The 54,905-nt window shown below is 63.5% G+C and carries 55 protein-coding genes and 3 tRNA genes; 37 read left to right on the top strand and 21 right to left on the bottom strand.

The window, feature by feature from the left end; translation table 11 throughout:
• Positions 1–263 precede the first annotated feature (263 nt).
• Positions 264–2,975 carry a preprotein translocase subunit SecA gene (secA, locus tag NK214_RS00295; RefSeq protein WP_107797858.1) on the top strand — a complete coding sequence of 904 codons (2,712 nt, stop codon included), beginning with the start codon at positions 264–266 and terminating at the stop codon, positions 2,973–2,975.
• Between the two features lie 247 nt (positions 2,976–3,222).
• On the top strand, positions 3,223–3,747 hold the full coding sequence (locus tag NK214_RS00290; RefSeq protein WP_253313498.1) for a DUF2087 domain-containing protein: 525 nt from the start codon (positions 3,223–3,225) through the stop codon (positions 3,745–3,747).
• A 45-nt stretch (positions 3,748–3,792) separates the two neighbouring features.
• On the opposite strand, the gene NK214_RS00285 is transcribed toward NK214_RS00290, so the two are convergent.
• On the bottom strand, positions 3,793–4,269 hold the full coding sequence (locus tag NK214_RS00285; RefSeq protein ID WP_107801581.1) for a TlpA disulfide reductase family protein: 477 nt from the start codon (positions 4,267–4,269) through the stop codon (positions 3,793–3,795).
• 122 nt (positions 4,270–4,391) lie between these two features.
• Between NK214_RS00285 and NK214_RS00280 the strand changes: the two genes are divergently transcribed.
• The 7 genes from NK214_RS00280 (at position 4,392) to NK214_RS00250 (ending at position 10,825) form a co-directional block, all read left to right on the top strand.
• Positions 4,392–5,336: a carbohydrate kinase family protein gene (locus tag NK214_RS00280; protein WP_107797860.1), complete on the top strand. Its 945-nt coding sequence runs from the start codon at positions 4,392–4,394 to the stop codon at positions 5,334–5,336.
• 130 nt (positions 5,337–5,466) lie between these two features.
• A complete protein-coding gene (gene gshA / locus NK214_RS00275) occupies positions 5,467–6,756 on the top strand; it encodes a glutamate--cysteine ligase (protein WP_107797861.1) in 1,290 nt (429 codons plus the stop codon).
• Positions 6,753–7,373 carry a hypothetical protein gene (locus NK214_RS00270; RefSeq protein ID WP_253313497.1) on the top strand — a complete coding sequence of 207 codons (621 nt, stop codon included), beginning with the start codon at positions 6,753–6,755 and terminating at the stop codon, positions 7,371–7,373. Before gshA ends, NK214_RS00270 begins: the two co-directional genes overlap by 4 nt.
• Positions 7,374–7,375: 2 nt before the next feature.
• The gene (gene gshB, locus NK214_RS00265) at positions 7,376–8,335 is read left to right on the top strand and encodes a glutathione synthase (RefSeq protein WP_107797863.1); all 960 of its coding nucleotides are present in this window, start codon (positions 7,376–7,378) and stop codon (positions 8,333–8,335) included.
• A 143-nt stretch (positions 8,336–8,478) separates the two neighbouring features.
• Positions 8,479–8,850, top strand: a complete 372-nt coding sequence (locus NK214_RS00260) for a diacylglycerol kinase (RefSeq protein WP_253313496.1) — start codon at positions 8,479–8,481, stop codon at positions 8,848–8,850.
• A gap of 44 nt (positions 8,851–8,894) precedes the next feature.
• The gene (locus NK214_RS00255; protein ID WP_235084904.1) at positions 8,895–9,275 is read left to right on the top strand and encodes a DUF1622 domain-containing protein; all 381 of its coding nucleotides are present in this window, start codon (positions 8,895–8,897) and stop codon (positions 9,273–9,275) included.
• Between the two features lie 263 nt (positions 9,276–9,538).
• The gene (locus NK214_RS00250) at positions 9,539–10,825 is read left to right on the top strand and encodes a hypothetical protein (RefSeq protein WP_235084902.1); all 1,287 of its coding nucleotides are present in this window, start codon (positions 9,539–9,541) and stop codon (positions 10,823–10,825) included.
• Between the two features lie 68 nt (positions 10,826–10,893).
• Here the strand turns inward: NK214_RS00250 and topA are convergent, their stop codons facing one another.
• The 4 genes from topA to NK214_RS00230 form a co-directional block, all read right to left on the bottom strand.
• Complete coding sequence (gene topA / locus NK214_RS00245) at positions 10,894–13,194, bottom strand: type I DNA topoisomerase (RefSeq protein WP_253313495.1); 2,301 nt, start codon at positions 13,192–13,194, stop codon at positions 10,894–10,896.
• Positions 13,195–13,459: 265 nt separating this feature from the next.
• Positions 13,460–13,918: a DUF494 family protein gene (locus NK214_RS00240; RefSeq protein ID WP_048413521.1), complete on the bottom strand. Its 459-nt coding sequence runs from the start codon at positions 13,916–13,918 to the stop codon at positions 13,460–13,462.
• A 34-nt stretch (positions 13,919–13,952) separates the two neighbouring features.
• A complete protein-coding gene (gene dprA, locus NK214_RS00235; RefSeq protein ID WP_253313494.1) occupies positions 13,953–15,032 on the bottom strand; it encodes a DNA-processing protein DprA in 1,080 nt (359 codons plus the stop codon).
• Entirely contained in the window at positions 15,029–16,063 is a 1,035-nt protein-coding gene (locus tag NK214_RS00230) for a LysM peptidoglycan-binding domain-containing protein (protein WP_235084894.1), read from the bottom strand. The genes dprA and NK214_RS00230 overlap by 4 nt, the downstream gene beginning before the upstream one ends.
• Positions 16,064–16,212: 149 nt before the next feature.
• Here NK214_RS00230 and def point away from each other — a divergent pair, with 149 nt between their 5' ends.
• The 8 genes from def (at position 16,213) to NK214_RS00190 (ending at position 24,831) form a co-directional block, all read left to right on the top strand.
• Positions 16,213–16,716, top strand: coding sequence for a peptide deformylase (gene def, locus NK214_RS00225; RefSeq protein ID WP_107797869.1), 504 nt, complete (start codon positions 16,213–16,215; stop codon positions 16,714–16,716).
• A 37-nt stretch (positions 16,717–16,753) separates the two neighbouring features.
• The gene (gene fmt, locus NK214_RS00220) at positions 16,754–17,674 is read left to right on the top strand and encodes a methionyl-tRNA formyltransferase (RefSeq protein ID WP_107797870.1); all 921 of its coding nucleotides are present in this window, start codon (positions 16,754–16,756) and stop codon (positions 17,672–17,674) included.
• Positions 17,675–17,709: 35 nt separating this feature from the next.
• Positions 17,710–18,567, top strand: coding sequence for a zinc metalloprotease HtpX (gene htpX, locus NK214_RS00215; protein ID WP_227106518.1), 858 nt, complete (start codon positions 17,710–17,712; stop codon positions 18,565–18,567).
• A gap of 95 nt (positions 18,568–18,662) precedes the next feature.
• Positions 18,663–19,913 carry a 16S rRNA (cytosine(967)-C(5))-methyltransferase RsmB gene (gene rsmB, locus NK214_RS00210; RefSeq protein WP_253313493.1) on the top strand — a complete coding sequence of 417 codons (1,251 nt, stop codon included), beginning with the start codon at positions 18,663–18,665 and terminating at the stop codon, positions 19,911–19,913.
• Positions 19,900–20,472 (top strand): DUF4390 domain-containing protein, encoded by a 573-nt coding sequence (locus tag NK214_RS00205; protein WP_233246632.1) that lies wholly within the window; start codon positions 19,900–19,902, stop codon positions 20,470–20,472. Before rsmB ends, NK214_RS00205 begins: the two co-directional genes overlap by 14 nt.
• A complete protein-coding gene (locus NK214_RS00200; RefSeq protein WP_107797874.1) occupies positions 20,472–22,580 on the top strand; it encodes an ATP-binding protein in 2,109 nt (702 codons plus the stop codon). The genes NK214_RS00205 and NK214_RS00200 overlap by 1 nt, the downstream gene beginning before the upstream one ends.
• The gene (locus NK214_RS00195) at positions 22,580–23,848 is read left to right on the top strand and encodes a sigma-54 dependent transcriptional regulator (RefSeq protein ID WP_019100015.1); all 1,269 of its coding nucleotides are present in this window, start codon (positions 22,580–22,582) and stop codon (positions 23,846–23,848) included. Before NK214_RS00200 ends, NK214_RS00195 begins: the two co-directional genes overlap by 1 nt.
• Positions 23,849–24,075: 227 nt before the next feature.
• Positions 24,076–24,831 carry a molybdopterin-synthase adenylyltransferase MoeB gene (locus NK214_RS00190; protein WP_253313492.1) on the top strand — a complete coding sequence of 252 codons (756 nt, stop codon included), beginning with the start codon at positions 24,076–24,078 and terminating at the stop codon, positions 24,829–24,831.
• A 49-nt stretch (positions 24,832–24,880) separates the two neighbouring features.
• Here the strand turns inward: NK214_RS00190 and NK214_RS00185 are convergent, their stop codons facing one another.
• The 5 genes from NK214_RS00185 to NK214_RS00165 all read right to left on the bottom strand — a co-directional run bounded on the left by NK214_RS00185 (position 24,881) and on the right by NK214_RS00165 (position 27,763).
• Entirely contained in the window at positions 24,881–25,366 is a 486-nt protein-coding gene (locus NK214_RS00185) for a TlpA disulfide reductase family protein (RefSeq protein WP_107797876.1), read from the bottom strand.
• A 55-nt stretch (positions 25,367–25,421) separates the two neighbouring features.
• Positions 25,422–25,835, bottom strand: coding sequence for a YbgC/FadM family acyl-CoA thioesterase (locus tag NK214_RS00180; RefSeq protein WP_253313577.1), 414 nt, complete (start codon positions 25,833–25,835; stop codon positions 25,422–25,424).
• A gap of 70 nt (positions 25,836–25,905) precedes the next feature.
• On the bottom strand, positions 25,906–26,274 hold the full coding sequence (locus NK214_RS00175; protein WP_107797877.1) for a VacJ: 369 nt from the start codon (positions 26,272–26,274) through the stop codon (positions 25,906–25,908).
• Between the two features lie 20 nt (positions 26,275–26,294).
• Entirely contained in the window at positions 26,295–27,155 is an 861-nt protein-coding gene (locus NK214_RS00170) for an energy transducer TonB (protein WP_253313491.1), read from the bottom strand.
• Between the two features lie 140 nt (positions 27,156–27,295).
• Positions 27,296–27,763, bottom strand: coding sequence for a Dps family protein (locus tag NK214_RS00165; RefSeq protein ID WP_107797879.1), 468 nt, complete (start codon positions 27,761–27,763; stop codon positions 27,296–27,298).
• A 101-nt stretch (positions 27,764–27,864) separates the two neighbouring features.
• Here NK214_RS00165 and NK214_RS00160 point away from each other — a divergent pair, with 101 nt between their 5' ends.
• Positions 27,865–28,161, top strand: coding sequence for a DUF167 domain-containing protein (locus NK214_RS00160; protein WP_253313490.1), 297 nt, complete (start codon positions 27,865–27,867; stop codon positions 28,159–28,161).
• On the opposite strand, the gene NK214_RS00155 is transcribed toward NK214_RS00160, so the two are convergent.
• On the bottom strand, positions 28,155–28,592 hold the full coding sequence (locus NK214_RS00155) for an FxsA family protein (protein ID WP_107797881.1): 438 nt from the start codon (positions 28,590–28,592) through the stop codon (positions 28,155–28,157). The genes NK214_RS00160 and NK214_RS00155 overlap by 7 nt on opposite strands.
• A 257-nt stretch (positions 28,593–28,849) precedes the next feature.
• Between NK214_RS00155 and NK214_RS00150 the strand changes: the two genes are divergently transcribed.
• The 6 genes from NK214_RS00150 (at position 28,850) to NK214_RS00125 (ending at position 30,774) form a co-directional block, all read left to right on the top strand.
• Positions 28,850–28,925 (top strand) — tRNA-Lys (locus NK214_RS00150).
• A gap of 36 nt (positions 28,926–28,961) precedes the next feature.
• Positions 28,962–29,037 (top strand) — tRNA-Lys (locus tag NK214_RS00145).
• Positions 29,038–29,062: 25 nt separating this feature from the next.
• Positions 29,063–29,138, top strand: a tRNA-Lys gene (locus NK214_RS00140).
• Positions 29,139–29,384: 246 nt separating this feature from the next.
• Positions 29,385–29,966: a biliverdin-producing heme oxygenase gene (locus NK214_RS00135; protein WP_227106529.1), complete on the top strand. Its 582-nt coding sequence runs from the start codon at positions 29,385–29,387 to the stop codon at positions 29,964–29,966.
• Complete coding sequence (locus NK214_RS00130) at positions 29,963–30,409, top strand: YbaN family protein (protein WP_199225783.1); 447 nt, start codon at positions 29,963–29,965, stop codon at positions 30,407–30,409. Before NK214_RS00135 ends, NK214_RS00130 begins: the two co-directional genes overlap by 4 nt.
• A 35-nt stretch (positions 30,410–30,444) precedes the next feature.
• A complete protein-coding gene (locus NK214_RS00125; protein WP_227106531.1) occupies positions 30,445–30,774 on the top strand; it encodes a hypothetical protein in 330 nt (109 codons plus the stop codon).
• Here the strand turns inward: NK214_RS00125 and NK214_RS00120 are convergent, their stop codons facing one another.
• Together NK214_RS00120 and pyrE are read right to left on the bottom strand one after the other, a co-directional pair.
• Positions 30,775–31,368 (bottom strand): DUF4124 domain-containing protein, encoded by a 594-nt coding sequence (locus NK214_RS00120; RefSeq protein ID WP_107797884.1) that lies wholly within the window; start codon positions 31,366–31,368, stop codon positions 30,775–30,777.
• A complete protein-coding gene (gene pyrE / locus NK214_RS00115) occupies positions 31,368–32,012 on the bottom strand; it encodes an orotate phosphoribosyltransferase (protein WP_235084877.1) in 645 nt (214 codons plus the stop codon). Before pyrE ends, NK214_RS00120 begins: the two co-directional genes overlap by 1 nt.
• A gap of 74 nt (positions 32,013–32,086) precedes the next feature.
• Between pyrE and NK214_RS00110 the strand changes: the two genes are divergently transcribed.
• Together NK214_RS00110 and NK214_RS00105 are read left to right on the top strand one after the other, a co-directional pair.
• The gene (locus tag NK214_RS00110; protein WP_107797886.1) at positions 32,087–32,863 is read left to right on the top strand and encodes an exodeoxyribonuclease III; all 777 of its coding nucleotides are present in this window, start codon (positions 32,087–32,089) and stop codon (positions 32,861–32,863) included.
• The gene (locus NK214_RS00105) at positions 32,863–33,456 is read left to right on the top strand and encodes an alpha/beta hydrolase (RefSeq protein WP_227106537.1); all 594 of its coding nucleotides are present in this window, start codon (positions 32,863–32,865) and stop codon (positions 33,454–33,456) included. The genes NK214_RS00110 and NK214_RS00105 overlap by 1 nt, the downstream gene beginning before the upstream one ends.
• 2 nt (positions 33,457–33,458) lie before the next feature.
• On the opposite strand, the gene NK214_RS00100 is transcribed toward NK214_RS00105, so the two are convergent.
• Positions 33,459–34,295, bottom strand: a complete 837-nt coding sequence (locus tag NK214_RS00100; protein WP_253313489.1) for a sulfurtransferase — start codon at positions 34,293–34,295, stop codon at positions 33,459–33,461.
• Between the two features lie 39 nt (positions 34,296–34,334).
• Positions 34,335–35,000: an HIT family protein gene (locus NK214_RS25140; protein ID WP_371926177.1), complete on the bottom strand. Its 666-nt coding sequence runs from the start codon at positions 34,998–35,000 to the stop codon at positions 34,335–34,337.
• A gap of 178 nt (positions 35,001–35,178) precedes the next feature.
• On the opposite strand from NK214_RS25140, the gene NK214_RS00090 reads away from it, so the two are divergent.
• From NK214_RS00090 to NK214_RS00075, 3 genes are all read left to right on the top strand, one after another.
• Positions 35,179–36,477, top strand: a complete 1,299-nt coding sequence (locus tag NK214_RS00090; protein WP_227106541.1) for a hemolysin family protein — start codon at positions 35,179–35,181, stop codon at positions 36,475–36,477.
• 174 nt (positions 36,478–36,651) lie between these two features.
• The gene (locus NK214_RS00085) at positions 36,652–36,909 is read left to right on the top strand and encodes an acid-shock protein (protein ID WP_107797890.1); all 258 of its coding nucleotides are present in this window, start codon (positions 36,652–36,654) and stop codon (positions 36,907–36,909) included.
• 527 nt (positions 36,910–37,436) lie between these two features.
• Positions 37,437–39,047 (top strand): glycosyl hydrolase family 18 protein, encoded by a 1,611-nt coding sequence (locus NK214_RS00075; protein ID WP_107797891.1) that lies wholly within the window; start codon positions 37,437–37,439, stop codon positions 39,045–39,047.
• Between the two features lie 48 nt (positions 39,048–39,095).
• Here NK214_RS00075 and NK214_RS00070 read toward each other — a convergent pair whose 3' ends face one another.
• Together NK214_RS00070 and NK214_RS00065 are read right to left on the bottom strand one after the other, a co-directional pair.
• The gene (locus tag NK214_RS00070) at positions 39,096–39,644 is read right to left on the bottom strand and encodes a cysteine hydrolase family protein (RefSeq protein ID WP_253313488.1); all 549 of its coding nucleotides are present in this window, start codon (positions 39,642–39,644) and stop codon (positions 39,096–39,098) included.
• A 168-nt stretch (positions 39,645–39,812) separates the two neighbouring features.
• Positions 39,813–43,664, bottom strand: coding sequence for a DUF3683 domain-containing protein (locus NK214_RS00065; protein ID WP_253313487.1), 3,852 nt, complete (start codon positions 43,662–43,664; stop codon positions 39,813–39,815).
• A 317-nt stretch (positions 43,665–43,981) separates the two neighbouring features.
• On the opposite strand from NK214_RS00065, the gene NK214_RS00060 reads away from it, so the two are divergent.
• From NK214_RS00060 to NK214_RS00050, 3 genes are read left to right on the top strand one after another with little or no spacing between them, the layout of a single operon-like run.
• Positions 43,982–44,584 carry a LemA family protein gene (locus NK214_RS00060; RefSeq protein ID WP_253313575.1) on the top strand — a complete coding sequence of 201 codons (603 nt, stop codon included), beginning with the start codon at positions 43,982–43,984 and terminating at the stop codon, positions 44,582–44,584.
• A 1-nt stretch (position 44,585) separates the two neighbouring features.
• The gene (locus NK214_RS00055) at positions 44,586–45,425 is read left to right on the top strand and encodes a YgcG family protein (protein WP_253313486.1); all 840 of its coding nucleotides are present in this window, start codon (positions 44,586–44,588) and stop codon (positions 45,423–45,425) included.
• Positions 45,425–45,931: a TPM domain-containing protein gene (locus NK214_RS00050; protein WP_227106546.1), complete on the top strand. Its 507-nt coding sequence runs from the start codon at positions 45,425–45,427 to the stop codon at positions 45,929–45,931. The genes NK214_RS00055 and NK214_RS00050 overlap by 1 nt, the downstream gene beginning before the upstream one ends.
• 1 nt (position 45,932) lies before the next feature.
• Here NK214_RS00050 and pdxA read toward each other — a convergent pair whose 3' ends face one another.
• The 3 genes from pdxA to NK214_RS00035 are packed head-to-tail and all read right to left on the bottom strand — an operon-like array spanning position 45,933 to position 50,487.
• Positions 45,933–46,913 (bottom strand): 4-hydroxythreonine-4-phosphate dehydrogenase PdxA, encoded by a 981-nt coding sequence (gene pdxA, locus NK214_RS00045; protein WP_253313485.1) that lies wholly within the window; start codon positions 46,911–46,913, stop codon positions 45,933–45,935.
• A 1-nt stretch (position 46,914) separates the two neighbouring features.
• Positions 46,915–48,204 (bottom strand): peptidylprolyl isomerase, encoded by a 1,290-nt coding sequence (locus NK214_RS00040; protein WP_253313484.1) that lies wholly within the window; start codon positions 48,202–48,204, stop codon positions 46,915–46,917.
• 9 nt (positions 48,205–48,213) lie between these two features.
• Positions 48,214–50,487: an LPS-assembly protein LptD gene (locus NK214_RS00035; protein ID WP_253313483.1), complete on the bottom strand. Its 2,274-nt coding sequence runs from the start codon at positions 50,485–50,487 to the stop codon at positions 48,214–48,216.
• A 74-nt stretch (positions 50,488–50,561) separates the two neighbouring features.
• On the opposite strand from NK214_RS00035, the gene amgK reads away from it, so the two are divergent.
• The 5 genes from amgK to NK214_RS00010 all read left to right on the top strand — a co-directional run bounded on the left by amgK (position 50,562) and on the right by NK214_RS00010 (position 54,405).
• Positions 50,562–51,593, top strand: a complete 1,032-nt coding sequence (amgK, locus tag NK214_RS00030) for an N-acetylmuramate/N-acetylglucosamine kinase AmgK (protein WP_227106549.1) — start codon at positions 50,562–50,564, stop codon at positions 51,591–51,593.
• Between the two features lie 2 nt (positions 51,594–51,595).
• Positions 51,596–52,303, top strand: a complete 708-nt coding sequence (gene murU, locus NK214_RS00025; RefSeq protein ID WP_253313482.1) for an N-acetylmuramate alpha-1-phosphate uridylyltransferase MurU — start codon at positions 51,596–51,598, stop codon at positions 52,301–52,303.
• Positions 52,304–52,307: 4 nt separating this feature from the next.
• Entirely contained in the window at positions 52,308–52,859 is a 552-nt protein-coding gene (ruvC, locus tag NK214_RS00020; protein ID WP_227106553.1) for a crossover junction endodeoxyribonuclease RuvC, read from the top strand.
• Between the two features lie 38 nt (positions 52,860–52,897).
• Positions 52,898–53,491, top strand: a complete 594-nt coding sequence (gene ruvA, locus NK214_RS00015) for a Holliday junction branch migration protein RuvA (protein ID WP_107797902.1) — start codon at positions 52,898–52,900, stop codon at positions 53,489–53,491.
• 104 nt (positions 53,492–53,595) lie between these two features.
• Positions 53,596–54,405 (top strand): transporter substrate-binding domain-containing protein, encoded by an 810-nt coding sequence (locus tag NK214_RS00010; RefSeq protein ID WP_253313481.1) that lies wholly within the window; start codon positions 53,596–53,598, stop codon positions 54,403–54,405.
• Between the two features lie 158 nt (positions 54,406–54,563).
• On the opposite strand, the gene NK214_RS00005 is transcribed toward NK214_RS00010, so the two are convergent.
• Positions 54,564–54,905, bottom strand: a 342-nt coding sequence (locus tag NK214_RS00005; protein ID WP_253313480.1) for a BON domain-containing protein, incomplete at its 5' end; no start/stop codon positions are given.

Genomic DNA, 54,905 nt, shown 5'->3' with positions numbered 1-54,905 from the left:
TGTTTGAGTTTGATCCGCTTCCGCCCGCCAGCGCCGCGCCGGGGCCGCGCGCTTTGGGACGCGGCCGCGCCGCGGCGGGCGGTTTTCGCGCGCGCATCCGGCGGCGGCCGGGCGCGGAGGAAAATAAAGGCCGCGCGCAGCGCCTGCCCCCTTGATACAGCGCAAGCGCGCCCCCATAAAATAAGACTGCTAATGTGCTACACTTTCAGGCATTTTTGCGGACACCTTACCTAAACAGCCCGCTGGTCTCTGGATTCGATTACATGATTTCTTCTTTGCTTAAAAAAGTATTCGGCAGCCGCAATGACCGGCTTCTGAAGCAATTCCACCAGACGGTGGTGCGCATCAATGCTCTGGAAGAGGGCTTGAAAGCGTTGTCCGACGAGGCTTTGGCGGCCAAAACCGATGAGTTCAAGCAACGTCTGGCCAAGGGCGAGACGGTGGACGGCCTGTTGCCGGAAGCCTTCGCGGTGTGCCGCGAAGCCTCGCGCCGGGTACTGGGCATGCGCCATTTCGACGTGCAGCTGATCGGCGGCATGGTGTTGCACTACGGCAAGATCGCCGAGATGCGCACCGGCGAGGGCAAGACCCTGGTGGCCACGCTGCCGTCCTATCTGAACGCGCTGACCGGCGACGGCGTGCACGTCGTCACCGTCAACGACTACCTGGCCAGCCGCGACGCCGGCATCATGGCCAAGCTGTATAACTTCCTCGGCCTTTCCGTGGGCGTCAACCTGTCCCAGATGCCGCACGACGAGAAGCAGAGCGCCTACGCCTGCGACATTACTTACGGCACCAACAACGAATTTGGCTTCGACTATCTGCGCGACAATATGGTGTTCAGCGTGGAAGAGAAGGTGCAGCGTAAGCTGGCCTACGCGGTGATCGACGAGGTGGACTCCATCCTGATCGACGAAGCGCGCACTCCGCTGATCATCTCCGGCCCGGCCGACGATAATATCGACATGTACCAGCGCATGAACGCGGTGCCGCCGATGCTGAAGCGCCAGGAAACCGAAGAGGGCGAGGGCGATTACTGGGTGGACGAGAAAGCCAACTCGGTGATGATGTCCGAAGCGGGCCACGAGCACAGCGAAGAAATCCTGACCCGTCTGGGCCTGCTGAAGGAAGGCGACAGCCTGTATTCCGCCACCAACATCACGCTGATGCACCATCTGATGGCCGCTCTGCGCGCCCACTCGCTGTTCCACAAGGACCAGCACTATGTGGTGCAGGACGGCGAAGTGGTGATCGTGGACGAATTCACCGGCCGCCTGATGTCCGGCCGCCGCTGGTCCGAAGGCCTGCACCAGGCGGTGGAAGCCAAGGAAGGCGTGGAGATCAACCGCGAGAACCAGACGCTGGCCTCGATCACCTTCCAGAACTACTTCCGTCTGTACGGCAAGCTGGCCGGCATGACCGGCACCGCCGACACCGAAGCTTACGAATTCCAGAGCATTTACGGCCTGGAAACCGTGGTGATCCCGACCAACCGGCCCATGGTCCGCAAGGACGCGCAGGACAAGGTCTACCGCTCCGCCAAGGAGAAGTACGACGCCATCCTGGCCGACATCAAGGACTGCCACGAGCGCGGCCAGCCGGTGCTGGTGGGCACCACCAGCATTGAAAACTCCGAACTGATCGCCAATCTGCTGCAAAAGGCCAAGCTGCCGCACAATGTGCTGAACGCCAAGGAACACGCGCGCGAAGCCGACATCGTGGTGCAGGCCGGCAGCCCCGGCGTGATCACCGTGGCCACCAATATGGCCGGCCGCGGCACCGACATCGTGCTGGGCGGCAATCCGGAGCCGGAGATCAAGGGCGTCGAATCCGACGACAGCTTGTCCACCGAGGAGAAGCGCGCGCGCATCGAGAAGATCCGCGCCGATTGGCAAGTGGTGCACGATCAGGTGCTGGCCGCCGGCGGCCTGCACATCGTGGGCACCGAGCGCCATGAATCGCGCCGTATCGACAACCAGCTGCGCGGCCGTTCCGGCCGTCAGGGCGACCCGGGCTCCTCCCGTTTCTACCTGTGCCTGGAAGATCCGCTGCTGCGCATCTTCGCTTCCGACCGCGTCGCCGCGATCATGGACCGCCTGAAAATGCCGGAAGGCGAGGCGATCGAGCACCCGTGGGTGTCCCGCTCCATCGAGAACGCCCAGCGCAAGGTGGAAGGCCGCAACTTCGACATCCGCAAGCAATTGCTGGAATACGACGACGTCGCCAACGACCAGCGCAAGGTGATCTACCAGCAACGCAATGAAATCCTGGTGGAAAGCGATGTGTCCGACGTGGTGGTCAATATGCGCGAAGGCGTGTTGTCCGACCTGGTGGACCTGCACCTGCCGCCGGAATCCATGGAAGAACAGTGGGATCTGCCGGGCCTGGAGAAAACGCTGGAAGCCGAATTCCTGCTGCCGATCAAGGTCAGTGAATGGCTGAAGGCCGAGCCGGCGCTGGACATCGAAAGCATCCGCGAACGCATCATCGAGCAAGCCGCCGAGACCTATCAGGCCAAGGTGGAGCTGGCCGGCGACGGCGTGATGCGCCAGTTCGAGCGCAGCCTGGTGCTGCAGATGCTGGACAATCACTGGCGCGAACATCTGGCGGCGATGGATCACCTGCGCCAGGGCATCCACCTGCGCGGTTACGCGCAGAAGAACCCTAAGCAGGAATACAAGCGCGAAGCCTTCGAGCTGTTCGCCGACATGCTGGAGCGCATCAAGCGCAGCGTGGTCAATGTGCTGATGACGGTGCAGATCCGCAGCCAGGAAGACGTGGACGCAGTGGAGCCGCATCAGGTGGGCGAGTACGAAATGCAGCACGCCGCGCCGGGTTCGGCGCTGGGCGAGGACGAGGACAATCCGCTGTCCCCGGACGCGCTGGCGGCGCAGGGCCTGCGCATCGGCCGCAACGACGCCTGCCCATGCGGCAGCGGCAAGAAGTACAAGCAGTGCCACGGCCGCCTGGAGTGATCCGGTAGCCGCAGGGCCAAAAGCCGACGCGCGAGCGTCGGCTTTTTTCATGCCCGCGCGCTTTGCAAGCGGACGGCGCGGTGTTAGCATCGTCGCGGGTCAACAGTTCACCCAGGCGTCGCCGGTGCCCTCACCACGCTAAACCTGTCTTGGCTAGATTCATCCCGCTTGGCTCGAACCCGTGCCAGGCCGTAACGGCGACCGCGGCAGTCCCTCCCGACCTTGGCACGACGACAGGATTCGAACCATGTCTCGTACGCTTTATCCCTTTTATTGCAGCGACATCTCCGCGCTGGCGCGTTCGCTCAAACAGCAATGGGCGCAGGAAAGCGCCCCGCCCAGCCATGTGCACATCCTCAATATGCTGGCGCGTTCCGCCGGCTTCCAGAACTTCCAGCACTGGCGGGCGGAATGCGAACGTCCGGCGCCGCCGGTCGGCCTGTCCGCGGCGACGACGCGGCTGTTGCGTCATTACGACGCCGAGGGGCGCTTGACGCGCTGGCCTAAGAAATTCAGCGAACAGCGCGTCTGCCTGTGGGTCTTGTGGGCCAGCCTGCCGGGCGGGGAGCAGTGGTCCGAGCCGGAGGCGAACGCCTTGATCCGCGCCGAAGAAGCCTTTGGCGACCATGTGTTGCTGCGGCGCGAGCTGGTGGAGCAGGGTTTGTTGGGGCGGACGCCGGATTGCCGGCGTTATTGGCATGTGGCGCAGGCCTTGCCGGCGGAGGCCGAGGCCTTGGCGGCGGAAGTGAGCCGGCGTAGAGCCGGCCGCTGAGGAGGCTTGGGCGGCGGCCGGCGTCAATGGCCGTCGCCGAGCGGTTTACAACTGGGCTTTGATCGCCGCTTCCAGTTTTTTCTCGTCCAAGAGGCCGGTGAGCTTGGCGGCGATCTTGCCCTTGCGGTCCAGGATCAGGGTGTAAGGCAGGCCGCCGGTGGCGTTGCCTAGGCTGCGCATCAGGTTCAGCGTGTCGCTGTCGCCCAGCAGGATGGGATAGCTTATCTTCAGCTGGCCGACGAAGGCGCTGACTTCTTCCTTATTGTCCAGCGCCACGCCCACCACTTCCACGCCCTTGGGCGCCAGCTTGGCGCGCAGGCGGTTCAGCATAGGCATTTCCTCGCGGCAAGGCCCGCACCAGGTGGCCCAGAAATTCAGCACCGTGACCTTGCCCTTATAGGCGGCGATGGTGGCGTCGCCGCCTTGCAGCTTGGTGAAATGGGTTTGTTCCAGCGTGGGCGCGGCCATGGCGGAGAGCGGTAGCAGCGCGATCAGCGCGGGGGCGAGCAGTCGTTTCAGCATCTTGTTGAGCTTCCGGTAGGTGTTTGAAGTGTATTGGATATCCGACAAGGTCAAAGTTCTCGACGTGAACCAAACAAATGTTTCATGTTAAAATGGTCGATTGACCTTTTTGCGGAGTGGGCATGTCTATCCTCGTCTGCGGGGCCCTCGCATACGATACCCTGTTCTCGTTTCATGGCCGTTTTGACAGCCAGATCCTGCCGGATCAGCTGCACAAAATTTCCACGACCTTCCTGGCCCCGACCATGCGCCGCGAATTCGGCGGCATGGCCGGCAATATCGCCTACAGCCTGTGTCTGTTGGGCGAAACCCCCATCGTCATGGGCGTGGTGGGTGAGGATTTCGAGCCGTATCGCCAACATCTGAAACGCGCCGGCGTGGACGACCGCTTCATTCGCTTGATCCGCAAGCAGTATACCTCGCAGTGCTTCGGCATCGCCGACAAGGATGGCAATCAATTGATGGCCTTCCATCCCGGCGCCATGGATTTTGCCACCGAAAACCACATATCGGATATTCCGGGGCCGATCGAGCTGGCGATTCTGTCGCCCGGCGGCTACAGCGCCTTCCTGCAGCATTCCAAGGAATTGGCCGCGGCCGGCATTCCCTTCATCTTCGATCCGGGCCAGGAGCTGCCGCTACTGTCGCGCGACGAGATCCACGAGATCGTCGAACTGGCCAGCTATGTGGCCATCAACGACTACGAGAGCGAGCTGATGCGCGAACGTGCCGGCCTGTCGGTGGAGGACTTGCGCAAAAAGGTGGAGGCGCTGATCGTCACCCGCGGCTCCAAGGGCGCGGAGATTTACGTCGGCGACACCGTGCACCTGATCCCGCGCGTGCAAATGCCGATCAAGCCGGTGGACCCGATGGGCTGCGGCGACGCTTTCCGCGCCGGCCTGCTCTACGGCATCAGCCGCGGCCTGGACTGGAAGATCACCGGCCGTCTGGCCAATGTGATCGGCGCGATCAAGGTCACCACGCCGGGCTGCCAGAATCACTTCTTCGACTGGGACTCGCTGAAGGACTTGTATCAGCAGGCTTACGGCGAACCCTGGCCGTTGTGACGATGCGGCCCGCGGGCCAAACCGACAAGGACGCGCAAGCGTCCTGACGGTCCCAACACAACAAGTCTTGAATTCATCCCGCGCCACCCCCACCATTAGCGAATTCAATTCGAAAACCCAAGGGGATTCCATGCCGCCCGTTCCGCATCTGGCAACCGCACTGACCGGCCCGCTTTACGAACTGGAAAGCCGCATCCTGACTGCCCAGCCTCAGATCGAACACTGGTTCCGCAGTCAGTGGCATAACCACGCGGCGCCGTTCTACGGCTCGGTGGACCTGCGCAACAGCGGTTTCAAGCTGGCGCCGGTGGACATGAACCTGTTTCCCGGCGGCCACAACAACCTGAACCGCGACTTTCTGCCGCTGGCGGTCCACGCCGCGCAAAGCGCGGTGGAAAAAGTGTGTCCGGAAGCGCGCAGCGTGCTGCTGATACCGGAAAACCACACCCGCAACACCTTCTACCTGCAGAACATCGCCGCGCTGGTGCATATTTTCGAGCAGGCCGGCCTCAAGGTGCGCCTGGGCTCGCTGAACCCGGAAATCACCGAGCCGACCGAGCTGCAATCGGCCAACGGCGACATCGTGCGCTTGGAGCCCATCGAACGCCGCGGCAACCGCCTGGTGCTGGCGGACGGCTTCAACCCCTGCGTGGTCCTGCTCAACAACGATTTGTCCGGCGGCATTCCCGACCTGCTCAAAGGCCTGGAGCAGAATCTGCTGCCGCCGCTGCACGCCGGCTGGGCGGTGCGCCGCAAGAGCAACCACTTCGCCGCCTACGACAAGGTGTGCGAGGACTTCGCGCGTTTGATCTCCATCGATCCCTGGACCATCAATCCCTATTTCGCCAGCTGTAGCGGCCTGGATTTCCACGCCCGTACCGGCGAGGAGCAATTGGCGGACGAGGTGTCGCGGATGCTGGACAAGATTCGCGTCAAATACCGCGAATACGGCATAGACAACGATCCCTTCGTCATCGTCAAGGCGGACGCCGGCACCTACGGCATGGGCGTGATGAGCGTGAAGAGCCCGGACGAGGTGCTGGGTCTCAACCGCAAGGCGCGCAACAAGATGTCGGTGGTCAAGGAAGGCCTGGAGGTGTCCGAGGTCATCGTGCAAGAGGGCGTGTACACCTTCGAAACGGTGGAGGATGCGGTGGCCGAGCCGGTGGTCTACATGATGGACCGCTACGTGACCGGCGGTTTCTACCGCGTGCACACCGGCCGCGGCATCGATGAAAACCTGAACGCGCCGGGCATGCACTTCGTGCCGCTGTCGTTCGAAACCGCCTGCCTGCCGGACAAGCAGGGCACGCCGGACTGCGCGCCCAACCGTTTCTACGCCTACGGCGTGATTTCGCGGCTGGCGCTGCTGGCCGCCTCGCTGGAGCTGGAAGCCACCGATCCGGACGCGGACGAATGAAAGCCTGGCTGAGCCTGGCGTTGTTGGCGGCGACGGCCTCGGCGGCCGCCGACGAAGCCTTGACGCCGCAGGCGTTGGAGGAACTGGTGCAGTGCGCGTCGTTCGAGCGCTACCAGGCCTTGCAGCCGGCCTTGCTGGACGTGGTGTTCGACAAGGGGCCGGACTGGATACGCAAGAACGAGCAGGCCAGCACGCTGGGCGTTTACGCCTATGATCTGAAACGGCCGATCCGGGTGTTCGGCGCGGAGACGACGCGGCTGGCGTTGCACAAGGAGTTCGTGTCGGTGCCGCTGCCGTCCGCTTGGACAATGGCCGAAGCCGCGTCCCGGCTGCGGCTCAAACGCGCGCCGATCCGGGCGATGGAGCAGTATTACCGCTTCGTCGGCGCGGAAGGGCCGATGCTGTCCGTCTACGAGATGTCCGCCAATCCCTTGGCGGCGCTGCTGGGCGCGCCGCAGCAGGGCGAAGCGCTGCGCTACCTCGGCTGCTCCTATAATGGGGCCGACGAGCCCACTTTCCTTTCCGTCGCCGCACAGGCCGACGAGATGATGCAAACGGCGCGCAGCGGCATGGAACGCATGCTGCGCGACGCCGCCAAGCCAAGCGAGGACCGATAATCATGCGCATCCTGTTCATTGCCGATCCGCTGGATCACTTCAAGCTTTACAAGGACACCACCTTCGCGATGATGCAGGAGGCCGCCGCGCGCGGCCATGCCCTGAGCTTCGCCCAGGCCCATCAATTGTCGGTGGAGGGCGGCCGCGTGCTGGTGGATGCGCGCGATCTGAGCCTGACCGGCCAGTACGAGGGCGAGCATCCGGCCTGGTTCAAGCTGGGCGAAGTGCATCGCCAGCCCTTGCAGTCCTTCAGCGCCACCGTGATGCGCAAGGATCCGCCCTTCGACATGGAATACCTGTACGCCTCTCAGCTGTTTACGCTGGCGGAGGCGCAGGGGGCCAAGGTGTTCACCAGCGGCCAGGCGCTGCGCGATTTCAACGAGAAGCTGGCCATTTTGCAGTTCCCGGAGCTGACCGCGCCCACGCTGATCACCGGCGAGGCGCACCGCCTGCGCGCCTTTATCAACCAGCATCAGGACGTGATCCTGAAGCCGCTGGACAGCATGGGCGGCGACAGCATTTTCCGGCTGCGCCCGGACGACGCCAACCTGTCTGTGATCATTGAAACCATCACGCTGCGCGGCAAGCGCACGGTGATGGCGCAGCGCTACATTCCGGAGATCCGCGACGGCGACAAGCGCATTCTGGTGATAGACGGCGAGCCGGTGGAGTGGTGCCTGGCGCGCATTCCGGCGGCGGGGGAGACCCGGGGCAATCTGGCCGCCGGCGGTCGCGGCGAGGCGCGGCCGCTGACCGAGCGCGATCGCGAAATCGCCAGGACGGTGGGACCGGAGCTGAAAAAGCGCGGCATCCTGCTGGCCGGGCTGGACGTGATCGGCAACTATCTGACCGAGGTTAACGTCACCAGTCCCACCTGCTTCCGCGAAATCATGGACCAGACCGAGATCAAGGTCGCCGGCCTGTACATCGACGCCTTGGAGCGGCGTTGCCAGCCGCACTGACACGGTTTGCGACGACTTTATAAACACGGCCGGCGGCAACGTCGGCCGTTTTGATTTTTATTGTCGTCATCTTGAGCTGGCATGCTGGAGCGCCGGCCGCCATTCGATGCCGTTTCCGACGACCCAACCGCATGGATCTAGCAATGAAAGAAAGCCCGTTCAAAGGCAAAACCGGGATCACCCGCCTGATCAACGCCTTCGGCTACTCGCTGGACGGCCTCAAGGCGGCGTTCCGGCATGAGGACGCCTTCCGCCAGCTGGTGCTGCTGGCGGTGGTGCTGATCCCGCTGGCCTTCGTCATCCATGCCCAGCCGCTGGAGCGCGCCTTGCTGGTGGCCAGCTCGCTGGCGACGCTAATCATCGAATTGCTGAACTCCGCGATCGAGGCTGCGGTGGACCACACCTCGCTGGAGCGGCATCCGCTGGCCAAGCGCGCCAAGGACATGGGCAGCGCCGCTCAATTGCTGGGCCTGATCAATCTGACCGTGGTGTGGTGCCTGGTGTTGTTTGCCTGAAGCGGGTAAGGTGACGGCTGCCTGAACCAAGAGGGAGCCGTCCGATGATGTCGCCAGTGGAATCCGGAGTCGAGGAGTGGGTGTTGAACATCGTGCTCTGGCTCAAGTTGGGCGTGGAAGCGCTGGGCGCGCTGGTGATAGGCGTCGGCATCCTGGCCCTGGGCGTCCGCTATGTTCGCCGCTGCCTCAGCGCCAACCATGACGATTACAACCAGGTGCGGCTCAGCTTCGCCCGCTTCCTGGCGCTGGCGCTGGAGTTGCAATTGGCGGCCGACATCCTGTCCACAGCGGTGGCGCCCAGTTGGGACCAGATCGGCAAGTTGGGCGCCATCGCGGTGCTGCGCACCGCGCTCAATTACTTTTTGGGCAGGGAAATTCGCGAAGCCGAGGCGGCGCGTCAGTCTAGTGATCTCCCTATCCACTGAGTCAATCCCGGTTTGGTGGCGCCTGCTGCGTGCCTGGCGCTTCTGCTTCTCCCTAATGCCTTTCCTGATCGTTTGGTCAGTTTGATCTAAGCGCAGTCAATTCTTGCTGGTGATATGTGGCGTAAGGTATATGCTTATGCCATACAAGAGCGAGGTCAAGGATGCCGCGGCTGGCTGGCGTGGTGAATCTACTTTTCCCGCGTGCCATGCCTGTTATCGGGTGAGTGTTTTCTCTTAAATCCGTGTGAATAGGAGTTTAACTCATGAACGATAAAGTAAACGAGGCAATAGTTTCTCCCGCCAAAATTGTTGATATGGATACGCTGTGGCAGACGGCGATCCACTATCGCCTGACTGGAATCAATGATATTCAGGCGATGGAGAATATCTATGAGGCACTGCCTGCAAGTTTGGGGTTTCAGGAAATTGCAAACGTCTTCAGCGGTGTTTACTGTGACACCTATTGGGAAACTGATCGTGAGAAACCGCTAATTCTTGCTCAGCATATGACCCAGGCTTTGGCTATTCCCCTGACTTCATCCACGCAATACGCAAATAAAGCGATGCAACAGTGGCGAGGTGTTTTGTGCCGTAAGAACTTTGGCGATAATGGTGTGATTCCAACTATCGGAGCTTATACCGACTCCCCAGATATTGTTTGCAACCAAGATGTGGAGTTGTCGCCGGCAATGTTGATTGATAATTGGAATTCTGAATTCTGGAAAGTGCCCAAGGTTGGGAAAAACTATATTTATACTCGCTGTCAGAATAAGTCGTTTTTCGGCAAGATTAATGATGCCAAGGTAAGAATGTACTACGTCAATGGGGGATTCAACCAGCCGCCGTCTTCTTGGATGCAGTGCTATACGGTGAATGGCAAGAACAAGGATGGTAAGGTTTTGAATCGGGAGGGCAAGAATGCGCTCCTGACTGTGGGCGAGCGCGCAGTCTCTGAAGCCTTCATGCTGGATTTGAAATCTCAGCAGCATGTTTGCCTGATAGCCACCGTTGCCTATCCCTTCTTCACTGAAAATAATCCCTTGCAATTTTCCGAGGGTAACTGGAATTCCGTGCAATGGATTCTTTATAACGGCGCCGGGGCATGGCGTAATGTGACACCTGTATCCAAGAGCGGGGGAGAGGAATCCCTGACGTTCCATAACCAGGATTCCACGCCTGAGCAGTTCAGCTTCAGCATGAGGTGTCGCCGGGTGCCGGAAGGCTCCACCTTGCGGATGTATTCCGACGACCCCGCCGCCGCTTTCGACACCCGGCGCGTGAAAGTACTGAGAAGCAGCCAGGAGCTCAATATTGCGGTTCAACTGCCGCCGCACTACGCCGGTCACATCAAGGTGCAGCTGGAGGGGCCGGACGGCAAGCCTTTGCCCAGCAGCGCTGCGGTGCAGATTTGCATGCATTGGTGCGTGCCGCATTCGAGTCCCCATTATCTGCGGGCGGCGGCGATGTTGGGGGCCTTGGAGGCGGTGCCGACCTTGCAGAGCCTGCAGTTGCCGGTGGGATACTTCACGTTTGTCGGCGCAGGAGACTAGACTCGCGCAATAAACAACAGCCCTGCACGGAAAACCGTGCAGGGCTGTTGTCGCAAGCGCGGGCCGTGTTAGCCCGGCTCGGCTTCCTTGCCTTCCGGCGGCGCGATCACCTCGCTATAGCCGCATTCCTTCTGCGGGCAGACTTTCTCGGTGCCGCGGCGCTTGGTGGTCTTGATGGTCAGGATCGGCCAATTGCACTTCGGGCACGGTTCGGCCACCGGCGGGTTCCAGGTGGCGTACTTGCACTTGGGATAGGTGTTGCAGCTGTAGAACAGCTTGCCGTAGCGGCTCTTGCGCTCGATCAGCTGGCCGGCCTTGCATTCCGGGCATTCCACGCCGGTTTCGCGCGGCTTTTCCAGCGGCTCGATGTGCTTGCACTTCGGGTAGTTGGCGCAGCCGATAAACTTGCCGTAGCGGCCCTTCTTGATGTGCAGCTCGCCGCCGCACTCCGGGCAGCTGCGGCCTTCGATCACCGTCGGCGCTTCCGCCTCTTCCGCAGCTTGTTCGGCGGTTTCGCCCATATTGCGGGTGTAATCGCAGTCCGGATAACCGGTGCAGGCGATGAAGCGGCCGCGCTTGCCGAACTTGATGGACAAGGGCTTGCTGCATTTTGGACAGGCTTCGTCCAGGCTCTCGGTGGTGACCTCGGCGCGGGAGATGCTTTCCTTCTCCGCGATTTGCTTGGAGAAGTTCTTCCAGAAGCTGTCCATCACCGGCACCCATTCGCGCTGGCCGTTGGCCACTTCATCCAGCTGGTTTTCCAGCTTGGCGGTGAAGTTGTAGTCCACGTATTGCGCGAAGTGCTCGGTCAGGAATTTGTTGACGATGTCGCCGGTGTCGGTGGGCAGGAAGCGCTTCTTGTCCAGCACCACGTATTCGCGGTCTTTCAGCGTGGAGATGATGCTGGCGTAAGTGGACGGCCGGCCGATGCCGAATTCTTCCAGGGCCTTCACCAGCGAGGCTTCCGAATAACGCGGCGGCGGCTGGGTGAAGTGCTGGGTGCCGTAGAGCTTGTCCACCGGCAGGGTCTCGCCCTCGTCCAGCAGCGGCAGCTTGGCGTTGTCCTCGTCCTCGGCGTCGTCCACGTCTTCTTCATACACGGCGAGGAAGCCGGCGAAGGTCTGCACCTGGCCGGTGGCGCGGAAAACGCCTTCGCCGACGGCGATGTCTATGCTGGTGGTGTCGAACTTGGCCGGCGCCATCTGGCAAGCCAGCGTCCGCTTCCAGACCATGTCGTAGAGCTTGAACTGATCCGAGGTCAGGAAGGGCTTGACCATGTCCGGGGTGCGCAGGATGGACGTGGGGCGGATCGCCTCGTGCGCTTCCTGGGCGTTCTTGGACTTGTTCTTGTAGGCCACCGGGTTCTTGGGCAGGTAGTCGCCGTCGAATTTCAGGCCGATATAGCCGCGGATTTCCTCCACCGCCTCGCCCGCCAGCGCCACCGAGTCGGTACGCATATAGGTGATCAGACCGACGGTGCCCTGGCCGATGTCTATGCCCTCGTACAGCTGCTGCGCGGTGCGCATGGTGCGGTCGGTGGTCATGCCCAGCTTGCGCACGGCTTCCTGCTGCAGCGTGGAGGTGGTGAACGGGGCGGCGGGGCTGCGAGATTTCTTTTTCTTCTCGATGCTGCTGACCACCGCCGGGTGGCCTTCCAGCCGCGCCAGTATGCTGGCTTGCTCGGCCTCGTTGGGGATGTCGAACTGTTCCAGCTTCTTGCCGGCCATCGAGGTCAGCTTGGCGCCGAACTTGGTGCGGCCCTTGTGGCTGTCCAGATGCACAGACCAGTATTCCTGCTCGACGAAGGCGCGGATTTCGTTCTCGCGCTCGCAGATCAGCCGCAGCGCGGGGCTTTGAACCCGGCCGGCGGACAGGCCGCGGCGGATCTTCTTCCACAGCAGCGGAGACAGGTTGAAGCCCACCAGATAGTCCAGCGCGCGGCGGGTCTGCTGTGCGTCCACCAGGTTCTGCGCGATTTCGCGCGGGTTCTGGATCGCTTCCAGCACCGCGTTCTTGGTGATCTCGTGGAAGACCACGCGCTGGGCGGTCTTGTTCTTCAGCAGCTTCTTGCCGTTGAGGATCTGCACCAGATGCCAGGAAATGGCCTCGCCTTCGCGGTCCGGGTCAGTCGCCAGATAGATGTGTTCGGCGTCGCCCACCGCTTTGACGATGGCGTCGACGTGTTTGCTGTTGCGCGCGATCAGCTGGTATTTCATCGCGAACCCTTTTTCAGGGTCCACTGCGCCGTTCTTGGGCACCAGATCGCGCACATGGCCGTAGGAGGCCAGGACTTCAAAGTCAGGGCCTAGATATTTCTTCAGCGTTTTCGCCTTGGAAGGCGATTCGACGATCAAGAGACTGGTGGGCATATTATCTTTTCTATGTGCAATCGCCGGCATGCCGGCCGATCCGTCCGGACCGGGCGTTTCTGCCGCGCGGCAGAAGGGCGCCAGGCCCGTGCGTGGGCTGCTGCGTTCCCGTCGACAAGGAGGATGAAGGCTTCACCCTGAAAATTTCGCGTCGACAGAAAATATATTCGTCAAATAAAACAAGAGCGCAAGAGCGCTCTTGGATCGGCCGCCGGAACCGGCAGCCAAGGGCGGCATGTTAAGCCCGCTCCATGAGGCTGACAAGTCATTGCATGGTGGGTTCGCCATGCACGGCATCCAACAGCGCCTCGCCCAGCAGAATGGGCAGTTCCGCCTGTTGCGCCCACAACACCATCAAGGCCACCAGCTTGGCGCTGCCGACGTTGATGTCGTCGCCGTGCAGTTCCATCAGGCGGTCGATGACCATTTCGCGCTGCGCGGGCGTCAAGGCGCCGTGATCCTCCAGGAACTGCAGCAGGCCGCGCACGTCGGCGGGCAGGTGCTCCAGCTCGTCTTCGGCGTAAACGCGCATGCCGCTGGCTTCGTTGGCGCCGACGTAGCCGCTGTCGTCCAGACCGCTGATGCCGTCCAGCCAATCCAGCGCGTCGTTGATCTCCTCGTCCTCGAAACCGGCGGCCTCCAATTGGCGCATCAGCGCGCCGCGGTCGCCGAAAGCGTCCGGATCGCGGAATTGTTCAAACAGGAAGGCGAGTACGTCAAACATCAATCTATCTTCTTAAAGTGCGGGTTAGCGCGGTTCAGCCCGGTTTCAGGCGCTGAAAAAGCCCGCCGGGATGGCTGGCCACCAGGCCGGCCAGCTCAAGTTCGAGCAGCATCGCGTAAAGCTCCCCCACAGTCAACCCGAGCGTGGTCGAAAGCGCATCCATACTGATGGGGTCGAATCCCATGGCTTCAAGCAGCGGCGATTCCGCCGCGGGGGCCGCCGGCTTGGCGCTGGGGCGTTTGCGTTGCAGCCTGCCCACTTCGTCCAGCACGTCGTCCACGGTTTCCACCAGTTTGGCGCCGTCCTTGATCAGCCGGTGACAGCCGCGAGACTGCGGATTGTGGATGGAACCGGGGATGGCCATCACTTCGCGGTTGTTCTCCATCGCCAGCCGCGCGGTGATCAGCGAGCCGGAGCCGATATTGGCCTCCGCCACCAGACAGCCGCGGCTGAGGCCGGCGATGATGCGGTTGCGGCGCGGGAAATGGCCGGCCAGCGGTCCCATGCCCAGCGCGAACTCGGACAGGATCAGGCCTTCCTCGGCGATGCGGTGCGCCAGCTGGCGGTTGCTGGCCGGGTAGACGCGGTCTATGCCGGTGCCGACCACGGCGACGGTGGCGGGCGGCTGTCCGAGCGCGCCGTGGTGGGCGGCGGCGTCGATGCCGCTGGCCAGGCCGCTGACGATGCAATAGCCGTGTTCGGCCAGTTCGCGGGAAAAGCTTTCCGCGTTCTGCCTGCCCTGCGGCGTGGCGACGCGGCTGCCCACGATGGCGAGCATGGGCTGGGTCAGCAGCTCGCGCCGGCCGCGGGCGAACAGCAGCGGCGGCGGCGAGTTGGATTCGGCCAGCTGCGGCGGGTAGTCGTCGTCCAGCAGCGACAGCAATTGGCAGCCCGGCGTTTGCGCCCATTCCAGCGCCGCCTCGGCGGAGGCGGCGGCCTCGCGCCGCTGCAAGGCCTCGGCCGCTTCTTTGCCGATCAAGGGTTCGGTCTGGCGGCTGTTGGCGTTCAAGGCGGCGTCGGCGCCGCCGAAGGCGTCGATCAGCCGTAAAAAGCCGGCTGGACCGATGCCGGGGGTCAGCGCCAGCAACAGCCAGTCATGCGGCGGAGCCTTCATTCTTGCTCGGGGCTGGCCACGCCGTCGCCCACGTAGATCGGGCCGCGGCTGTCCAGAACCAGCGCGTAGGACACCTTGTCGAACACACGGTAGACGAAGGCGTTGCCGGCGCGCTCCGCCGGCAGCGTCACCGTGCGCTTACCCTGCTCATCCTTGATTTCCAGCGGGCGGCCTTTTTTGAACAGGCCGAACACATGACCGTTTTCGACGCCCTGCGACTGGCCCAGATTGAGTACAATAGTGGAGTATTGGGCCGCGCCGTCCACGCCGTTGTAGACTGAGACCACCTTGCCGCTCAGATGGGCGTCGGCCGGATGCGGGGCGTAGTTGTTGAAGTTTTGCTGCGGCGCGCGCATCAGATGGTCGCCCACCAGGATTTCCTCGCTGACGTTTCTGACTTTCAGCGTCTGAACGTCGCCTTGGGGCTTGTCTGCGGTCAGGTCGCCGCTGTAGGTCGCTTCTACGCCCAGCACCTTCTTGGTGTCCGGGTCCAGCAGCGGCTTGCCCAGCCGGTAAGCCTGCCAGGTGCCGGCCTCGTTGACGCCGGTGGCGTAGACGCGGTCCCCGGTGGCGACGGTGAGGTGTTCTTCCGGTCCGGCGATCAGCTTGGGCGATTGCAGGAACTGCGCCATGTCCACCACCAGCGGCCGTTTGAGGAAGGGCTCGATCGCCGAAGCGGGAATGCTGGCCACCGCCTGATCCAGCGTCTCGACGCGGGCCTGCGGCGAGAGTTTGACTTCGCGCTGCGCGCCTCGCGCCAGCGACAGCCGCGGCTGGCCGTCCACATAGTCCAGCGCCAGCACGTCGCCCGGGTAGATCCAGTGCGGATTCTTGATTTCGCCCTGGTTCATCCGCCACAGACGCGGCCATTTCCAGGGGCTGCTCAGATAGCGTCCGGAAATGCTCCACAGCGTGTCGCCGCGCTTCACGGTGTAGCGGCTGGGCGCGTCAGCCTTCAACTGGAGATCGGCGGCGAAGGCGGGCGCGGCGAGCCCGAGGGCCAAGGCGAAGGATATAATGCTTTTACGCATGGGAAATGCCCCAATATGAAGGTGGACGGACACCTGCGGGGGTGGCCCGCATACAAGGAATCGCGTTTCGAACATGTCTATTATCGGCGTGCCGATCGCGATACGACAACTTGATGAGTGAATGAAACGACGGGGAGTCATTAAATCCGATGGCATTGTTGAATATTTTGCATTACCCGGATGAACGGCTGCACACCGTGGCCAAGCCGGTGGAGGTCTTCGACGAGGCCTTGCAGATCCAGATCGATAATATGTTCGAGACCATGTACGAGGCCAAAGGCATCGGCCTGGCCGCGACTCAGGTCGATTTCCACCACCGCCTGGTGGTGATGGACATTTCCGAGGAACGGAACGAACGCCGCGTGTTCATCAACCCGGAAATCCTGAGCAAGGATGGCGAGACGGAATATGAAGAAGGCTGTCTGTCCGTGCCCGGCATTTACGACAAAGTGACTCGCGCCGAGCGCGTCAAGGTGCGCGCGCTGGATCGCAACGGCAAGCCGTTCGAACTGGAGGCCGACGGCCTGCTGGCGATCTGCATCCAGCACGAGATCGACCATCTGGACGGCAAGGTATTCGTAGAATATCTGTCGCAGATGAAGCAGACCCGCATCAAGACCAAGCTGAAAAAGCGTGAAAAACAGAATATGTGACCGTGGCGCCGTGGGCGCCCCGTCCGGAATGGTTTGAATGAAATTGATCTTTGCCGGTACGCCGGAGTTTGCCGCCGCCGCGCTGCGCGAGTTGATCGCCGCCGGCCATGAAATCGCCCTGGTGCTGACCCAGCCGGACCGTCCGGCCGGCCGCGGCATGAAATTGAAGCCCAGCCCGGTCAAGGCGGTCGCGCTGGAGCACGGCCTGCGTGTGGAGCAGCCGGCGTCCTTGCGCAACGACGAAGCGCAGCAGATGCTGCGCGACATCGGCGCCGACTTGATGGTGGTGGCCGCCTACGGGCTGATCCTGCCGCAGGCGGTGCTGGATATTCCGACGCGCGGCTGTCTGAACATCCACGCCTCGCTGCTGCCGCGCTGGCGCGGCGCGGCGCCGATACAGCGTGCCATCCTGGCCGGCGACGCCGAAACCGGCATCACCATCATGCAGATGGACGTGGGCCTGGACACCGGCGACATGCTGTCCATCCATCCTGTGGCCATCGCAGACGACGAAACCGCCGCCACGCTGCACGACAAGCTGGCCGTGGAAGGCGCGCGCGCCATCGTCTCCACGCTGGCCGGACTGGACGGGATCGCCCCGCTCAAGCAGCCGGAAGCGGGCGTCACTTACGCGCAGAAGCTGAGCAAGGCCGAGGCCTTGGTGGACTGGAGCCTGCCGGCGGAAGAAGTGGCCCGGGCGATCCGCGCCTACAACCCGGCGCCCGGCGCGCATACCTTGCTGGCCGGCGAAGCGCTGAAACTGTGGATGGCCGGCGCGGAGGCCGGCCAGGCCGAGCCGGGCGTGATCGTCGCTGCGGACGCGGACGGCGTGCTGGTGGGCTGCGGCTCCGGCCTGGTGCGCTTGAGCGTGCTGCAGGCGGCCGGCGGCAAGCGGCTGGCCGCGCGGGACTTCGTCGCCGGCAGAAGCCAGCTGGCGGGCACGCGGCTGGGCGTGTGAGCGGATAGACTGAGGCGAGAGGAAAGGGGGCGGCAATGACGGACAACTGGTTCAAGACCACCTTGCTGATGGCGGCGATTCTGGCGCTGTTCGCCGTGATCGGCGGCATGATAGGCGGCAAAAGCGGCATGATTCTGGCCTTGCTGTTCGGCGGGGCGATGAATGTGTACGCTTGGTGGAATTCCGACCAGATGGTGCTGCGCATGTACAACGCGCAGGAGGTGGACGCCCAGAGCGCGCCGGAATTCTACGGCATGGTGGCGGAACTGGCGCAGCGCGCCGGCCTGCCTATGCCGCGCGTCTACGTGATTCACGAAGAGCAGCCCAACGCCTTCGCCACCGGCCGCAGTCCCGAGCACGCGGCGGTGGCCGCCACCAGCGGCATCATGCGCATGTTGGACTATCGCGAGCTGCGCGGGGTGATGGCGCACGAACTGGCCCACGTCCAGCACCGCGACACCTTGATCTCCACTATTTCCGCCACCATGGCCGGCGCGATATCCGCGCTGGCCAACTTCGCCATGTTCTTTGGCGGCCGCGACGAAAACGGCCAGCCGGTGGGCTGGCTGCCGCGTCTGGCCATCGCCCTGCTGGCGCCGCTGGCGGCCAGCCTGATACAGATGGCGATTTCCCGCGCGCGTGAATTCGAGGCCGACCGCGGCGGCGCCGAGATTTCCGGCGACCCGCTGGCCTTGGCCTCCGCCTTGCAGAAGATCGAGTACTATGCGCAGGGCATTGTGATGCCCACCGCCGAGGCGCACCCGGAAACCGCGCAGATGATGATCATCAATCCCTTGTCCGGCGGCGGCGGGATGGGCGATCTGTTCCGCACCCATCCGCAGACCGCGGACCGCATCGAACGGCTGCAAGCGATGGCGCGCGGCGTATATTAATTGAAGAGCGTCGGGCGGCCGTGCGCCGCCTTGATCGCGCAAGGCCAATGCCGGAGGGCATTGGCCTGTTTGTTATGGTTTGATAGAAAGCACCCATGCATCATATTCAGCAATTGGCCGCCAATATTCTGTTGCGCGTCGAATCCGGAACCAATCTGACCGAGGCCTTGGCCGAGGCTCAACGCAAGGCGCCGGAGTTGACGCCGTCCGAGCGCGGCGCTTTGCAGGATCTGGCCTACGGCAGCCTGCGCCACTTGGCGCGGCTGCGTTTCTACCTGCGCCAACTGGTGGCCAAGCCCTTGCCCGAGCCGGTGCTGGAGCGGGTGCTGATCGTGGCCTTCTATCAGCTCTCGCACACCCGCGCCGCCGAGTACGCGGTGGTGAACGAGGCGGTGACCCTGGCCAGCCGGCTGGCCAAGGGCAATTTCAAGGGCTTGGTCAACGGGGTGCTGCGCAACTTCCTGCGCCAGCGCGCCGCCTTGGAACGCGCGGCGGAAAAGGACATCGAGGCCAGCTTCAACCACCCGCTATGGTGGATCAAGGGCTTGCAGCGCGCCTATCCGGACGCCTGGCAAGCCGTGCTGGACGCCGACAACGGCCATCCGCCGATGACTTTGCGCGTCAATCGCCGCCATGGCGACGCCGCGGCCTATCTGGAGCGGCTGCGCGCCGCCGGGCTGGACGGCGAGGCTTTGGACGACGGCTCGATCACGCTGGCGCGGCCGGTCAATGTGCGAGACCTGCCGGGCTTCGCCGACGGCGAAGTCTCGGTGCAGGATTGGGGCGCGCAGCAGGCCGCGCACTGGCTGGACCTGCGCGCCGGCCAAAGGGTGCTGGACGCTTGCGCGGCGCCGGGCGGCAAGACCGGCCATATTCTGGAGAGCGCCGATGTCGAAGTGACCGCGCTGGACATCGACGAACAGCGGCTGCAGCGCGTGGCCAACAATCTGGAGCGCATCGGCGCGACCGCGCGGCTGCATGCGGCCGACGCCGGCCAGCCGGACGGCTGGTGGGACGGCCGGCCCTTCGACCGCATCCTCGCCGACGTGCCCTGTTCCGCCAGCGGCGTGGTGCGTCGCCATCCGGACATCAAGTGGCTGCGCCGCCCGGGCGATTTCGCCGCGCTGGGCGTGCAGCAGGCCGCCATGGCCGACGCGCTGTGGCCTTTGCTCGCCTCGGGCGGCAAAATGCTTTACGCTACGTGCTCCATTTTCCCCGAAGAGAATCAGCAACAGCTAGACTCCTTTCTGAATCGCCATGCGGATGCCGCGTGCCTGAGACAGGAGCAGTTGCTTCCTTGTGAGCGTCATGACGGCTTTTATTACGCGTTGCTTGAAAAACGTTAGCCTGCTGCTGTGCTTGCTGGCCGGTCTCGCCATGGCGGCGCAGGCCGAAACCATCAGCTCGCGTCGGGCTGAGGCCGAGGTGACGGCGGACGGCCAGTTGTCCGTCAGCACCCGGTTTCAGACGCGCTTGACGCCCAGTCTCAGCGACGCGCTGGAACAGGGCGTGGTGCTGCCGTTCCGGCTGGAGTTCCAGCTGACCAAGCCGCGTTTGACCGCTTACTATCTGAATTTCAGCGAGTGGTTCGATCCGCATGCCCAGTTGGGCTTCAAGCTGTCCTATCAGTCCTTGACCAATCGCTACCGCGTCACCATCGGCAATCTCTCCAACTACTACCCCACCCTGCGCGAAGCGCTGGGCGCGGTGGGCGCTATCCAGGGCTGGCGCGTGCTCAACTCCGGCACCCTGGACCCGCGGGCCTCGGGGCGCGTGGCCGGCCAGGTGCGGCTGTTGCTGGACATCGGCGAACTGCCCAAGCCCTTCCAATTGAACGCGCTGGGCTCGTCGGACTGGTCGCTGTCCTCCGACTGGGTCAAGCTGGACGTGAAGGACGGCGGCTGATGCGTTACGCGGTGATTGCGCTGGCGACGCTGGGCGCCATCCTGCTTTATCTGCTGGCCTTGGCCACCGGCAACGCATCCAAACTCAACGAATACTACTGGTGGGTGTTCGGCCTGAACGGCCTCCTGCTCGCCACGCTGCTGGGTGTGGTGGCGCGGCAGCTGCTGCGCCTGCGTCAGCGGGTGCGGCAACGGGTGTTCGGCGCCAAGCTGACCCAGAAGCTGGTGATGATGTTCGCGGTGGTGGCCTTGGTGCCGGGCATCCTGGTGTTCACCGTTTCCGCACAGTTCCTGACCCGCAGCATCGAAAGCTGGTTCGACGTCCGCGTCGAGTCGGCGCTGGACCGCAGCCTGGGCTTGGCGCGCAACTCGCTGCAGTACGTGCAGGAAGACCTGGGGCGCCGCACGCGTTCGGTGCAGGACGATATCGAGTCCTTGCCGGAAGGCCTGCTGCCGGCGCGGCTGGAGCGCTTGCGCGAGCAACTGGGATTGCGCGAGCTTGCTGTCTATAGCCGCAGCGGTCAGCTGCTGGCCTTCGCCGGCGGACTCAGCGAGCGAGTGCCTCCTCCGCTGTCGCGCGAGAGCATAGGCAAGCTCAAACCGCGCCAGACGCTGGACAGCTTCGAGAACGACGGCGGCAGCGGCCTGGTGCTGAAGTCGCTGCTGATTTACCGCAATCTGGACAGCCAGCAACGCGTGTTGCAGGCCCTGCAATCCGCTCCCGGCCGTATCGCCCAGGACGCGGAGCAGATCGAGACCGCGCGCGCGGAGTACCGCCAGCTGCTTTTGGGCCGCGAGGGCCTGACCACCTTCTACATGCTGACGCTGGCGCTGTCCGCGCTGCTGGCGTTGACTGCGGCGCTGGCCTTCGCCTTATTCTTGTCCGAGCGCCTGTCGGCGCCCTTGTCGGAGCTGGCCGCCGGCACCCGGGCCGTGGCGCAGGGCGACTTTTCCAAACGCCACCCGGTATACCGGCGCGACGAGCTGGGCATGCTGACCACCTTGTTCAACCGGATGACGCAGCAGCTCGAGGACGCGCGCCACGCCGCGGACCTCAGCCGCAGCGAACTGGAAAGCAGCAAGCTTTACCTGGAAAGCATTCTGGCCAACCTGAGCGCCGGGGTGATCGCCTTCGGCGCCGATTGGCAGCTGCGCGCCGCCAATACCAGCGCCTCGCGCATTCTGGGCGTGGATTTCGCCGAGGTGTCGGATCAGGATTTCCCGCACTGGGCCACCTCGATTCCAGCGGTGGCGCCGCTGGTGGAGTGCGTGCTGGAGTACGCGTCCAAGAACAGCGACAGCGACTGGAAAACCCAGCTTAACTATTTGACGGTGCAGGGCGAGCGCACCTTGCTGGTGCGCGGCGCCCATCTGCCTGAGGCGTCTGCGGTGGGCTATGTGGTGGTGTTCGACGATATCACCGAACTGGCGCGCGCCCAGCGCGACGCGGCCTGGGGCGAGGTGGCCAAGCGGCTGGCGCATGAGATCCGCAACCCGTTGACGCCCATCCAGCTATCGGCGGAACGGCTGGCGATGAAGCTGCAGGACAAGCTGGCCGGCGCCGACGCCGACATGCTGCGACGCTCCACCGACACTATCATCAAGCAGGTGGGCGCGCTCAAGGCCATGGTGGACGCCTTCCGCGATTACGCGCGCGCGCCGCGCACCAAGTTGACCGAATTGGACCTGAATCAAGTGGTGCGGGAGGTGATGGCTCTTTACGAATCCAACTCTGCTGTTAAGATGGCGCTTGATGAAAGGCCGTTGATGATCATGGCGGATGCGGCATTGTTGCGGCAGGTTTTACATAACCTGATTCAGAACGCGCAAGATGCGGTCCTTGACGTTGACATCCCGATGATTCAAATTAGCAGCCGAAAAGAAGAAGGCTATGCGCTCGTTTGCGTGGAGGATAACGGTCCGGGCTTTGCTCCGGAGATCCTGCAACGCGTGTTCGAACCCTATGTGACCAGCAAGACCAAAGGTACCGGTCTTGGCCTGGCGGTGGTCAAGAAGATTCTTGAAGACCATCACGGGCAGATCAAAGTGGGTAATCTCGAACCGAATGGCGCGCGCATCCTTCTCTCCCTGCCATTGCTGGAGGCCTAATGCGTAGCAGCGATATTTTGATTGTTGACGACGAGATCGGTATCCGTGAATTGCTCTCCGAGATACTGCAGGATGAGGGGTACACCGTCGCGCTGGCGGAAAACGCCGAGGTAGCCAGACAGTTGCGCAACCAGACGCGTCCGGCGTTGGTGTTGCTGGACATTTGGATGCCGGATTGCGACGGCGTGACTTTGCTCAAGGAATGGGCCAAGTCCGGTCAGCTGAACATGCCGGTGGTGATGATGTCCGGTCACGCCAGCATAGACACCGCGGTGGAGGCGACTCGCATCGGCGCTTTCGACTTCCTGGAGAAGCCGATCGCGCTGCAAAAGCTGCTGACCACGGTGCAGCGGGCGCTGAAATACGGCGATATGCAGGCCAACACCTCGCTCAATCTGGACAAGCTCGGCCGCAGCGAGCCGATCCAGGAGCTGAAGCGGCAGCTGGAACGCGTGGCCAAGGTCAAGTCGCCGGTGCTGCTGACCGGCGAACCGGGCTCCGGCTTCGAGCTGGTGGCGCGCTTCTTCCATCAGGGCAACACCCCGTGGGTGACGCCGGCCAAGCAGGAGCAATTGGCGGACGCCCCGCTGGAGCTGCTGCAAAAAGCCAATAATGGCGTCTTGTTCCTGCCGGAGATCGGCCAGTACGGCCGCCGCGTGCAACAAGGGCTGCTGTTCCTGCTGTCCAAGCTGGACCGCTTCAATGTGCGGCTGCTGTGTTCCTGCAGCCGCCCGTTGCAGGAACTGCTGGTGGATCCCGAGTGCGACAACCGCCTGCTGACGGCCTTGTCCAGCGTGATCGTGCCGATTCCGCCGCTGCGCGAGCATTCCGAAGACATCATCTTCATCGCCGAGCAGATCCTGACCGAGCTGGTGGAGTCCAAGCAGGTGCCGGCCCGCAAGCTGACCACCGCCGCGCTCAACGCCTTGAGGCAGTACGATTGGCCGGGTAATCTGGAGCAGCTGCGCAGCATCATCAAGAGCCTGGCGCTGACGTCGGAGTCCGACGAGGTGGACGCCGGCGAAGTCAACAAGGTGCTGGCGCAGTTCCGCCATGAGAAGCCGGTGGAGGAGTCCGGTTTCGACTTCAATATGCCGCTGCGCGAACTGCGCGAGCAGTTGGAGCGGCGCTACTTCGAGTACCATATCTCGCTGGAGAACGGCAATATGAGCCGGGTGGCGCAGAAGGTGGGCCTGGAGCGCACCCATCTGTACCGCAAGCTCAAGCAGCTGGGCATCAAGTTCGCCCGCAAGACGGTGGAAGAATAAGTCCGCGTTTCCGTTAGAACCGTTCAAAGTCTCGCGAGCAAGAGCGAGACAAGGCGAAAATGGCTGAAGTAGCGGAATGTACATACGGTACATGAGCATTCTGAAGGTATTTTCAACGCCGTATAGCTGAAGCGCAGCAGACTTTGAGCATAAGGCCAGCCCGGATACGGCTGGCCTTATGCTTTGGGCGATGGCGCGGCGGCGGCGTTCGGATTAGGCTAGCAATCATGATTGAACTCAACGACGAGGCGCTATTGCGCTATAGCCGGCACATTCTGCTGCCGGAAATCGACATTGCCGGCCAACAGCGGCTAAACCGGGCGCGCGCGCTGATCGTCGGCGCCGGCGGATTGGGCTCGCCGGTGGCGCTGTACCTGGCCAGCGCCGGAGTAGGGCATATCAGCATCGCCGACGACGATGTGGTGGAGCTGTCCAATCTGCAGCGTCAGATCGTTCACGACAGCGATAGCCTGGGGCATTTGAAGGCCGAGTCCGCCGTCGAGAGAATGTGCCGCATCAACCCGGAGGTGGATGCGCGGCCGCTGGCGCGGCGGCTGGACCAGGCGGCCCTTGAGGAATTGGCGGCCGACCATGATCTGGTGCTGGACTGCAGCGACAATTTCGCCACCCGCCACGCGGTGAACCGCGCCTGCGTCACCGCCGGCACACCGCTGGTGTCCGGCGCCGCGGTGCGTTTCGCCGGCCAGCTGGTGGTGTTCGATCCGCGCGATGCCGCGTCGCCCTGCTATCACTGTCTGTTTCCGGACGAGGGCGAGGCCGGGGACGGGCCGTGCGCGACTTTCGGCGTGCTGTCGCCGCTGGTGGGGGTGATAGGCAGCTTGCAGGCAGTGGAGGCGGTCAAGCTCTTGGCCGGCATTGCGCCGCGTTTGGGCCGGCTGACTCTGTACGACGGGCTGAGCGGAGAGTTCCGCCAGATCAAGGTGCCGCGGGATCCCGCTTGCGCGGTGTGCGCCGCAGGATGAAAAACGCCCCGTTTGACCGGGGCGTTGGTTTTGCCGGGGCGAGCGGGCATCACAGATGCTGCTGCACCAGCTTGCGTACTTCCTTGAAGTCCATTACGCCGACGTAGCGCTTGATGATCTTGCCCTGTTTGTCGATCAGGAAGGTGGTCGGCGCCAATTGGATGTCGCCGAAGGCCTTGGCGATCTCGCCATTGCCGTCCAGCGCGACGAAGAAGGGCAGCTGGTATTTGTCCACGAAGCTCTTCACGTAATTGGGCGGATCGTAGCTCAGCGCCACCGCGATGGTTTCATAGCCCTTGCCGGCGAACTCCTGATGCATTTTCTTGATTTCCGGCATTTCCTCAACGCAGCCCGGGCAGCTGGTGGCCCAGAAATTGACCAGCACCACCTTGCCCTTCAGCGATTCGGTGCTGGCGGTCTGGCCGCTGAGCGAGGTGTAGTTGACCTGGGGTGCCGGCGAGCCGGCGAACAGCGTCATATAGGCGACGACGGCGACCAGCGCGATGCCCAGCAGCGCGAGCAGACCTTTCTTCATTTCCTTATCCTGCGGTAAGGTCCGGGCGCGGCCCGGACGGTTCATGCCATGGCGATCAAGCCTGTTCGGCCAGCATTTGTTCCAGTAGTTCCTTCAGCTTGCCGTCCAGCGCCACCGCCTTGCCTTGTTTGGCGTCAAACACTGCGAAAGTGACGTCGGCCTCGGCCACCAGCTTGCCGTTGCCGACCAGGGTGACGCGTTGATGCATCACCGCGCTGCGGGTGCCTATCGATTTGACGCCGGTGTCGATTTGCAGCTCGTCGCCCATGGTGGCCGGGTAGCGGTAATCGATATTGATGTTGACGACCACCAGCGCCAGGCCGGACTGCAGGAACCAAGGCAGGTCGCCGCGGCTCTCGAAGTAGTTCCAGCGCGCCTCCTCCAGAAACTCCAGATAGCGGGCGTTGTTGACATGGCCGTACAGGTCCAGATGATAGCCGCGCACTTTGATCTTGGTATTGTGCTGCATGATGGTGTTTTCCCCTTTGCTCGTGATGGCGCGCTGCGCCGCCATGGACGGCGACGCCGCGGCGCCCATGTTATTCGCCCAGTTCCAGCGGCACGAAGGCCTCGCGCTCCAGCGCCTCGTCCACCAGGTCGGTGACGATGGAATGGATTTCCAGCGAGAACCATTGCTGGAACAGTTCCAGCGACAGCTCTTCCGGCCACAGGCTGTCGTCGTCGCACCAGTCGGACAGCTCGGCTGCGAATAATTGCTGGTAACGCTCGAAAACAAAGGCTTGGGCGTCGGCGTAATCTTCCGCCGCCGGGATCAGCAGCGCGTTGCAGTCCTGGCCCAGGTGCTGCAGCGAGATTTCCTCGTCCAAGCCGCCGGGCAAGGATTGCAGCCAGGCGTGGAAGGGGGCGAGGGGGCGGATCAGGGCGATGCTGCGATTGACTTCGTACATGGAGATTCCTTGATGATGTGTCAGCGACTGGACAGTTGATTGTCGCGAGTGAAAACGAATTTCTGGCGGATGCGTTGCGAGCTGGATTGCTCCGCGAGCGAGGCCGGGAACGGCGCGTAGGGCGCGGCCAGTTCCACGATGCGGCGGGCGGCTTCGTCCAGCACGTCGAAGCCGGAGCTGCGCAGCACGCGCACGTCGCGCAGGCTGCCGTCGGCTGCAATCAGCACTTCCAGCGTCACGGCGCCGTGAATGTTCTGGCGGCGGGCGGCTTCCGGGTAATTGAGGTTGCCGATGCGCTCCACTTTCAGCCGCCAGTCTTCCTGGTAGCGGGCCCAGGGGTAGCCGCGGGCGCTTTCGGCCAGCTTGCCCTGTTTGCCGCCGCTTTCCTGCTCCTTGTCGGTCAGGCCGCTGTCGCCCAACTGCCGGCTCAAGTCGCCGACCTGGGCCAGCAGGCTGCCGGCGCTGACATGTCCGACCGTGCCGGACTGCGCGGCCGGCAGCGCCGGTTTTTTGCCGGCGTCAGGGGGCCGGGCCATGGTTTGTTGCCGCGGCGATGCGTCGGCGGGTTCGGGCGTGCCGGGCTCCTCCGGCGCGGCGACCGGCTTCGCGCGATGGCTAGCCAGCTTGTCGGTCTGAGCGCTATTGCCGGCCCCCAGATTGTTCTGCTCCGCCAGCCGGCGGGTTTTGGGCGTCTGGCGGCTGGGCGTCTGGTTCAACTGCACATTGATGATCTGGGCGGAGACGGGCGCGGGCGGGCTGGAGCGTGGACGAATCTCCAGGCTGAACAACAGCGCATGGACCAGCAGCGAAGCGAGCAGCGTCAAGCCCAGCGGCAGCATGGTGGCGCTGGAAGTCGAGGGCGAGAGCGGACTAGTGGACATGGATGGCTGTTGTGTTGGCTTTCACCGGGTAAGCGGAGTTCGCCGCAGGCGGAACCGGGCGCAGCTGAAAGTGTAGCACGGCGGCCAGTAAAAACGCCGCGCTGAGCGCGGCGTGGCGATGCATCAAGCGTGCGGGCGTATTATTTTTCCAGCAGGCTGCGCAGCATCCAGGCGGTTTTCTCGTGAACTTGCAGACGCTGGGTCAGCAGGTCGGCGCTGGGCTCGTCGGCGGCGCGTTCCACCACGGCGAAAATGCTGCGCGCGGTGCGACATACGGTTTCATGGCCGTCCACCAGCTGGCGGATCATCTCCTCGGCCTTGGGCGGGGCGCCGGCGGCTTCCTGGATCGCGGTCAGCTTGGCGTAGTCGGCATAACTGCCCGGCGCGTGGTGGCCCAGCGCGCGGATGCGTTCAGCCACGGCGTCCACCGCCAGCGCCAGTTCGTTGTACTGGGTTTCGAACATCAGGTGCAGGGTGTTGAACATCGGCCCGGTGACGTTCCAGTGGAAGTTGTGGGTTTTCAGATACAGGGTGTAGGTGTCGGCCAGCAGGCGGGACAAGCCATGAGCGATTTCCTGGCGGTCTTGTTCGTTGATTCCAATATCCATCGCGATATCCTCATAAGTGAAGGGAGAGCGGAAGCCTCCCGTCGGCTGACGCCGGCGCGGCGGCTTTTGGACTACACTCTCCCGTTTTGCGGGAAAAAATCATGAAACCTTGGCTGGACTGCCGCAACGGCGCTGTCCGTCTGACGCTGCATGTGCAGCCCGGCGCCAGGAAAACCGAGGCGGCGGGCGAACACGGCGACTGCCTGAAAATACGTTTGGCCGCGCCGCCGGTGGACGGCAAGGCCAATGCCGCGCTGTTGGCCTGGCTGGCGCAGCGCTTCGCCGTGGCCAAGCGCGACGTTCAACTGCTGTCCGGCGACAAGAGCCGGCACAAGGTGGTCTTGCTTCAGTGCGAGATCACCGAGGAAGACGCGCTGCGGCGGCTGGACTGTCAGTGAAGGCGCCGGTCGGGCGGCGTGGTTTTGTCCACCCGGGTATATTCTCCATCGATGATGTCGGGGTCGGCGGCGGCTCCGGGTCCGGTCGCCGCGCGAGCATTGACGGCAATGCTGGGGCCTTTGAAAGGCAGCAGCAATAGTACGGCGGCCAGGTCGCTGATGACGCCTGGTATCAGGAACAGCACGCCGGCCAGCAAATAACGCAGCGGCCAGAGCAAGGAATACAGCGATACGCGGTCGCCCTGGCGCATCACGCTGCCCAGGGTGAACAAGGCGCCGATCTGCTGGTTGCGCAACATCCACAAGCCCAGCAGCGAAGACAGCACGACGAAAACGAAGACGGCGAGCCCGCCGAAGTGGTCCGCCAGCGCCACCAGGGCGGCGATTTCAGCGAAGGGGTACAGCAACAGCAGGATGAGGAAGGTGCGCATGGGCAACTGAATCCGGTAAGTGGGTTTCGCGATCAGGCGGCGGACGCGTAAACCTGATCCCTTGTTGTACACATGGGTATGGCTTGGCGGCTTTCAAGGCCGGTCTGGAATTATCGTTCGGGCTTAGATGATATCGCGGCGCTTCGGTTCCCGTTTCAAGCGGGCTTTTCCGCCCGTGCTGCTGTCATTATCATGAAAAAAAATGCAAAAACCCGTTGACGACCCTGAACTGTTTCATTATAGTTGCGCTCTCTCTTGGGTCGTTAGCTCAGCTGGTAGAGCAGCGGACTTTTAATCCGTTGGTCGCAGGTTCGAATCCCGCACGACCCACCAGTTTCCGATACCGGAAATTGCCAAGAGTTTTGTTGGGGGTCGTTAGCTCAGCTGGTAGAGCAGCGGACTTTTAATCCGTTGGTCGCAGGTTCGAATCCCGCACGACCCACCACGACAAACTCTTAGCGCCCAGGATCGGGTCGTTAGCTCAGCTGGTAGAGCAGCGGACTTTTAATCCGTTGGTCGCAGGTTCGAATCCCGCACGACCCACCAAATATATAGCAATCAGGCCAGTTCGCGAGAACTGGCCTTTTTGTTTTTTCTCGCTTCCCTTGTTTCCCTCTGCTTTAGCGTTTGCCGGTTTTCCGGGGTCTTTCTCGCGGACATGTCTTTGTCGTGGTAAATTTGATAATGATTGTAAGAATCATTCGCATTATAATGGCGAGTTATTCGCCTCTTCCCGACGTCCGCGCCGCCGCGCGCAGGCGCCGGGATCGCATCAAACAGGAAACACAGAGCATGACTACCGTTGTCGAGAAAACCCGCACTCAGGACTTGAAGGCCCGCACCCACGAAACCCACGACGCGCTGGACCAGCGCATCATGGCGAATCAGCCGTTCGCCACCCGTGAAAACTATGCGCGCTTCCTGCTGGCGCAATACCGCTTCCTGCGCGACGCCGACGCGCTGTACGACAATCCCGAGCTGGCCCGCCTGTTCCCGGACCTGGCCGAGCGCCGCCGTTACGACAGCATCGCCGCCGATCTGCGGGATCTGGACCGCCCGCTGCCGGAATTGCGCGAAGCGCCGATCAGCAGCACGCTGGACGTGGCCAGCGCGATGGGTTGGCTCTACGTGGTGGAGGGCTCCAAGCTGGGCGCGGCCATTCTGTACAAGCTGGCCGGCAAACTGGGCCTGGACGAGCATTGCGGCGCCCGCCATCTGGCCGGCCACCCGGACGGCCGCGCCCGCCACTGGCGCGCGTTCACCGCGGCGCTGGACGGTCTGCAGCTGGACGAGGCGGCCGAGCAACGCGTCACCGCTGGCGCGGTGGCCGCTTTCGCCTGCATGAACAGCCATCTGGACCAGGTGTACGCTTGAGTCAGCGTTTGCGGCACCCCGCGGTGCGCTGGCTATACCTGTGCGCCGGCGTGGCGATGCTGGCCTTGGGCGTCATCGGCGCCTTGCTGCCGGTGATGCCGACCACGATTTTTCTGATTTTGGCCTTGGCTTGCTTCAGCAAGTCCTCTCCGCGGCTGGAGCAGCGGCTGCTCGCGCATCCGCGTTACGGGCCGGGCCTGCGCCGCTGGCGCGAGCACCGCGTGGTGCCGGTCAAGGCCAAGTGCTTCGCCGCCATGGGCATGGGCGCGGGTTTCGCCGCCTTGTTGCTGGCGCGGCCTCCGCACTGGGTGCCGTGGCTGGTGGGGGCGATCGAATTGAGTGTCTTGCTGTACTTGCTGTCGCGGCCTTCGCAGGCGATCGAACCGGCCGGGACGGCCGCGGCGCCCCAGCCGGATTTAGCCAAAACCCCGCCGCCGCGTTAAGCTTGCGCATCGACACCGAAAACGGGAGCTGTGTGATGAGGGTAAACGGAATCGTCGCGGCCTTGGCCGCCCTGGCCTTGCCTGCCTTGGCTGTGGCGCAGACGGCGGACGAACAGTTGCTGGCGGCGCAGATGTACTACCAGCAAGTGCGCGGCGCGCAGCAGAAGGCGGACGCGCGTTTGACGCAGGCCGAGTCCGACAAGCTCAAGGCGGAGCAGCGACTGAGCGAGGCTCAGGCGGGCTTGAGCGGCGCCACGGCGGAACTGGAGGCGGCCAAGTCGGCTCAGGCCGCAGCGGCGCAGACCAGCGAGGCGGCCACCAAGGCCTTGAATGAGGCTTGGCAGCGCAAGGACGGCGGGCAGTAGTTAGCCGCCGCGCAATTGCCGGTAGCGGTTGAGGTCGTTCTGAGTCTTTTGGCGGAAGGCGGCCAGCTCTTGCTGCTTGGCGGCGATTTGCCTGGCCAGTTCGGCTTGCTCCGCCTGTAACACGTTCAGATTGCGCTGACTGTTTTGCGGAGGGGCCTGTTTGTTGCGCCGGCTTTGCGCAATGTCTTGCTGAATGCCTTGAATTTGCAGCGTCAGGCCGCGAGAGCGCTGTTGCAGCGCGTCCAGCGCGCTTTGCAGCACAGCCTGCTGTTTGGCGCGCTCGGCCTGCAGTTGCTGCAGGTTGGCGTAGCTTTCCACCAGCGCGTTGTCGCGGCGGGTGTTTTCCAATTGCTGGGCGTCGCGTTGTTTTTGCGCGGCCTCGGCGGCTTCGCGCGCCTGGCGGGCGGCGGGGCTTTCCGCCGGTTTGGTGACGGCGCCCTGCTTGGACAGCTCGGCGACGCCCTGCTGCTGGCTTTGCAGCGGCGGGGAGTCGCTGTAATGCACCTTGCCGGATTCGTCCACCCACTTGTAGAGGCCGCCGGCGCAGGCGGCGGTTCCCAGTATCAGCAGCGCGAGTCCGGCAAGCGGTTTCATCAGTCGTTGACTCCGTATTGCGCCCGGTAGGCGCGCACCGCGTCCAGGTGCGCCGCCAGTTCCGGGCTGTGTTCCAGGAAGCCGAGCAAATCTTTCAGCGTGGCGATGGCGATGACCGGCAGGCCATGTTGCTGGGCCACTTCCTGCACCGCCGACAATTCGCCGCTGCCGCGTTCCATGCGGTCCAGCGCGATGGCCACCCCGGCCGGTTCGGCGCCGGCGGCGCGGATCAGCTGCACCGATTCGCGCACCGAGGTGCCGGCGGAGATCACATCGTCGATGATCAGGACCTTGCCTTGCAGCGGGGCGCCCACCAGGGTGCCGCCTTCGCCGTGGTCCTTGGCTTCCTTGCGGTTGTAGGCGAAGGGCACGTTGCGACCCTGTTCCGCCATCGCCATGCAGGCGCCGGCGGCCAGGATGATGCCTTTATAGGCCGGGCCGAACAACATGTCGAATTGCACGCCGCTTTCCAGTATCGACTTGGCGTAGAAGCGCGACAAGTGCAAAGTGGACAGACCGTCGTTGAACAGGCCGGCGTTGAAGAAGTAGGGAGACTTGCGGCCGGCCTTGGTGATGAACTCGCCAAACTTCAAAACCTGCTTGTCGAGCGCAAAACGAATAAAATCCTGACGGAAATCGCTCATCATTACTCCTTATTAACTGTTAACTGTTTGAACGGCTGAAAAAATTGCCGGCAAGCATATCACGGGAGAGTCCTTTGCTTCGAATCGTTTCCGCCAATCTGAACGGCATCCGCTCCGCCGATAAAAAAGGCTTTTTCGACTGGTTGGCCGGCATAGACGCCGACTTCGTCTGCGTGCAGGAACTAAAGGCCCAGGCCGGCGACCTGTCCGAGCGCATGCGCCAGCCGGACGGGATGACCGGCTATTTCCATTACGCGGAAAAAAAGGGCTACAGCGGCGTAGGCCTGTATACCCGTCATCAACCGGATGCGGTGGTGGAGGGGCTGGGCGTCGACTGGATCGACGCCGAAGGCCGCTTTTTGCAACTGGATTTCGGCAATCTCAGCGTGATTTCGCTGTATCTGCCGTCGGGCTCCAGCAGCGATGAACGCCAGCAAGTGAAATTCGATTTTCTCGACGTGTTCATGCCGCATCTGGAAACGCTGCGCGCGGCCGGCCGCGACATCGTGATCTGCGGCGACTGGAATATCGCCCACAACGAGATTGATCTGAAGAATTGGAAGGGCAATCTGAAGAACTCCGGTTTCCTGCCGGAAGAGCGCGCCTGGATGACGGACTTGCTGGGCCGCGTGGGTTGGTGCGACGCCTGGCGCCGCCTGTACCCGGACACGCCGGGCTACACCTGGTGGAGCAACCGCGGCCAGGCTTACGCCAAGGATGTGGGCTGGCGCATCGATTATCACATCGTGACCCCGTCGCTGATGGAGCTGGCGCGCAAGGCCTCGGTATACAAGGACGAGAAGTTTTCCGACCATGCGCCGCTGATCGTCGATTACGAACGGAGCCTGTGATGTTGGACGAGGACGACGTCACCTTGATCACGGTGCCGGGCTGGGGCAATTCCGGCGCTGAGCATTGGCAGACCAGTTGGGAGCGCTGCTACCCCTTGGCGCGCCGGGTGGAGCAGGACGATTGGCTGTACCCGGAGTGCGAGGCCTGGGTGGAAGGCATCCGGCGCACGCTGGAGCAGGTGCCGGGCCGCTGGATGCTGGCGGCGCACAGCCTGGGCTGCCATGCGGCGGCGGCCTGGCTGCGGACCTTGTCCTTGCGCGAACAGAAGCGGCTGCAAGGGCTGCTGCTGGTGGCGCCGCCGGCCTTGCCCATCAGCGAGGCGCGGGCGCGCGCCAGCGGCGAACTGCCGGAGGACGCGCCCTTGCCCGCTTTCGCCGGCTTCAACGCGCCGACGCTGCGCTTGCCGGCGCCGGCCTTGCTGGTGGCCAGCCGCGACGACTTGTTCTGCGACATGGCCGAGGCCGAGGCGATGGCGCAAGCCTGGGGCTGTCCCTTGGTGGACGCCGGCGCGCATGGACACCTGGGCAGCGCCGCGCGCCTTGGGCATTGGCGCTTCGGCCAGGATTTGCTGCAGGAACTGATGCTGGCCTGAGCCTAGCGCGCCACCGGCCGCGCCGGGTCGCTGCACCATTCGCTCCAGGAGCCTGGGTAGAGCCGGCTGCCTTCGAAGCCGGCGTGGCGCAGCGCCAGCAGATTGTGGCAGGCGGTGACGCCGGAGCCGCATTGATGAACGATGGACGCCGGATCGAGGTCGCCGAGCGCCGCTTGCCATTCGGCGCGCAGCTGTTCCGTCGGCTTGAAGCGGTTGTCGGCGTCGACGTTGAGCATGAAGAAGCGGTTGGCCGCGCCGGGAATATGGCCGCCCACCGGATCCAGCGTTTCGCCTTCGCCGCGGAAGCGCTCGGCGGAACGGGCGTCCACCACGGTGAAGGCCGGCTGCTCGATATTGCTCAGCACGGCGGCGGCGTCGACGGTGTCTTCCAGCGCGGGCTTGATCGAGAAACGGCAGGGACGGCGTTCCGCCGTTTGCTGGTCAAGGGCGCGGCCGGTCCGGGTCCAGGCCTGGACGCCGCCGTCCAGCACCGCGACCGCGGAGTGTCCCAGCCAGCGCAGCAGCCACCAGGCGCGGGCCGCGTATTGTCCGGCGGCGTCGTCGTAGGCGACCACCTGGGTGTCCGGAGTGATGCCGATCGCGCCGAGGTCCACCGCCAAGCGGCTGCCGTCGGGCAGCGGATGGCGGCCGTTGGCGCCGGTCTTGCTGCCGGAAAGATGGTAATCCAGGTTCAGGTAATGCGCGTTCGGCAGGTGGCCGGCCTCATAGGCGGTCAAGCCATAATCCGCTTGTTCCAGCCGGAAGCGGCAATCCAGAATCACAAGGCGTTCTGCCGGCAGGGCCGCTAGCTGTTCCGCGGAGATCAAGGTTTGGTGCATGGCATTCCTCTTTCTTGATGGATGGCCGAGGGCGGGCGCTTAGCGCAGCCGTCCAGCCTGATAAGGACGCGGGCAGGGCAGCAGCCGGTAGCTGCCGGGCTCCAGGCGCAGGCTGTCCACTTGTTTCGTGCCGTCCGGGCCGCAGCGGCGCAAGGCCAGCCAGTGCCGGCCGTCGGCGTCCACGCTGTCGACCGCCCAGCTCAGGCCGGATTCGGCGAAGAAGCGGTAGCAGGCCAGATCGGCGCCTTCCAGCCCGTCCGGAACCTGGTCCACCTGGATTTGATAGTCCAGCCAGCAATGAGTCTGGGCGGCGGCGAGCTGTCGGCGCAACTGCTCCGCCAGTTGCGGCCAGGCGCGCGGAGCGCTTTGGCGGCGGGCCGCGGCCCAGATCGGGGCGGGAAAATGAGCGTCGTCGGCGAAGCGGGGAATCACGTGCCAGTGCAGGTGGGGCACCATATTGCCGAGGCTGGCCAGGTTGATCTTGTCGGCTTGCATGCAGTGCAGCAGCGCGGCTTCCACGTAATGGACCCAGTCCAGCAGGTGCAGGCGGTCGCAGGCGGACAGGTCCGTCATTTCCTTGACGTGGGCCTTCCAGATCACGCGGCAGAAACCGGGGTAGCCTTCCTCGTCCACCAGCAGGACTTTGAGATGATCGTCTTCGTGCAATACTTGTCCGGCCGGGGCCTGGCACAATTCACAATCCATGATGGCGGCCTTTTGAAATGCGGAAACCTTATTGTAACGGTTGCCGCGGGCTTCGGCTAAAGCCCGGTTCGCTGCTATCATTACAGAAATTATGATTTGAACTATTTATCATGCCTTCTGCCGTATGCCGTCGCCTGTGCGGTGTTCAGGCGCTGCGGCGGGCACAATGGAGAGCTTGATGACGGATATGATGATTATTCTGGCGCTGATTCTGGCCAGCGCCTTTTTCTCGGTGTCGGAAATATCGCTGGCGGCTTCCCGCAAGATCCGCTTGCGTCAGATGATGGACGAGGGCAACGTCAATGCCGGCAAGGTGCTGGCTTTGCAGGAGCATCCGGGACATTTCTTCACCGTGGTGCAGATAGGCGTCAATGCGGTGGCCATCCTGGGCGGCATTGTCGGCGAGGCGGCGTTCACGCCCTTCTTCGCCCGCGTATTGGGGTTTTTCCTGTCTCCGGATCTGGCTCAGAGCCTGGGTTTTCTCTCGTCCTTCCTGCTGGTGACCAGCCTGTTCATCCTGTTCGCCGACTTGACGCCCAAACGTCTGGGCATGGTGGCCGCGGAGACGGTGGCGGTGCGCATTGTGCGGCCCATGCTGTTCATGGTGTTGCTGTTCAAGCCGCTGGTGTGGCTGTTCAATGAATTGTCCGGCCTGCTGCTGCGGCTGGTGGGCATGCCGACCAGCCCGCGCGACGAGATCACCAGCGACGACATCTCGGCGATGATGGACGCGGGCGCGGAAGCCGGCGTGCTGCACCGGCAGGAACATCAGGTGATTGAGAACGTGTTCGAGCTGGAAAGCCGGCTGGTGCCGTCGTCGATGACGCCGCGGGAGAGCATCATCTATTTCACGCTGGACGAAGCGGAGGACAGCATCAAGTCCAAGGTGGCCGAGCAGCCGCATTCCAAGTTCCTGGTCTGCGACAATGGCATCGACAATGTGGTCGGCTACGTCGATTCCAAGGATTTGCTGCGCCGGGTGCTGGCCGGCCGCGCGATCTCCTTGAAGGAGCCCGGCTTGTTGAAGACGGTGCTGTTGATTCCGGACTCCTTGACCTTGTCGGAGTCGCTGGATCAATTCAAGGGCACGCGCGAGGATTTCGCGGTGATCTTGAACGAATACGCTTTTGTCGTCGGCCTGATCACGCTCAATGACGTGATGTCCACGGTGATGGGCGATCTGGTGGGCCAGGGACAGGAGGAGCAAATCGTCAAACGCGATGAGAATTCCTGGCTGGTGGACGGCATCACCCCGGTGGAAGATGTGCTGCGGGTGTTGGAGATCGACGAATTGCCGGACGATCAGAACTACGAAACCGTGGCCGGCTTCATGATGTATATGCTGCGCAAGATTCCACGCCGCACCGATTGCGTGCAATACGCGGGCTACAAGTTCGAAGTGGTGGACATCGACAATCACAAGATCGATCAGATCCTGGTGACGCGGGTGGCGGCCAAGGAGCCGGCGCCGGTCTGAGAAGATTTGACTCCGCTCGCTTGGAGAGGCGCGGCGCTGAGGCCTTGTACGATCGGTTACATGATTTAACACAGGCCTCACAGACTGCGGCGAGGCGGCTTGCATATGATGAATTCAAGGACGCACCAGGACGGTGCCCTGACAACCGATAAGTCGCAGACTTGGAGAAACATCATGAAAAAGATCACCGCACTGATCCTGGCTTCCGTAATCGGCCTGACTTCCGCCGCCGCCTTCGCCGCCGACGCCTCCGGCCCGGCCGCCAAAGCCGCCGCTCCGGCGCACGCCAAGAAGCATCACGCCAAGAAACACCATCACAAGAAGCACGCCAAGAAAGCGGCTTCCGCTCCGGCCGCGCAGAAAGCCCAGGCCGCCAAGAAGCACGTTAAGAAGCATCACCACAAAAAAGCGCAGGTGAAAAAAGCGGCTTGATTCTGCGGCTACAGGCAGGGTATCGGGAGGAGGCCAAGGCCTCCTCTTTGCGTTTCTGGCCGGTTGCGGCATGCGTTTGGCCTGCGATTGAAAACGTAATGGTTTTGTAGTGGCATGGTTTTGTGAAGCCCATGCTTTTGCTGTGAAGTTTTGTCTCAAATTGCCAACAGGCATTTCTCCTGTGCTTAAGCGGCTTTCTCACTGAAGAAATAGACATCGCCAAGTGCGCTGTTTATCTCCTTTTCTTGGCTATTTGCGCGATAAATTCGCCTAAATTCGCGTAAACCTGAACTTTCCCGCATTTTTGAACCACAGCTGCGCCCTTGTCGGCGTAAGACAATCCTTTTGACCTGTTTTAACTGTTATTAAGGACAGGTTGGTGAAATTTGGGTTGGCAGCGGTGGAGTGATTGCTCGAATCTGATACCACTGTAATACCACATGTCCGAACTAAAACGCCGGCTTGCGGTGCTGCAGCGGGGACAGCATGACGCTGCCGTGATCACTGACAGAATTGAGGAGGTCCGAATGTCGAAACTTTCGTTGACGTTGTCGGCGCTGTTTGGGGGGGCTGGCTTGTTGTTGAGCAGCGCGGCGGCGTTCGCCGCGCCGGCCTGCAGTGCGTGGAGCAATGCGCAGACCTATAACGGCGGCGATTACGCCTTGTACGCCAACAAGACCTGGCGCGCCAAGTGGTGGACGCAGAACAATCAGCCGGGCGCGGATCAATGGGGGCCGTGGGAAGAGCGGCCTGCCGGCGAATGCACGCCGGGCGGCGGCGATCCCGGCCCCGGACCGGGCACCGGCGTGCCGCCGGAACCGACGCCGACCGTGGGCCGTCATGTCGGCTCTTATTTTGCGCAATGGAGCATTTACGGCCGCAATTACAAGCTGCGCAATCTGGTGGACGCCGGCGGCGACAAGAAGCTGACCTTCCTGAACTACGCCTTCGGCAACGTCTACGCCGACGGCAAGTGCGGCATGGTGACCCGTGCAGAGAACGGCAACGGCGACGGCGGCGACGCTTGGGCCGATTACCAGAAATCCTTCGGTGCCAATGAGTCGGTGGACGGCAAGGCAGATGCCTGGAGCGATCCGCTGCGCGGCAACTTCAATCAGCTGCGCAAGCTGAAGCTGGCGAATCCTTCGCTGAAAGTGCTGATTTCGCTGGGCGGCTGGACCTGGTCGAAGAATTTCGGCAAATTCGCCGCCACCGACGCCGGCCGCAAGACCATGGTCGCATCCTGCATCGATCTGTACCTGAAAGGCAATCTGCCGGTGGGCGAGAACGCCGGCGGCGCCGGCGCGGCCAAGGGCGTGTTCGACGGCATCGACATCGATTGGGAATACCCGGGCGGCGGCGGTCTGCCGACCAATAGCGTGGATCCCAACGATAAGCAGAACTTCACCTTGCTGATGGCGGAATTCCGCAGCCAGCTGGACGCGCTGACCGCGCAGAACAAGCGCCGCTACTACCTGACCGCGGCGATTGGCTCCGGCGTCGACAAGATCCGCCAGACCGAGCCGGCCAAGTACGCGGCCTATATGGACTGGATCAATGTGATGACTTACGACTTCAACGGCGGCTGGGACGCCAAGGGGCCGACCAACTTCCAGTCCAATCTGTTCCGCGATCCGGCGGCTCCGGTGACCGGCGACCGCGTCTACTACAACGTCGACGACTCGATCCAGACCCTGGTCAAGGGCGGCGTGCCCAAGGCCAAGCTGAACGTGGGCATCCCGTTCTATGGCCGCGGCTGGGCCGGCGTGGCCGCCGGACCCAAGGCCGATGGTCTGTACCAGGTGGCTACCGGCGCGGGCAAAGGCACTTACGAGGCCGGCATCGAGGATTACAAGGTGCTGAAGACGCGTTCCGCCAAGCAGTTCGTGCATCCGGTCAGCAAGCAGCTGTGGACTTACGACGGCAACGAGTTCTGGAGCTACGACGACCCCGCCACCATCCGCACCAAGTTGGATTACGTGCGTCAACAGCAGCTGGGCGGGGTGTTCAGCTGGTCCTTGGACGGCGACGACGCTCAGGGCACTTTGCTGAAGACCACCAGCGAAGTCCGTCAGGACGCCGCCGCGGCCAAGAAGAAGGCGGCCGCCAAGGCCTCGGCCGCATCGCCGTTGAAGTAAAACGGAAGCCGCAAAGAAAAACCGCCGGGCGTGCCCGGCGGTTTTTGTTTAGGCCGCGCCGCTTTCCAGTTCGGCGATGTTGCGCACGCGTAGGGGCTTGGGCGTTTCGTCCAGATTGGACCAGACCCAGTTGAAGTGATCGATCACCTGTTCCGCGTTCAGCCGCGGCCGCGGTTTGCAGGTGTGGGCGTCGGCGATCAGGGTGACGGCGTATTCCTGCGACATCGCCGAGCGCAGCGTGCTGTCCACGCAGAACTCGGTGGCGGAACCGGCCAGCCACAGCTCGTCGACATCGCCGCCGCGCAGCAGCTCGGTCAGCGCGGTGCGCTGGAAGCTGTCGCTGAAGCGTTTGTGCACCACGGCGTCGCCGTCCAGCCGCGCCAGCGCCGGATGCAGCTGCCAGGCCTCGCTGTCGCGCGCCAGATCGCTGCCGGGGCCGCTGTCGTGCTGGATGAAAATCACAGGCATGTCTTGGCGGCGCGCCAGCGCGATGGCGCGGTTGAGATTGGCCAGCACGGCGTCGGCGCGGCCGGCGCGGGGCTGGCCTTCGATCTGGCCGTATTGCACGTCGATGACGATCAACGCTTTGTTGCCCATGGATTGTCCTCCAACCTTAGAACGTGTTTACGATCTTGCGAGCTAAGGCGAGACAAGGCGGAAACGAGCGAAAAAGCGGAATGTACAGGTGGTACATGAGCACTGAGCTTGGTTTCAACGCCCATTTCTATCCATCCCGCCGACGCGCAGCAGATCGTAAACAGGTTCTTACAGCAGCACGCGTTCGATGCCGCCATCGCGCGCCTGATCCACATACTGTTTCAACCAGTTCGGCCCCAGCACATGCTTGGCGATTTCCACCACGATGTAGTCGGCCTCGGTGCTGGTGTCCGGGCCGTAGCGCGACAGGCCTTGCAGGCAGGACGGGCAGGAGGTCAGGATCTTCACCGGCTGCGCCGGCTTGGCGCCCCCGGTCAGCGCTTGCAGGTTCTTGTTGATTTCCTCTTCCTTGCGCGAGCGTACCTGGGTGGCGATGTCCGGCCGGCTGGCGGCGAAGGTGCCGGATTCGCCGCAGCAGCGGTCCGACAGCGCCACGCCGCCGCCCAAGAGCTCGTTGACCACCTTCATCGGCTGATAGGCCTTCATCGGCGTGTGGCAGGGGTCGTGGTACAGGTATTGCTGGCCGCCGACGCCGTCCAGCTTGACGCCTTTCTCCATCAGGTATTCGTGGATGTCGATGATGCGACAACCTGGGAAGATGTCCTCGAAGCGGTATTGCGACAATTGGTCGTAGCAGGTGCCGCAGCTGACCACCACGGTCTTGATGTCCAGGTAGTTCAGCGTGGTGGCCACGCGGTGGAACAGCACCCGGTTCTCGGTGGTGATGGCGTCGCCCTTGTCCTGATAGCCGGCGCTGGTCTGCGGATAGCCGCAGCACAGATAGCCGGGCGGCAGCACCGTCTGCGCGCCGACATGCCACAGCATGGCCTGGGTGGCGAGGCCGACCTGGCTGAACAGGCGCTCCGAGCCGCAGCCGGGGAAGTAGAACACCGCTTCCGCGTCTTCCGACAACTTGGGGTTGCGGATGATGGGCACGATGCTGGCGTCTTCCACGTCCAGCAGCGCGCGCGCGGTCTTCTTGGGCAGGCCGCCGGGCATGGGCTTGTTGATGAAGTGGATCACCTGCTCCTTGACCGGGGCCTTGCCGACGGTGGCTGGCGGTTGCCGGGTCTGGGAGCCTATCAGTCCCAGGCGCTTGCCCACCGCGTTGCCCAGCCGCTGCGCCTTGTAGGCGACGCCGACCAGGCCGGTGCGCAAGGCCTTGATGGTGGCCGGGTCCTTGGCGGTGAGAAAGGCCATGCCGACGGCGGTGCCGGGGTTGAAGCTCTTGTTGCCGGTCTTGCGCAGGAAGTTGCGCATCGCCACCGAAACATCGCCGAAGTCGATCTTGACCGGGCAGGGCTTGACGCAGCGGTGGCAGACCGTGCAATGGTCGGCGACGTCGGACAATTCCTCGAAATGCTTGAGGCTGACGCCGCGGCGGGTCTGCTCTTCGTAGAGGAAGGCCTCGGTCAGCAGGCCGACGCCGAGGATCTTGTTGCGCGGCGAGTACAGCAGATTGGCGCGCGGCACATGGGTGGAGCACACCGGTTTGCACTTGCCGCAGCGCAGGCAGTCCTTGATCGAATCGCTGATCGCGCCGATGTCGGATTGTTCCAGGATCAGCGACTCCGCGCCCAGCAAGGAGAAGGACGGCGTATAGGCCATGGCCAGGTCGGCGCCGGGCAGCAGCTTGCCGCGGTTGAAGTGGCCGTTGGGGTCCACTTGCTGCTTGTAGGCGCGGAAGGGGGCGATTTCTTCTTCGCTGAGGAATTCCAGCTTGGTGATGCCGATGCCGTGCTCGCCGGAGATCACGCCGCCCAGCGCGCGCGCCAGCGCCATGATGCGCTCCACCGCCTTGTGCGCGGTCTGCAGCATCTCGTAATCGTCGGAGTTGACCGGCAGGTTGGTGTGGACGTTGCCGTCGCCGGCGTGCATGTGCAGCGCGACGAAGACGCGGCTGCGCAGCACTTTTTGCTGGATGGCGCGGATAGCGGCCAGGATGGGGCCGTCGGTGTTGCCGGAGAACAGCTGCTCCAGCTCGGCCTGCATCTCGCGCTTCCAGCTGACGCGCACGATCAGGTCGCGCAGCGCGTGGAACACGGTGTCCGGAGCGGCGGCGGCGTCTTCCAGCGGCGCGTGCGGCCAGCGTTCGCGGTATTCGTGAAAGGGTCGGTCAAGGTGTTCCAACAGCCATTGCCAGCGGTCGCGGGTGATGGCGAGCTGAGACAGCGCCGAGGCGCGGCGGTCGCCGATCAGTTCTTCCGACGGCAGATTGGTATCCAGCTTGTCCACCGGCAGCCGGCCGTGGAAATATTCGGTCAGGGTGTCGAGCAGGCGCAGCTTGTTCTGGATCGACAGTTCGATATTGATGCGTTCGATGCCGTCGCTGTAATCGCCCAGCCGCGGCAGCGGGATCACCACGTCTTCGTTGATCTTGAAGGCGTTGGTGTGTTTGGCGATGGCGGCGGTGCGGCTGCGGTCCAGCCAGAAGCGCTTGCGCGTTTCCGGGGTGATGGCGATGAAGCCTTCGCCGTGACGCGCGTTGGCCAGCCGCACCACCTGGCTGGCGGCTTCCGCCGCCGCGTCCTCGTGGTCCGACACCAGATCGGCGATCAGCACCATCTTGGGCCGGCCCTTGCTCTTGGCCTTGGTCACATAGGACACCGCGCGCACATAGCGCCAGTCCAGGTGTTCTAGGCCGGCCAGCTGCACGCCGGCGGCGAGGCCGGCGCCGCCGGGTTTGAACAGGTCGGTGATTTCGACGATGGCCGGCGTGGCCTCGGCCACGGTGCCGAAGAATTCCAGACAGACGGTGCGGATGTGCTTGGGCATGCGGTGCAGCACGAAGCGGGCGCTGGTGATGATGCCGTCGCAGCCTTCCTTCTGCACGCCGGGCAGGCCGGCCAGGAATTTGTCGGTGACGTCCTTGCCCAGGCCCACTTTGCGGAAGGCGCTGCCGGGGATGTCCAGCTGACGGCTGGACACCACGGTCTGGCCATCGTCCTTGAGTTGGCTGACGCGGAAGCGGGCGACGTCGACGTCGTGGATCTTGCCGTAGTTGTGGCCCAGGCGTTCGATGAACTGCCATTGGCCGTCGGCGTCCACCATTTTCCAGCTGGCGAGGTTGTCCAGCGTGGTGCCCCACAGCACCGCCTTCTTGCCGCCGGCGTTCATCGCGATATTGCCGCCGATACAGGAGGCCTCGGCCGAGGTGGGGTCCACGGCGAACACCAGGCCGGCCGCCGCCGCGGCCTCGGCGACGCGGGCGGTGACCACGCCGGCGCCGCATTGTATGGTGGCGCGGGGGCCGTCCAGGCCGGGTAGTTCCACCTGTTCGACGCCGAGATGGCGGTCCAGCTTCTCGGTGTTGATCACCGCGCTCATGCGGTCCAGCGGCACCGCGCCGCCGGTGTAGCCGGTGCCGCCGCCGCGCGGAATGATGGTCAGGCCCAGCTCGATACAGGCGCGCACCAGCGGCGCGATTTCGGCCTCGCCGTCCGGGCTGAGCACCACGAAGGGGTATTCGACGCGCCAGTCGGTGGCGTCGGTGACGTGGGCGACGCGGGACAGACCGTCGAACTGGATATTGTCGCGGCGGGTGAGCCGGGACAGCTTCTTCAGAATCTTGGCGCGCAGTTCGCGGGTATCCTCGAACTGCTCGGCGAAGCGCTCGACGGCGGCGCGGGCCGCCGTCAGCATCTTGCCCACCTTGTCGTTGCCTTCGCGGCGTTTTTCCACTTCGGCCAGCCGGTGGCGCATCGCGTCCACCAAGGCGGCCAGCCGCTTGGGATTGTCCAGCAGGTCGTCGACCAGATAGGGGTTGCGGTCCACCACCCAGATATCGCCCAAGACCTCGAACAGCATGCGGGCGGAGCGGCCGGTCTTGCGTTCGGCGCGCAGTTCTTCCAGCAGCTTCCACATCGGCGCGCCCAGCAGGCGGATGAAGATTTCGCGGTCGGAATACGAGGTGTAGTTGTACGGGATCTCCCGCACACGGGCTTGGGTGGTGGTGGTCATTGTCCGTGCAGCTGTCATTATTGGAAAAACGTCCACCAGTGTAGCCCAATTGTTGCGTTGCGAAAAACCCGTATTCACTAGGGATTTCCCTCTTTACTTCAAGATATTGGCGCGAATTGCATATTGTTGGGCAAGGCGAGCCGGGGGCGGAGCGCGCCGGTCTTGCCGGTCTGGCCGCGCAGGGGAGGGAATGGTGCGCGCTATTCCATAGGCGGGGCGAAAACTGCTGGTTTTATGCTTTTTATGGGTAAACTGAAGCTCGAACGCGTTGCGCTGATCGGGATGGCGCGGCCACGACGGGAATGGAGAACAGGATGATGTGGAAGAAGTGGGCGATGGCTTTGTTATTGGCGGCGTCGCTGAGCGGCTGCGGTTACAACGCGATGCAGACTCAGGACGAGGCGGCCAACGCGGCCTGGTCCGAGGTGATCAATCAATACCAGCGGCGCGCGGATCTGATTCCCAATCTGGTCAAGACGGTGCAAGGCTACGCCAAGCATGAAAAAGAGGTGCTGACCCAAGTCACCGCCGCGCGGGCGCGGGTGGGCAGCATCCAGATGGATGCGTCGATGGCGACGGACGAGAAAAAGCTCAATGATTTCGCCGCGGCGCAGAATCAGCTGGGTTCGGCCTTGTCCCGCTTGCTGGTGGTGTCGGAAAACTATCCGCAGTTGAAGGCGGATCAATCCTTCCGCGATCTGCAGGCGCAGCTGGAAGGCACCGAGAACCGCATCGCCTTGGCGCGCAAGCGTTATATCGATTCGGTGCAGGCGTACAACAGCACGGTGCGGACCTTTCCCAATAATCTGACCGCGATGATGTTCAGCCTGAAGACCCGGCCGAATTTCACCGTGGAGAACGAGAAGGCCATTTCCACCGCGCCGCAGGTCAACTTCGGCGAGCCGGAGGCGAGCAAATAAGATGAGGGCGCTATGGCGTTGCTTGGGCATCGCGTTGCTGCTGTGCGCGCAGCTGGCGCGGGCGGAACTGGCGGTGCCGCCGCCCAGTTCGCCGGTGGTGGATCTGGCCGGTTTTTTATCGGCGGACGAGCGCGGGCAATTGGAACGGCAATTGCTGAGCTTTCATCAGCGCAAAGGCAGTCAGCTGGCGGTCTTGATCGTGCCGTCGGTGGAGCCGGAAACGCCTTTTGACTACGGCACCCGGGTGATGGACGCCTGGAAGCTGGGGCGCAAGGGGGTGGACGACGGCGTGCTGCTGCTGATCGTGGCGGATCAGCACAAGACCCAGTTGTTGGTGGGCCGCGGCCTGGAGGGCGCGATTCCCGACATCTACGCCAAGCGCATTCTGCAGGACACGCTGAGGCCTCTGTTCAAGCAGGGTTTGCGCTTTCAGGGCATTCAAGCGGCGGCGTCGCAGCTGGAAGGTCTGATCGACGGCGAAAAGCTGCCCCCGCCGACGCGGACTCAGCAGCAGGGCTGGGAAGACAGTTGGCCGGCGCTGGCGTTCGCGGTCTTGTTCGGCGCCGGCGTCGTCAGCCGCCTGTTCGGACGCTTGATCGGCAGCCTCATCATGGGCGGCCTGGGCGTCGCCGCGGCCTTGCTGCTGGGCGCAGGCGTCGTGTTCGCCTTGCTGGCCGGGGCGGTGGCGGCGCTCCTGTGCCTGGTGATCGGCGCCCACGGCTTGTCGTTCGGCGGCGGAGACGGCGGGAGTTGGCGCGGCGGAAGCAGCGGCGGCCGCGGAGGCGGCTGGTCCGGCGGCGGCGGGGGATTTGGCGGCGGCGGCGCTTCGGGAGATTGGTGATGTGGAAATCATGGCATAGAGCGCTGCGTCATCTGGCCAGCACCGGCTACTTGGCGCGACGGCGTTTTCCCGCCGCGGAACTGGCGCGTTTGCAGCAAGGCATCGCGGCTTCGGAACGCGAACACGCCGGTCAGCTGCGCTTTGTGGTGGAGTCGGCGCTGGATTGGCGCGACGCCTGGCGCGGCATGAGCGCTCGAGAACGAGCGCTGGAGTGGTTCGGCCTGCTGAGGGTATGGGACACCGAGGAGAACACCGGCGTGCTGGTGTATGTGTTGCTGGCGGAGCGCCGCATTGAAATCGTCGCCGATCGCGGCATAGACCGGCGGGTGCCGTCGCGGGCCTGGGAGGAGATTTGCGCCGAAGTCGGACGCGCGATGGCGGAAGGCAAGCGAGTGGCCGGCCTGGAGGCCGGCTTGTGGCGGATACACGCTTTGTTGATCGAGCATGCGCCGCTCCGAGGCGGGCCCAGCGTCAACGAGTTGCCGGACGAGGTGATCGTCCGCTGAGTCAGTTCGCGGCGGAGGCGGCCAGTTGCGCCGCCAGCTGCACGGCCTCGAACAGACTGCCCGGGTGGGCCTGACCGCTGCCGGCCAGATCCAGCGCGGTGCCGTGGTCGACCGAGGTACGGACGATGGGCAGGCCCAGGGTGATGTTGATGCCGGCGCCGAAGCTGGCGTGCTTGAGCACCGGCAAGCCTTGATCGTGATACATCGCCAGCACCGCGTCGCAGCGCCGCAGCTTGTCGGGGTTGAACAGGGTGTCGGCCGGCAAGGGGCCGATCAGGTCCATGCCCTCGCCGCGCAGCCGCGCCAGCAGCGGTTCGATGACCTCGATTTCCTCGCGCCCCAGATGGCCGCCTTCGCCCGCGTGCGGATTCAGGCCCGCCACCAGCACGCGCGGCGCGGCGATGCCGAACTTGGCGCGCAGATCCCCGTGCAGGATGCGGATGACCTGCTCCAGGCTGTCCGCGGTGATGGCGTCGGCGACGTCCCGCAGCGGCAGATGGGTGGTGGCCAGCGCCACGCGCATGCCGCCGCCGGCCAACATCATCACCACCTTGGGCGTGTGCGTGCGTTCGGCCAGGTATTCGGTGTGGCCGGAGAAGGCGACGCCGCCGTCGTTGATGACGCCCTTGTGCACCGGCGCGGTCACCATGGCGGCGAATTCGCCGCTAAGGCAGCCGTCGATGGCGCGGTCCAGCGTCGCCAGCACATAGCCGGCGTTGGCCGGGTCCAGCCGGCCGGGAACGGCCGGAACCGCCAGCGGCACATGGCAAACTTCCAGCCCTTGCGCCGGCGCGGGCGTGTCCGGCGCGTAATCGTACAGCGAAAGCGAGAGGCCCAACTGCCGCGCGCGCGCGGCTAGCAAGGTCTTGTCGCCGATCAGCACGCAGCGCGCGCCGACGCCGGCCTCCGTCAGCCGCAGCGCCAGATCCGGCCCCACGCCGGCCGGCTCTCCGGTGGTGACGGCCAATACGGGGACGCTCATCTTACTTCTCGTCCAGCCGTTCTTCGACGAAGGCGGAGTCGCGCAGCTGACGCACCCAGTCGGCGTACGCCTGTTCGATCTTGCGGGAGCGGATCTGTTGTTTGACCGCCAGCCGCTCGCGGTCGCCGGACACGTCTTGATTGCGCTTGCCTTCCACCAGGATCAAATGCCAGCCGAAGGGCGTGCGCACCGCCGGCGACAATTGGCCGATAGGCAGTTGCGTCATCGCGCTCTCAAAATCTGGCACCAGATCGCCCAGATTGACCCAGCCCAGATCGCCGCCCTTGGCGTTGCTGCCGTCTTCGGAGTAGAGCTTGGCCATGTCGGCGAACTTGGCGCCGCGCTGGATGCGGTCGCGCACCTGTTCGATGCGGGTTTTGGCGTCGTTGGCCGACACCGCCTCGTTGGTGCGGATCAGAATGTGGCGCACATGGTATTGCTCCACCATCATCGGCGCGCCGCTGTCGCGTTTGTCCTGCAATTGGAAGATGAAGAAGCCTTGCTGGGTGCGGATCACATTGGTGTGCTGGCCGGTTTTCAGCTGTTCCAGCATCTGCACGAACTCAACCGGCAGCGACACCGCGCTGCGCCAGCCCATGTCGCCGCCTTTCAGCGCATTGGGGGCGTCGGAGTAGCTGGCCGATACCTTGGCGAAGGCTTGGCCGGCCTCCAGCTCCGTCAGCGCTTTCTCGGCCTTCTTCGACAGCGCGTCGATCTGCTTGGCGTCGGCGCGTTCCGGCACGTTGATCAGGATGCTGGCCAGGTGGTATTCGGCGCGGTTGCCGCTCTGTGCGCTTTTCAGCACCTGATCGACTTCGGTCTCGTTGACGTTGACCTTGGCGGCGACTTCGCTGTCGCGCAGGCGCGCGATGGTCAGTTCCTTGCGCACTTCGGCGCGCAGCTTGTCGAAGGCCAGGCCTTCCTTGGCCAGCTGGGCTTTCAGGCCGGCCACGTCCATCTTGTTCTGCTTGGCCAGATTGGCCACCGCCTGATCCACCGCGGCGTCGTCGATGCGCAGGCCGCCGCTGGCGGCGTACTGCAGCTGAACCTCCTCGGTGATCATCTGTTCCAGCATCTGTTTTTCCAGCACGGCGCGCGCCGGCGGCGTCACTTTCTGCGCTTGCAGCTGTTTGATGGCTTCGTCGACGCGGGATTGCAGATCCAGCCAGGTGATCACGTTCTTGTTGACCACCGCGACGATGCGGTCCACTTCTTTGACCGGGGCGGCGGGAGCGGCGACGGCGCCTTGCAGGGCGCCGGCCAGCAGCAGGGCGAGCAGAGTCTGTTTCATGATCATCGCTTATAAATCGTTAGTCTTGCTATAGCCGGGAATCGCCAGCTTCAGCGTGTTGAGCGGATTGTTGCCGAAGCCGCCAAGGCCCTTGAATTCCAGCTGGAAATAAATGGCGTTCTTGGTGGTGGTCAGGTCGCTGACATAGCGCTGACCGACCAGGCGCGCCGACCAGCAACCGTCGTTGTACTCGAATCCGGCCAGTTGTTCCAGCGGCTTGCGGTCGGCCAGCGAATAGTTGTAGCGGCCCAGCGCATACCATTTCTTGGCGATAGGCCATTGAGCGCCGATGTCGACCTGGCGCAAGGGGCCGTACTTTGATGAGTTGTCCTGCTGTTCGTAGCGACCGTAGCGATAACGGGCGCTGAGCACCTTGCCAGGCGCCGGGTTGTAGCGCAGCTGGGCATTGTAGCGTTCGGTGGTTTTCAGCGCCTCGTTCCACTCATAGGAGCTGTCCAAGCGCCAGCCTTGGGCCAGATCGCCGCTGGCGCCCAGCAGCAGATTGGAGCCGCTGACAGTGCGCTGTTGCGGTACGCCGGTCAGGGAGATGTCGTCCTGATTGAAATAATAGCGCTTGCCCACGGTCAGCCGGATCCGTTCCAGGCCGTTTTGCTGGCTGATCAGGCGGCTGGTCAGCGCCGTGGTCAGCTGATTGGCGCCGTTGATGCGGTCGGAGCCGGAGAAGCGGTTTTCGGTGAACAACTGCGCAAAATTGAAATCGTTCTCCGAGGTATCGAAGTTGGGCAGATTGTTCTGGCTGCGGGTCGGGATATTGACGTAGAACAGCCGAGGTTCCAGCGTCAGCAGATGATCCTGGCCCAGAAACTCGGTATCGCGGTCGAAGTAGAGGCCGGCGTCGGTGCTGAATATGGGCAGGCTGCGCGACACCGAACGGCTTTGCTGGCCGGGCAGCGCGTCCAGATTATATTCGGTCAGGTGCAGGCCAAGCTTGGGACGCAGAAAGCCCCAGCTTTTGTCCAGGCTCCACGTCAGGCTGGGATAGGCGACCAGGCGGTCGCCGGTTTGCAGAGTCGGATGGGAGAAGCGGGTCAGCTCGCTTTGCAGATTGGCGCTGAAGCCCTGTGGCAATTGCTGGCTGGCGCTGAACGTCAGCTGCGGTAGCCGCGCATAGGGAATGTCCCCTGGTGAGGGGTTTGCCAGCAGGGTCTGGTAGCGCTGAGCGCGCAAGGTGGCGTTGGCCGAGCCGCCCTGCCAGCCGAAGCCGTAGCTGAGCCAGGCCTCGCGCACCAGGTTGACGTTGGTGGCGATGCTGAGACGGTCGCCGAAATCCTTGAAATAGTTGGGGTCGGAGACGTAGTTGGCGTTGTAGCCGAAAGTCAGGCCCGGTGCCAGCGTCTGGCCATGGGTCGCATACCAGGCGTAGCGATTCTTGTCGGTGACCTTGTCCTTGGGCAATTGTTCGGTGTAGATCGAGCCGGCGTAATTGGGCTGCAGATAGCGGAATTCCGCGCCCAGCATGGTGCCGTGCTTGTCGTTGAAATGCGGGGTGATGGTCGCGTCGTAGTTGGGCGCGATATTCCAGTAATAGGGCAGCGCGACTTCGGTGCCGTTGCTGCCGGTCTTGAAGGTGGGCGGCAGGAAACCGCTCTTGCGGTTGCCGTTGAGCGGGAAGTCCATCCACGGTGTGTACAGGATGGGCACGCCGTAGAAATTCAGCCGCGCGTTGCGGGCGGTGCCGACGCCATTGTTGTAGTCGAGGTCCAGCAAGGAGGAGTTCAGATACCAGGAGTCGTCGCCGGGTTCGCAGCTATTGATGCGGCTGTTGTAGACCCGGTACTCGTTCTGGCCGCGGAAATCCACTTGCTGGCCGTCGCCGCGCATCGGCACCGTGCTCATCGGACGGGTGGTGGCCGGTGCGCCCTTGGCGGCGGGCGCCGGCTTGCCCATGGCGAACACCGGGTTCATGCCGGTGCCGCTGTAGTTGGCGACGTTGTAATCCAGCGTGGTGCCGGTGACCACGTCGACGCCGCGCGTCATCTTGAAGCGGTCGCCGGCCTTGACCCGGTCCTTGTTCTGGTAATAGTCCAGCCAGTCGGACTCCAGTTTCTGGTCGTCGCGGGTGACCACCACATTGCCGCGGGCTTTCAGCTCCACATTCATCTCGCCGTCCATATCGTCGGCGGTGACGTGGGTCTGGCCTTCGGCCTTGGGCGGGGTGGGCAGGGCGATAGGGGCGTCTTCATCGGCCAGCGCCAGCGCCGGCTGTAGTGAGAACGCGGCCGCCAGCGCCAGGGCCAGCGGATTGGGTTTGATTCTGGGCATGCACAAAGCCATATCTAAGGGGCGGCGGGGCAGTATAAAATCAGCCAATTCTATCAGCACCAAGACGAAGCGACATGCATAGACAGGAACTCATCAAAAAATGGCTGGCAGATTTGTACCCGGGACAGGACATCGGGCTTGAATTCGCTGCCGCGGATGCCGACTTCCGGCGCTACTTCCGTGCGACCTGGCCGGACGGCGCGAGTTGCATCGTGATGGATGCGCCGCCGGAAAAAATGAGCACCGACGCCTATGTGCAAGTGCGCGACGTTTTCGCCATGGTCAATGTTCCCAAGCTGCTGGCGCGGGATAGAGAGCAGGGTCTGCTGCTGCTGGAGGACCTGGGCCGGGTCACCTATCTGGCCGCCTTGGAGCATGATGGGCGCGAACAGGTGCGGCGCCATCTATTGCTGGAGGCGCTGGACACCCTGGTGGAGATCCAGTCCGCCAGTCAGCCGGGAGTGTTGCCGGAATACGACGAAGCGCTGCTGACGCGCGAGTTGAACCTGTTTCCGGAGTGGTTCTGCGCCAAGGAATTGGGCCGGCCGCTGGATTTCGCGCAACGCCAGCTGTGGGACGCCGGGGTCAAGGCCTTGCTGCCGGTGTTGCTGGCCCAGTCCAAGGTGTTCGTGCACAGGGATTTCATCGTGCGTAATCTGATGCTGACGCCGGGCAAGCCCGGGGTGTTGGATTTTCAGGATGCGGTGTACGGTCCGGTCAGCTACGACATCGTCAGCCTGCTGCGCGACGCTTTCATCGAGTGGGACGAGCCCTTCGTGCTCGATATCGCGATCCGCTACTGGGAAAAGGCGCGCGCCGCCGGCCTGCCGGTGCCGGCCGAATTCGACGTCTTCTATCGTGATTTCGAATGGATGGGCGTGCAGCGCCACCTGAAAGTGGCTGGCATCTTCGCGCGTCTGTTCCATCGCGACGGCAAGGACAAGTACCGCGCCGAGATTCCGCGTTTCATCAAGTATCTGAAACGAACCACCCGCCGTTACCAGGAACTGGCGCCGCTCTATCAGCTGTTGCTGCAGTTGGTGGGCAAGGACCAGACCGATGACGAGCTGCAATCGACCTACCCGGCCTTGAGCTACAAGGGATGAGCATGCCGATAGCCATGATTTTGGCGGCCGGCCGCGGCGAGCGGATGCGGCCGCTGACCGACCATGCGCCCAAGCCCTTGCTGGAGGTGGGCGGCAAGCCCCTGATCGTCTGGCAGATCGAGCGCCTGGTGGCGGCCGGTTTCGCCGACATCGTGATCAATCACGCCTGGCTGGGCGCGCAGATAGAACAGGTGCTGGGAGACGGCGGCCGCTTTGGCGCGCGCATCGCCTATTCCGCCGAGGGCGAGCCCTTGGAAACCGCAGGCGGCATCGCCAAGGCCTTGCCCAGCTTGCGGGCGGGACGGGAGCGCGCTTTTCTGTGCGTGGCGGCGGACATTTATACCGATTACGACTACGCAAGCCTGCTGCCGCGGCTGGACGCGCTGGAGGGGCTTGAGGAACCGGGCATGCACCTGGTGATGACGGACAATCCGGCTTTCCACGCGGGCGGGGATTTCGCCTTGGAGCCGGACGGCGGCCTGCGCGCCGACGGCGAGCGCAAGCTGACCTTCTCCAGCATCGGCCTTTACGATACCCGCATGTTCGCCGGCCTTTCCGCAGGCCGCTTCGCGCCGATGCGTCCGTTTTACGACGCCGCGATCGCGGCCGGACGGGCCAGCGGCGAGTATTTCAACGGCGTCTGGCACAATGTGGGCACGCCGCAGCAATTGCGGCAGTTGGATGCGCAATTGCGCGCCGTCCCGGGCTGAGGCGATGTCGGCTCAGCTTCTTCCCGGCGCGCGCCGCATCCTCGGCATCGACCCCGGCAGCCGCATCACCGGCTTCGGGGTGATCGATCTGGTCGGCCAGCAACGCCATTACGTGGCCTCCGGCTGCATCCGCACGCCGCCGGGTGCGCCTTTGAGCGATCGCATCCGCGTGATCGTCGACGGCCTGTTCGGCGTGATCGATACCTACCAACCACAGGCGGCGGCGATCGAGCAAGTGTTCGTCAACGTCAATCCGGCGGCCACGCTGATGCTGGGTCAGGCGCGCGGCGCCTGCATCAGCGCGCTGGTGTTGCGGGACCTGCCGGTGGCGGAATACACCGCGCTGCAGGTCAAGCAGTCCGTCGCCGGTCACGGCAAGGCCGCCAAGGAGCAGGTGCAGCACATGGTGGTGCGGATGCTTAATTTGTCCGGCACGCCCCAGGCCGACGCCGCCGACGCGCTGGCGGTGGCCTTGGCGCACGCCAATCTCAGCGCCGGCGCCTTGGGCCAGCTGGCGCAGAGCGGCCTGAAAATTCGCGGCGGCCGGCTGGTCTAGCCGACGCGCCTGTAATCGCTTGAAGAAAGAACCGGAACATGATTGGACGCCTGAGCGGCAATCTCATCGAAAAACTGCCCCCGCAAGTGGTGCTGGACGTCAACGGGGTCGGCTATGAAGTCGATGTGCCGATGACCACTTTTTATCAATTACCGGCCTTGGGTCAGAAAACCACGCTGTTCACCCATCTGGTGGTGCGGGAAGACGCCCATCTGCTGTTCGGCTTCGCCAGCAAGGAGGATAGACAGACCTTCCGGCAACTGGTCAAGGTGACCGGCATCGGCGCCAAGATCGCCCTGGCCATCCTGTCCGGCATGACCACCGATGAACTGGCGGTGGCGGTGGCCAGCGAAGACATCAAGCGCTTGTCCGCGGTGCCGGGCATAGGCAAGAAGACCGCCGAGCGCCTGGTGCTGGAGCTGCGCGGCAAATTGGCCACCGGCAGCACGCTGACCGCGCCGGGGGGCCTGGCTTTCGCCGCCACGCCGGATGAGAAGGGCGACATCGTCAACGCCTTGCTGGCCTTGGGTTACAACGAGAAGGAGGCCGCGGCCGCCACCAAGGGCCTGCCGGCCGAGGTGACGGTGAGCGAGGGCGTGCGTCTCGCCCTGAAGAGCCTGATGAAGTTCTGAAAACGCGAGCCGGCTCTTAAAGCCGGCGGCGCTTTGCCTATAGTGGGGAGTGCCGTGCGCTGGGCATGGCGATGAATCCGGCATGGCCGGGAGGCGTACCCACCGTGAAAACAGGACTGGCGCGAGCATGTCTGTTGCTGGCGGCCTGCTGGGCTGGCGGCGCTCATGGCGGCGTGTCGTGTCCGCAGCGGCCGATCCGTTTCGCTTTTTACGAGATCGGCCAGTTCTACAGCGCCGGCCGCGGCTTGGATCGAGACGTGGCGGAGGAATTGCGGCGGCGCAGCGGTTGCGAGTTCGAGTTCGTGGTGATGCCGCGGGCTCGCATCTGGCAGGAACTGGAGGCCGGCTCGTTGGATATGACCGGTTCCGCGATCGAGACTCCGGAACGCAGCAAAATCTATTGGTTTTTCAACTACATCCAGCTGCGTCAGTACGCGATTTTATCGATAGACGTGCCCGACTCCATCCGCTCGATGGAATCCTTCATCCAGGATGCTCCATCCAGGCGCTGGGCCATCGTGCGCAGTTACAGCACCAGCCGTTATTTCGATCCCTTGGTCTTGCAATTGGGCGTGCAGCGCCGTTTGGTGGAAGTGGCGGAGGAGGATGTCCTGTTCCGCATGCTGGACCAGCGCCGCGTTGCGGGCATTTTCTCCACGCCCATGGTGTATCGGCAGAAAATCAGACAACACGGTTTGGAGGACAGAGTGAAAGTGGCGGACTGGGAGAAGGACGACGCGCCCAGCCCGCGCAGCCTGGTGTTGACCAAGCGGGCTTTCCCCGACAGCGAAGCCAGGGCCTGGCGCCAGTTGGTTGACGGCAGGAACCGCGACGGCACCATGCTGCGTCTGATCAACCGCTATATGAGCAAGGACGAAGCCGCTGCAGCGGTGTGGGCCGGCGGAAAACGATAGCGCCCGCGAATAAAAAAAGGCCGCCCAGAAGGGCGGCGAATGGAGGCGGGCACACTTGCGTGCGTTCCTTGGGACGACTCCGGGTAAAGCGAGGGTCGGCGCTGCTGTACTCAGGGCAAGCGAGCCAGACGGGCAGCGCGCCGACGAACTAGAGGGGTTTAGCCTGCGGCTTTGAGGGTGACGTTGGTGCGAACCGCGGTCACGCCCGGCACGCGGGAGGCTTCTTCGGCTACGCGGCGCAGCGCTTCTTCGCTGGGCGCGGTGCCGCTCAGGGTGACTTCGCCGGCCTTCACGCTGGTCTGGATATTGGCACCAACCTGGGCTGCGGCTTTGGTCACGGCTTCCTGAACCGCCTGATTCAGGCCGGCGGCGGCGCTCGGCGCGGCTTCGGCGATCAGGGCTTCAGCCGCGCTGGCGTCGCCTTTGGCGGCGGTGGCGCGTTGAGCTTGTTCGGCCGGAGCGCTGGCATCGCCCTTGGCGGCGGTGGCGCGTTGAGCTTG

It is taken from the genome of Chromobacterium sp. S0633, from assembly GCF_024158805.1.
Taxonomy (GTDB): domain Bacteria; phylum Pseudomonadota; class Gammaproteobacteria; order Burkholderiales; family Chromobacteriaceae; genus Chromobacterium.
This window is presented reverse-complemented; position numbering and strand designations above follow the sequence as displayed.

What these genes read in the sequence shown, in the direction of transcription:
- secA (WP_107797858.1), top strand. Translation starts at nt 264, where the DNA reads ATGATTTCTTCTTTGCTTAAAAAAGTATTCGGCAGCCGCAATGACCGG.
- NK214_RS00290 (WP_253313498.1), top strand. Translation starts at nt 3,223, where the DNA reads ATGTCTCGTACGCTTTATCCCTTTTATTGCAGCGACATCTCCGCGCTG.
- NK214_RS00285 (WP_107801581.1), bottom strand. Translation starts at nt 4,269, where the DNA reads ATGCTGAAACGACTGCTCGCCCCCGCGCTGATCGCGCTGCTACCGCTC.
- NK214_RS00280 (WP_107797860.1), top strand. Translation starts at nt 4,392, where the DNA reads ATGTCTATCCTCGTCTGCGGGGCCCTCGCATACGATACCCTGTTCTCG.
- gshA (WP_107797861.1), top strand. Translation starts at nt 5,467, where the DNA reads ATGCCGCCCGTTCCGCATCTGGCAACCGCACTGACCGGCCCGCTTTAC.
- NK214_RS00270 (WP_253313497.1), top strand. Translation starts at nt 6,753, where the DNA reads ATGAAAGCCTGGCTGAGCCTGGCGTTGTTGGCGGCGACGGCCTCGGCG.
- gshB (WP_107797863.1), top strand. Translation starts at nt 7,376, where the DNA reads ATGCGCATCCTGTTCATTGCCGATCCGCTGGATCACTTCAAGCTTTAC.
- NK214_RS00260 (WP_253313496.1), top strand. Translation starts at nt 8,479, where the DNA reads ATGAAAGAAAGCCCGTTCAAAGGCAAAACCGGGATCACCCGCCTGATC.
- NK214_RS00255 (WP_235084904.1), top strand. Translation starts at nt 8,895, where the DNA reads ATGATGTCGCCAGTGGAATCCGGAGTCGAGGAGTGGGTGTTGAACATC.
- NK214_RS00250 (WP_235084902.1), top strand. Translation starts at nt 9,539, where the DNA reads ATGAACGATAAAGTAAACGAGGCAATAGTTTCTCCCGCCAAAATTGTT.
- topA (WP_253313495.1), bottom strand. Translation starts at nt 13,194, where the DNA reads ATGCCCACCAGTCTCTTGATCGTCGAATCGCCTTCCAAGGCGAAAACG.
- NK214_RS00240 (WP_048413521.1), bottom strand. Translation starts at nt 13,918, where the DNA reads ATGTTTGACGTACTCGCCTTCCTGTTTGAACAATTCCGCGATCCGGAC.
- dprA (WP_253313494.1), bottom strand. Translation starts at nt 15,032, where the DNA reads ATGAAGGCTCCGCCGCATGACTGGCTGTTGCTGGCGCTGACCCCCGGC.
- NK214_RS00230 (WP_235084894.1), bottom strand. Translation starts at nt 16,063, where the DNA reads ATGCGTAAAAGCATTATATCCTTCGCCTTGGCCCTCGGGCTCGCCGCG.
- def (WP_107797869.1), top strand. Translation starts at nt 16,213, where the DNA reads ATGGCATTGTTGAATATTTTGCATTACCCGGATGAACGGCTGCACACC.
- fmt (WP_107797870.1), top strand. Translation starts at nt 16,754, where the DNA reads ATGAAATTGATCTTTGCCGGTACGCCGGAGTTTGCCGCCGCCGCGCTG.
- htpX (WP_227106518.1), top strand. Translation starts at nt 17,710, where the DNA reads ATGACGGACAACTGGTTCAAGACCACCTTGCTGATGGCGGCGATTCTG.
- rsmB (WP_253313493.1), top strand. Translation starts at nt 18,663, where the DNA reads ATGCATCATATTCAGCAATTGGCCGCCAATATTCTGTTGCGCGTCGAA.
- NK214_RS00200 (WP_107797874.1), top strand. Translation starts at nt 20,472, where the DNA reads ATGCGTTACGCGGTGATTGCGCTGGCGACGCTGGGCGCCATCCTGCTT.
- NK214_RS00195 (WP_019100015.1), top strand. Translation starts at nt 22,580, where the DNA reads ATGCGTAGCAGCGATATTTTGATTGTTGACGACGAGATCGGTATCCGT.
- NK214_RS00190 (WP_253313492.1), top strand. Translation starts at nt 24,076, where the DNA reads ATGATTGAACTCAACGACGAGGCGCTATTGCGCTATAGCCGGCACATT.
- NK214_RS00185 (WP_107797876.1), bottom strand. Translation starts at nt 25,366, where the DNA reads ATGAAGAAAGGTCTGCTCGCGCTGCTGGGCATCGCGCTGGTCGCCGTC.
- NK214_RS00180 (WP_253313577.1), bottom strand. Translation starts at nt 25,835, where the DNA reads ATGCAGCACAATACCAAGATCAAAGTGCGCGGCTATCATCTGGACCTG.
- NK214_RS00175 (WP_107797877.1), bottom strand. Translation starts at nt 26,274, where the DNA reads ATGTACGAAGTCAATCGCAGCATCGCCCTGATCCGCCCCCTCGCCCCC.
- NK214_RS00170 (WP_253313491.1), bottom strand. Translation starts at nt 27,155, where the DNA reads ATGTCCACTAGTCCGCTCTCGCCCTCGACTTCCAGCGCCACCATGCTG.
- NK214_RS00165 (WP_107797879.1), bottom strand. Translation starts at nt 27,763, where the DNA reads ATGGATATTGGAATCAACGAACAAGACCGCCAGGAAATCGCTCATGGC.
- NK214_RS00160 (WP_253313490.1), top strand. Translation starts at nt 27,865, where the DNA reads ATGAAACCTTGGCTGGACTGCCGCAACGGCGCTGTCCGTCTGACGCTG.
- NK214_RS00155 (WP_107797881.1), bottom strand. Translation starts at nt 28,592, where the DNA reads ATGCGCACCTTCCTCATCCTGCTGTTGCTGTACCCCTTCGCTGAAATC.
- NK214_RS00135 (WP_227106529.1), top strand. Translation starts at nt 29,385, where the DNA reads ATGACTACCGTTGTCGAGAAAACCCGCACTCAGGACTTGAAGGCCCGC.
- NK214_RS00125 (WP_227106531.1), top strand. Translation starts at nt 30,445, where the DNA reads ATGAGGGTAAACGGAATCGTCGCGGCCTTGGCCGCCCTGGCCTTGCCT.
- NK214_RS00120 (WP_107797884.1), bottom strand. Translation starts at nt 31,368, where the DNA reads ATGAAACCGCTTGCCGGACTCGCGCTGCTGATACTGGGAACCGCCGCC.
- pyrE (WP_235084877.1), bottom strand. Translation starts at nt 32,012, where the DNA reads ATGAGCGATTTCCGTCAGGATTTTATTCGTTTTGCGCTCGACAAGCAG.
- NK214_RS00105 (WP_227106537.1), top strand. Translation starts at nt 32,863, where the DNA reads ATGTTGGACGAGGACGACGTCACCTTGATCACGGTGCCGGGCTGGGGC.
- NK214_RS00100 (WP_253313489.1), bottom strand. Translation starts at nt 34,295, where the DNA reads ATGCACCAAACCTTGATCTCCGCGGAACAGCTAGCGGCCCTGCCGGCA.
- NK214_RS25140 (WP_371926177.1), bottom strand. Translation starts at nt 35,000, where the DNA reads ATGGATTGTGAATTGTGCCAGGCCCCGGCCGGACAAGTATTGCACGAA.
- NK214_RS00090 (WP_227106541.1), top strand. Translation starts at nt 35,179, where the DNA reads ATGACGGATATGATGATTATTCTGGCGCTGATTCTGGCCAGCGCCTTT.
- NK214_RS00085 (WP_107797890.1), top strand. Translation starts at nt 36,652, where the DNA reads ATGAAAAAGATCACCGCACTGATCCTGGCTTCCGTAATCGGCCTGACT.
- NK214_RS00075 (WP_107797891.1), top strand. Translation starts at nt 37,437, where the DNA reads ATGTCGAAACTTTCGTTGACGTTGTCGGCGCTGTTTGGGGGGGCTGGC.
- NK214_RS00070 (WP_253313488.1), bottom strand. Translation starts at nt 39,644, where the DNA reads ATGGGCAACAAAGCGTTGATCGTCATCGACGTGCAATACGGCCAGATC.
- NK214_RS00065 (WP_253313487.1), bottom strand. Translation starts at nt 43,664, where the DNA reads ATGACCACCACCACCCAAGCCCGTGTGCGGGAGATCCCGTACAACTAC.
- NK214_RS00060 (WP_253313575.1), top strand. Translation starts at nt 43,982, where the DNA reads ATGTGGAAGAAGTGGGCGATGGCTTTGTTATTGGCGGCGTCGCTGAGC.
- NK214_RS00055 (WP_253313486.1), top strand. Translation starts at nt 44,586, where the DNA reads ATGAGGGCGCTATGGCGTTGCTTGGGCATCGCGTTGCTGCTGTGCGCG.
- NK214_RS00050 (WP_227106546.1), top strand. Translation starts at nt 45,425, where the DNA reads ATGTGGAAATCATGGCATAGAGCGCTGCGTCATCTGGCCAGCACCGGC.
- pdxA (WP_253313485.1), bottom strand. Translation starts at nt 46,913, where the DNA reads ATGAGCGTCCCCGTATTGGCCGTCACCACCGGAGAGCCGGCCGGCGTG.
- NK214_RS00040 (WP_253313484.1), bottom strand. Translation starts at nt 48,204, where the DNA reads ATGAAACAGACTCTGCTCGCCCTGCTGCTGGCCGGCGCCCTGCAAGGC.
- NK214_RS00035 (WP_253313483.1), bottom strand. Translation starts at nt 50,487, where the DNA reads ATGCCCAGAATCAAACCCAATCCGCTGGCCCTGGCGCTGGCGGCCGCG.
- amgK (WP_227106549.1), top strand. Translation starts at nt 50,562, where the DNA reads ATGCATAGACAGGAACTCATCAAAAAATGGCTGGCAGATTTGTACCCG.
- murU (WP_253313482.1), top strand. Translation starts at nt 51,596, where the DNA reads ATGCCGATAGCCATGATTTTGGCGGCCGGCCGCGGCGAGCGGATGCGG.
- ruvC (WP_227106553.1), top strand. Translation starts at nt 52,308, where the DNA reads ATGTCGGCTCAGCTTCTTCCCGGCGCGCGCCGCATCCTCGGCATCGAC.
- ruvA (WP_107797902.1), top strand. Translation starts at nt 52,898, where the DNA reads ATGATTGGACGCCTGAGCGGCAATCTCATCGAAAAACTGCCCCCGCAA.